Annotated in this window: 52 protein-coding genes, 2 tRNA genes and 1 pseudogene (1 of these 55 only partly in view); 30 read left to right on the plus strand and 25 right to left on the minus strand. The window is 74.1% G+C overall.

All coding sequences use genetic code 11. The annotated features are described in order from the left end of the window. Positions 1-418: 418 nt before the first annotated feature. Genes AC07A6_RS25950 through AC07A6_RS25980 form a run of 7 tightly spaced genes read right to left on the minus strand, consistent with a single transcriptional unit; the run spans position 419 to position 8,829 of the window. A complete protein-coding gene (locus AC07A6_RS25950) occupies positions 419-1,237 on the minus strand; it encodes an HpcH/HpaI aldolase/citrate lyase family protein (protein WP_362474370.1) in 819 nt (272 codons plus the stop codon). Then, complete coding sequence (locus tag AC07A6_RS25955) at positions 1,234-2,454, minus strand: CaiB/BaiF CoA transferase family protein (protein WP_478778741.1); 1,221 nt, start codon at positions 2,452-2,454, stop codon at positions 1,234-1,236. The genes AC07A6_RS25950 and AC07A6_RS25955 overlap by 4 nt, the downstream gene beginning before the upstream one ends. Then, positions 2,451-3,356: a ribokinase gene (gene rbsK / locus AC07A6_RS25960; protein ID WP_362474376.1), complete on the minus strand. Its 906-nt coding sequence runs from the start codon at positions 3,354-3,356 to the stop codon at positions 2,451-2,453. Before rbsK ends, AC07A6_RS25955 begins: the two co-directional genes overlap by 4 nt. Further along, entirely contained in the window at positions 3,353-4,741 is a 1,389-nt protein-coding gene (locus tag AC07A6_RS25965) for an ADP-ribosylglycohydrolase family protein (protein ID WP_478778742.1), read from the minus strand. The genes rbsK and AC07A6_RS25965 overlap by 4 nt, the downstream gene beginning before the upstream one ends. A gap of 32 nt (positions 4,742-4,773) precedes the next feature. Continuing rightward, positions 4,774-5,919, minus strand: a complete 1,146-nt coding sequence (locus AC07A6_RS25970) for an ADP-ribosylglycohydrolase family protein (protein ID WP_478778743.1) — start codon at positions 5,917-5,919, stop codon at positions 4,774-4,776. A gap of 7 nt (positions 5,920-5,926) precedes the next feature. Further along, on the minus strand, positions 5,927-7,846 hold the full coding sequence (locus AC07A6_RS25975) for an ADP-ribosylglycohydrolase family protein (protein WP_478778744.1): 1,920 nt from the start codon (positions 7,844-7,846) through the stop codon (positions 5,927-5,929). Then, complete coding sequence (locus tag AC07A6_RS25980; protein ID WP_362469217.1) at positions 7,843-8,829, minus strand: ADP-ribosylglycohydrolase family protein; 987 nt, start codon at positions 8,827-8,829, stop codon at positions 7,843-7,845. Before AC07A6_RS25980 ends, AC07A6_RS25975 begins: the two co-directional genes overlap by 4 nt. A gap of 280 nt (positions 8,830-9,109) precedes the next feature. On the opposite strand from AC07A6_RS25980, the gene AC07A6_RS25985 reads away from it, so the two are divergent. The 3 genes from AC07A6_RS25985 to AC07A6_RS25995 all read left to right on the plus strand — a co-directional run bounded on the left by AC07A6_RS25985 (position 9,110) and on the right by AC07A6_RS25995 (position 16,234). Continuing rightward, a complete protein-coding gene (locus tag AC07A6_RS25985; protein ID WP_007263553.1) occupies positions 9,110-9,841 on the plus strand; it encodes a VIT1/CCC1 transporter family protein in 732 nt (243 codons plus the stop codon). Positions 9,842-10,242: 401 nt separating this feature from the next. Next, positions 10,243-14,781, plus strand: coding sequence for a glutamate synthase large subunit (gltB, locus tag AC07A6_RS25990; protein WP_478778790.1), 4,539 nt, complete (start codon positions 10,243-10,245; stop codon positions 14,779-14,781). Further along, positions 14,774-16,234 carry a glutamate synthase subunit beta gene (locus AC07A6_RS25995; RefSeq protein WP_362469208.1) on the plus strand — a complete coding sequence of 487 codons (1,461 nt, stop codon included), beginning with the start codon at positions 14,774-14,776 and terminating at the stop codon, positions 16,232-16,234. Before gltB ends, AC07A6_RS25995 begins: the two co-directional genes overlap by 8 nt. A 429-nt stretch (positions 16,235-16,663) precedes the next feature. Here the strand turns inward: AC07A6_RS25995 and AC07A6_RS26000 are convergent, their stop codons facing one another. From AC07A6_RS26000 to AC07A6_RS26025, 6 genes are all read right to left on the minus strand, one after another. Next, entirely contained in the window at positions 16,664-17,221 is a 558-nt protein-coding gene (locus AC07A6_RS26000; RefSeq protein ID WP_478778745.1) for a GntR family transcriptional regulator, read from the minus strand. 66 nt (positions 17,222-17,287) lie between these two features. Further along, positions 17,288-17,698 (minus strand): hypothetical protein, encoded by a 411-nt coding sequence (locus AC07A6_RS26005; protein WP_478778746.1) that lies wholly within the window; start codon positions 17,696-17,698, stop codon positions 17,288-17,290. 62 nt (positions 17,699-17,760) lie between these two features. Beyond that, positions 17,761-18,261 carry a pyridoxamine 5'-phosphate oxidase family protein gene (locus AC07A6_RS26010; RefSeq protein ID WP_478778747.1) on the minus strand — a complete coding sequence of 167 codons (501 nt, stop codon included), beginning with the start codon at positions 18,259-18,261 and terminating at the stop codon, positions 17,761-17,763. A gap of 29 nt (positions 18,262-18,290) precedes the next feature. Beyond that, a complete protein-coding gene (locus AC07A6_RS26015; protein ID WP_362469188.1) occupies positions 18,291-19,019 on the minus strand; it encodes a VWA domain-containing protein in 729 nt (242 codons plus the stop codon). A 15-nt stretch (positions 19,020-19,034) separates the two neighbouring features. Then, positions 19,035-20,150, minus strand: a complete 1,116-nt coding sequence (locus AC07A6_RS26020) for an acyl-CoA dehydrogenase family protein (RefSeq protein ID WP_478778748.1) — start codon at positions 20,148-20,150, stop codon at positions 19,035-19,037. Then, positions 20,147-21,721, minus strand: coding sequence for a FadD3 family acyl-CoA ligase (locus AC07A6_RS26025; RefSeq protein ID WP_478778749.1), 1,575 nt, complete (start codon positions 21,719-21,721; stop codon positions 20,147-20,149). The genes AC07A6_RS26020 and AC07A6_RS26025 overlap by 4 nt, the downstream gene beginning before the upstream one ends. Before the next feature lie 302 nt (positions 21,722-22,023). Here AC07A6_RS26025 and AC07A6_RS26030 point away from each other — a divergent pair. Continuing rightward, a pseudogene (locus tag AC07A6_RS26030) lies at positions 22,024-22,335 on the plus strand (flavin reductase family protein); the annotation flags it as partial. Positions 22,336-22,382: 47 nt separating this feature from the next. Here AC07A6_RS26030 and AC07A6_RS26035 read toward each other — a convergent pair. Continuing rightward, positions 22,383-23,075 carry a PadR family transcriptional regulator gene (locus AC07A6_RS26035; RefSeq protein WP_478778750.1) on the minus strand — a complete coding sequence of 231 codons (693 nt, stop codon included), beginning with the start codon at positions 23,073-23,075 and terminating at the stop codon, positions 22,383-22,385. Positions 23,076-23,176: 101 nt separating this feature from the next. Here AC07A6_RS26035 and AC07A6_RS26040 point away from each other — a divergent pair, with 101 nt between their 5' ends. The 3 genes from AC07A6_RS26040 to AC07A6_RS26050 are packed head-to-tail and all read left to right on the plus strand — an operon-like array spanning position 23,177 to position 25,915. Then, entirely contained in the window at positions 23,177-24,298 is a 1,122-nt protein-coding gene (locus AC07A6_RS26040; RefSeq protein ID WP_478778751.1) for an LLM class flavin-dependent oxidoreductase, read from the plus strand. 1 nt (position 24,299) lies between these two features. After that, positions 24,300-25,028: an SDR family NAD(P)-dependent oxidoreductase gene (locus AC07A6_RS26045; RefSeq protein ID WP_478778752.1), complete on the plus strand. Its 729-nt coding sequence runs from the start codon at positions 24,300-24,302 to the stop codon at positions 25,026-25,028. Next, positions 25,025-25,915: an alpha/beta hydrolase gene (locus tag AC07A6_RS26050; protein ID WP_478778753.1), complete on the plus strand. Its 891-nt coding sequence runs from the start codon at positions 25,025-25,027 to the stop codon at positions 25,913-25,915. Before AC07A6_RS26045 ends, AC07A6_RS26050 begins: the two co-directional genes overlap by 4 nt. Positions 25,916-25,925: 10 nt before the next feature. Here AC07A6_RS26050 and AC07A6_RS26055 read toward each other — a convergent pair. Then, positions 25,926-26,000 (minus strand) — tRNA-Arg (locus AC07A6_RS26055). A gap of 65 nt (positions 26,001-26,065) precedes the next feature. Here AC07A6_RS26055 and AC07A6_RS26060 point away from each other — a divergent pair. The 3 genes from AC07A6_RS26060 to AC07A6_RS26070 all read left to right on the plus strand — a co-directional run bounded on the left by AC07A6_RS26060 (position 26,066) and on the right by AC07A6_RS26070 (position 26,956). Continuing rightward, positions 26,066-26,395, plus strand: coding sequence for a hypothetical protein (locus tag AC07A6_RS26060; protein ID WP_478778754.1), 330 nt, complete (start codon positions 26,066-26,068; stop codon positions 26,393-26,395). Positions 26,396-26,454: 59 nt separating this feature from the next. Continuing rightward, positions 26,455-26,528 (plus strand) — tRNA-Lys (locus tag AC07A6_RS26065). Positions 26,529-26,614: 86 nt separating this feature from the next. After that, positions 26,615-26,956 carry a hypothetical protein gene (locus AC07A6_RS26070; protein WP_362469167.1) on the plus strand — a complete coding sequence of 114 codons (342 nt, stop codon included), beginning with the start codon at positions 26,615-26,617 and terminating at the stop codon, positions 26,954-26,956. A 177-nt stretch (positions 26,957-27,133) separates the two neighbouring features. Here AC07A6_RS26070 and AC07A6_RS26075 read toward each other — a convergent pair whose 3' ends face one another. Genes AC07A6_RS26075 through AC07A6_RS26085 form a run of 3 tightly spaced genes read right to left on the minus strand, consistent with a single transcriptional unit; the run spans position 27,134 to position 30,140 of the window. After that, positions 27,134-28,114, minus strand: coding sequence for an acyl-CoA dehydrogenase family protein (locus AC07A6_RS26075; protein WP_478778755.1), 981 nt, complete (start codon positions 28,112-28,114; stop codon positions 27,134-27,136). Further along, positions 28,114-29,259 (minus strand): acyl-CoA dehydrogenase family protein, encoded by a 1,146-nt coding sequence (locus AC07A6_RS26080; RefSeq protein ID WP_362469161.1) that lies wholly within the window; start codon positions 29,257-29,259, stop codon positions 28,114-28,116. Before AC07A6_RS26080 ends, AC07A6_RS26075 begins: the two co-directional genes overlap by 1 nt. After that, entirely contained in the window at positions 29,256-30,140 is an 885-nt protein-coding gene (locus AC07A6_RS26085; protein ID WP_478778756.1) for an enoyl-CoA hydratase, read from the minus strand. The genes AC07A6_RS26080 and AC07A6_RS26085 overlap by 4 nt, the downstream gene beginning before the upstream one ends. Before the next feature lie 46 nt (positions 30,141-30,186). On the opposite strand from AC07A6_RS26085, the gene AC07A6_RS26090 reads away from it, so the two are divergent. From AC07A6_RS26090 to AC07A6_RS26115, 6 genes are all read left to right on the plus strand, one after another. Continuing rightward, the gene (locus tag AC07A6_RS26090) at positions 30,187-31,344 is read left to right on the plus strand and encodes an acyl-CoA dehydrogenase family protein (protein ID WP_478778757.1); all 1,158 of its coding nucleotides are present in this window, start codon (positions 30,187-30,189) and stop codon (positions 31,342-31,344) included. Beyond that, positions 31,341-32,123 (plus strand): SDR family oxidoreductase, encoded by a 783-nt coding sequence (locus AC07A6_RS26095; protein WP_386271327.1) that lies wholly within the window; start codon positions 31,341-31,343, stop codon positions 32,121-32,123. The genes AC07A6_RS26090 and AC07A6_RS26095 overlap by 4 nt, the downstream gene beginning before the upstream one ends. A 15-nt stretch (positions 32,124-32,138) precedes the next feature. Next, positions 32,139-32,756, plus strand: coding sequence for a TetR/AcrR family transcriptional regulator (locus AC07A6_RS26100; RefSeq protein WP_362469149.1), 618 nt, complete (start codon positions 32,139-32,141; stop codon positions 32,754-32,756). 19 nt (positions 32,757-32,775) lie between these two features. Continuing rightward, positions 32,776-33,933 carry an acetyl-CoA C-acetyltransferase gene (locus AC07A6_RS26105; protein WP_478778758.1) on the plus strand — a complete coding sequence of 386 codons (1,158 nt, stop codon included), beginning with the start codon at positions 32,776-32,778 and terminating at the stop codon, positions 33,931-33,933. Between the two features lie 282 nt (positions 33,934-34,215). Next, positions 34,216-34,419 (plus strand): cold-shock protein, encoded by a 204-nt coding sequence (locus AC07A6_RS26110; protein WP_478778759.1) that lies wholly within the window; start codon positions 34,216-34,218, stop codon positions 34,417-34,419. A 101-nt stretch (positions 34,420-34,520) separates the two neighbouring features. After that, positions 34,521-36,206, plus strand: a complete 1,686-nt coding sequence (locus tag AC07A6_RS26115) for a DEAD/DEAH box helicase (protein WP_478778760.1) — start codon at positions 34,521-34,523, stop codon at positions 36,204-36,206. 86 nt (positions 36,207-36,292) lie between these two features. On the opposite strand, the gene AC07A6_RS26120 is transcribed toward AC07A6_RS26115, so the two are convergent. From AC07A6_RS26120 to AC07A6_RS26140, 5 genes are read right to left on the minus strand one after another with little or no spacing between them, the layout of a single operon-like run. Then, positions 36,293-37,231 (minus strand): tyrosine-protein phosphatase, encoded by a 939-nt coding sequence (locus AC07A6_RS26120; protein ID WP_478778761.1) that lies wholly within the window; start codon positions 37,229-37,231, stop codon positions 36,293-36,295. 30 nt (positions 37,232-37,261) lie between these two features. Continuing rightward, entirely contained in the window at positions 37,262-38,329 is a 1,068-nt protein-coding gene (locus tag AC07A6_RS26125) for an NAD(P)H-dependent flavin oxidoreductase (protein ID WP_478778762.1), read from the minus strand. A gap of 31 nt (positions 38,330-38,360) precedes the next feature. Then, complete coding sequence (locus AC07A6_RS26130; RefSeq protein ID WP_478778763.1) at positions 38,361-39,098, minus strand: CoA-transferase subunit beta; 738 nt, start codon at positions 39,096-39,098, stop codon at positions 38,361-38,363. Further along, positions 39,095-39,946 (minus strand): CoA transferase subunit A, encoded by an 852-nt coding sequence (locus tag AC07A6_RS26135; RefSeq protein ID WP_478778764.1) that lies wholly within the window; start codon positions 39,944-39,946, stop codon positions 39,095-39,097. Before AC07A6_RS26135 ends, AC07A6_RS26130 begins: the two co-directional genes overlap by 4 nt. Further along, positions 39,943-40,692 carry an enoyl-CoA hydratase family protein gene (locus tag AC07A6_RS26140; protein WP_478778765.1) on the minus strand — a complete coding sequence of 250 codons (750 nt, stop codon included), beginning with the start codon at positions 40,690-40,692 and terminating at the stop codon, positions 39,943-39,945. The genes AC07A6_RS26135 and AC07A6_RS26140 overlap by 4 nt, the downstream gene beginning before the upstream one ends. A gap of 67 nt (positions 40,693-40,759) precedes the next feature. Here AC07A6_RS26140 and AC07A6_RS26145 point away from each other — a divergent pair, with 67 nt between their 5' ends. Both AC07A6_RS26145 and AC07A6_RS26150 read left to right on the plus strand, forming a co-directional pair. Further along, positions 40,760-41,524, plus strand: a complete 765-nt coding sequence (locus tag AC07A6_RS26145) for an SDR family oxidoreductase (protein WP_362469123.1) — start codon at positions 40,760-40,762, stop codon at positions 41,522-41,524. Between the two features lie 7 nt (positions 41,525-41,531). Beyond that, on the plus strand, positions 41,532-42,440 hold the full coding sequence (locus AC07A6_RS26150) for an SDR family oxidoreductase (protein ID WP_478778766.1): 909 nt from the start codon (positions 41,532-41,534) through the stop codon (positions 42,438-42,440). A 214-nt stretch (positions 42,441-42,654) separates the two neighbouring features. Here AC07A6_RS26150 and AC07A6_RS26155 read toward each other — a convergent pair whose 3' ends face one another. Continuing rightward, positions 42,655-43,908 (minus strand): hypothetical protein, encoded by a 1,254-nt coding sequence (locus AC07A6_RS26155; protein ID WP_478778767.1) that lies wholly within the window; start codon positions 43,906-43,908, stop codon positions 42,655-42,657. 140 nt (positions 43,909-44,048) lie between these two features. Between AC07A6_RS26155 and AC07A6_RS26160 the strand changes: the two genes are divergently transcribed. From AC07A6_RS26160 to AC07A6_RS26200, 9 genes are all read left to right on the plus strand, one after another. Further along, positions 44,049-44,210 carry a hypothetical protein gene (locus AC07A6_RS26160; protein WP_362463112.1) on the plus strand — a complete coding sequence of 54 codons (162 nt, stop codon included), beginning with the start codon at positions 44,049-44,051 and terminating at the stop codon, positions 44,208-44,210. A gap of 411 nt (positions 44,211-44,621) precedes the next feature. After that, positions 44,622-45,281, plus strand: a complete 660-nt coding sequence (locus AC07A6_RS26165) for a DUF4360 domain-containing protein (protein ID WP_478778768.1) — start codon at positions 44,622-44,624, stop codon at positions 45,279-45,281. Positions 45,282-45,332: 51 nt separating this feature from the next. Further along, positions 45,333-46,007 carry a DUF4360 domain-containing protein gene (locus AC07A6_RS26170; RefSeq protein WP_362463118.1) on the plus strand — a complete coding sequence of 225 codons (675 nt, stop codon included), beginning with the start codon at positions 45,333-45,335 and terminating at the stop codon, positions 46,005-46,007. Between the two features lie 124 nt (positions 46,008-46,131). Beyond that, positions 46,132-46,914 carry a 2-keto-4-pentenoate hydratase gene (locus AC07A6_RS26175; RefSeq protein WP_478778769.1) on the plus strand — a complete coding sequence of 261 codons (783 nt, stop codon included), beginning with the start codon at positions 46,132-46,134 and terminating at the stop codon, positions 46,912-46,914. Positions 46,915-46,943: 29 nt separating this feature from the next. Continuing rightward, entirely contained in the window at positions 46,944-47,861 is a 918-nt protein-coding gene (locus AC07A6_RS26180) for an acetaldehyde dehydrogenase (acetylating) (RefSeq protein ID WP_478778770.1), read from the plus strand. Beyond that, a complete protein-coding gene (dmpG, locus tag AC07A6_RS26185) occupies positions 47,858-48,883 on the plus strand; it encodes a 4-hydroxy-2-oxovalerate aldolase (protein ID WP_478778771.1) in 1,026 nt (341 codons plus the stop codon). The genes AC07A6_RS26180 and dmpG overlap by 4 nt, the downstream gene beginning before the upstream one ends. 88 nt (positions 48,884-48,971) lie before the next feature. Beyond that, positions 48,972-50,138: a 3-ketosteroid-9-alpha-monooxygenase, oxygenase component gene (locus AC07A6_RS26190; protein WP_478778772.1), complete on the plus strand. Its 1,167-nt coding sequence runs from the start codon at positions 48,972-48,974 to the stop codon at positions 50,136-50,138. Continuing rightward, a complete protein-coding gene (locus tag AC07A6_RS26195) occupies positions 50,138-50,368 on the plus strand; it encodes a hypothetical protein (RefSeq protein WP_478778773.1) in 231 nt (76 codons plus the stop codon). The genes AC07A6_RS26190 and AC07A6_RS26195 overlap by 1 nt, the downstream gene beginning before the upstream one ends. Continuing rightward, complete coding sequence (locus AC07A6_RS26200) at positions 50,361-51,449, plus strand: 2Fe-2S iron-sulfur cluster-binding protein (RefSeq protein WP_478778774.1); 1,089 nt, start codon at positions 50,361-50,363, stop codon at positions 51,447-51,449. Before AC07A6_RS26195 ends, AC07A6_RS26200 begins: the two co-directional genes overlap by 8 nt. Before the next feature lie 87 nt (positions 51,450-51,536). Here the strand turns inward: AC07A6_RS26200 and AC07A6_RS26205 are convergent, their stop codons facing one another. Continuing rightward, the gene (locus AC07A6_RS26205) at positions 51,537-52,424 is read right to left on the minus strand and encodes an IclR family transcriptional regulator (protein WP_478778775.1); all 888 of its coding nucleotides are present in this window, start codon (positions 52,422-52,424) and stop codon (positions 51,537-51,539) included. 250 nt (positions 52,425-52,674) lie between these two features. On the opposite strand from AC07A6_RS26205, the gene hsaA reads away from it, so the two are divergent. The 3 genes in view from hsaA to AC07A6_RS26220 are tightly spaced (at most 18 nt apart) and all read left to right on the plus strand, a layout consistent with a single transcriptional unit that may run on beyond the window. Further along, on the plus strand, positions 52,675-53,844 hold the full coding sequence (gene hsaA / locus AC07A6_RS26210) for a 3-hydroxy-9,10-secoandrosta-1,3,5(10)-triene-9,17-dione monooxygenase oxygenase subunit (protein WP_478778776.1): 1,170 nt from the start codon (positions 52,675-52,677) through the stop codon (positions 53,842-53,844). Further along, complete coding sequence (gene hsaD, locus AC07A6_RS26215; protein WP_478778777.1) at positions 53,841-54,722, plus strand: 4,5:9,10-diseco-3-hydroxy-5,9,17-trioxoandrosta-1(10),2-diene-4-oate hydrolase; 882 nt, start codon at positions 53,841-53,843, stop codon at positions 54,720-54,722. Before hsaA ends, hsaD begins: the two co-directional genes overlap by 4 nt. Before the next feature lie 18 nt (positions 54,723-54,740). Then, a protein-coding gene (locus tag AC07A6_RS26220) for a VOC family protein (protein ID WP_478778778.1) crosses the window boundary here: on the plus strand, positions 54,741-55,101 show its 5' end (the start). Its footprint extends 545 nt past the window's final position; 361 of the gene's 906 nt are visible here — the first part of the coding sequence; it begins with the start codon at positions 54,741-54,743; its stop codon lies off the right edge, out of view.

Consider the following 55,101-nt stretch of genomic DNA (forward strand, 5'->3'; position numbering starts at 1 on the left):
CTCCGCCCCCAGACCCCCTCGCCTCAAACGCCGGCGGGGCTGGAGAGTGCCGGCGGGGCTGGATTTCGCGCAGCGAAATTCCAGCCCGCGCGGCGTTTGAGCGCACCGGGCGCGGAGCGCCCGGCTCTTTCAGCCTCGCCGGCGTTTGAGGCGCGGGGTCAGGGGCGGAGCCCCTGGGAACGGTGGAAGGGCGGGTAGGGGACCCCGCACCGCGCAGCGGCCCACCCGCCCGCACCCGACCCACCGGCCCCCACAACGCAAAACCGGCCCCGCCCCGCGGGCCGACGGACGGAGTCCGGCGCAGCGGTGCGAAGCCGGTAAGGCGCCCAGGCGCCGCACCGCGCGAGCGGCGCGTTCAGAAGGCGTGGCCGCCCGCGGCCGAGCCGCGCGAGCGGCGCGTTCAAAGGGGCGCGGCGCATTAAGAAGGGGCGGGGCGGCGGTGGGACAAGGACAGGGTGCGGTGGGCGGCGGCCACCACGGCCGGGTCCACGAAGCGGCCGTCCGGGAGGGCGAGCGCCCCCGGGGTGGCGCGGGCGGCCGTGACGATCTCCTCGGCGGCGGTGACCTCCTCCGGCGCCGGGAGGAAGGCCCGCTCGATCACCGGGAGCTGCCGCGGGTGGATCGCCGCACGGCCGAGGAAGCCCAGGGCCCGGCCCCGCGCGCAGGAGGCGGCCAGGGCCTCCAGGTCCCGGATGTCCGGGAAGACCGACTGGGCCGGCGGCGCCAGCCCGGCGGCCCGGGCGGCCACGACGACCCTGGAACGCGGCCAGTCCAGCCCGCTCTCCGCGCAGACGCCGAGGTCCGCGCACAGATCCGCCTCGCCCAGCGTCAGCCCCTGCAGGGAAGGGTGGGCGCGGGCGATCTCGTACGCCCTCTCCACCCCCAGCGCGGACTCCAGCAGCGCGTACAGCGCCACCCCTCCGGTGCGGTCCGCGACCCGGGTGATCTGTTCCGGCGCGTCGACCTTGGGCAGCCGCAGACCCGCGAGGCCGTGCAGCTTCGCCAGCGCGGCGAGGTCGGGGCCCGACCAGGGGGAGCCGAGGGCGTTGACGCGGACGTGGACGGGGATCGGCGGGCGCTCGGTCAGCAGCTCGGCGGTGGCCGCGCGGGCGTACTCCTTGCGCGAGGCCGACACCGAGTCCTCCAGGTCGACGATGACGGCGTCGGCCCCGCTGCGCAGGGCCTTCGCCACCACCTCCGGGCGGTCCCCGGGCGCGTAGAGCCAGGTCAGGATCAAAGGGCACCTTCGGTACGGAGAGCGGAGATCTCGGGCCCGGTGAGGCCGAGCTCGGTCAGGACGGATTCGGTGTCCGCGCCGTGCGGGCGGCCGGCCCAGCGGATCCCGCCGGGGGTCCCGGACAGCCGGAAGAGGACGTTCTGCATGCGGAGCGGGCCGAGTTCGGGGTCCTCGACCTCGGTGACCGTGTCGAGCGCGGCGAACTGCGGATCGGCCATCACGTCCCGGACGTCGTAGACCAGGGCGACGGCGGCCTCGGCCTCCTCGAAGGCCGCGACCACCTCGTCGGCCTTGTGCCGGGCGATCCAGCCGCCGACCGCCTCGTCGAGGACGTCCGCGTGTGCGGCCCGCCCCGAACCGGTCGCGAACCAGGGCTCGGCGGTCAGCTCGGCCCGGCCGACGAGCCGCAGCACGCGCTCCGCGATCGACTGGGCCGAGGCGGACACCGCCAGCCAGCGGCCGTCCGCGCTGCGGTAGGTGTTGCGGGGGGCGTTGTTGGCGGAGCGGTTGCCGGTGCGGGGCTGGACGTAGCCGAGCTGGTCGTACCAGAGCGGGTGCGGGCCCAGCACGGTCAGGATCGGCTCGATGATCGCCAGGTCGACGACCTGGCCCCGACCGGTCCGGTCCCGCCCGGCGAGTGCGGTCATCACCGCGTACGCGCAGGTCAGTGCGGCGATGGAGTCCGCGAGGCCGAACGGCGGGAGGGTCGGGGGGCCGTCCGGCTCCCCGGTGATCGCGGCGAAGCCGCTCATCGCCTCGGCGAGGGTGCCGAAGCCGGGCCGGTGGGCGTACGGGCCCTGCTGGCCGAAGGCCGTGACGCGGGCCAGGACGAGCCGCGGGTTGGCGGCCGACAGCTCCGGCCAGCCCAGCCCCCACTTCTCCAGGGTGCCGGGGCGGAAGTTCTCGACGACCACGTCGGCGGTGGCGGCCAGCCGCAGCAGGGTGTCCCGGCCGCCCGGCGTCGACAGGTCGAGGGTCATCGTCCGCTTGTTCCGCCCGAGCAGCTTCCACCACAGCCCGACCCCGTCCTTGGCGGGCCCGTGCCCCCGGGAGGGGTCGGGCCGGTGCGGGTGCTCGACCTTGACCACCTCGGCGCCGAAGTCCCCGAGCAGGGTGGCGGCCAGCGGCCCGGCGAACAGCGTGGCCAGGTCGAGCACCCGCAGCCCGGCCAGCGGGCCGGTGGCGTCGGCGGCGGCGTCAGCGGCGGCGGCCGTCATGACGCCGCCCCTCCGGCCGCCGCCCGGTCCGCCTCGGCGCGGGTCGGCATCGAGTCCTGCGCGCCCGGCCGCTGGACGGACAGCGCCGCCGCCACCGAGGCCCAGGCCAGTGCCCCGGGCATGGGGCGCCCCTCCCCGAGCGCCACCGCGAGCGCCCCGACGAAGGTGTCCCCGGCGGCGGTGGTGTCCACCGCCCGTACCCGGGGGGCCGCCACCGTGAGCGGCTCGCGCCCCCGGGCCGCGTACAGGCAGCCGGCCGCGCCCAGGGTGACCACCACCTCCGGCACCTCCCGCAGCAGCGCCTCCGCGGCCCGGTGCGGGTCGGTGAGCCCGGTGAGGGCGGCGGCCTCGTGCTCGTTCGGGACCAGCAGGTCGGTGGCGGCGAGCAGCCCGGCCGGCAGGGGCTGCGCCGGGGCCGGGGTGAGGACCGTGCGGACGCCGTGCGCACGGGCCGCCTCCGCCCCGGCGAGGACGGCCTCCAGGGGGAGTTCCAGCTGGAGCAGCAGGCAGTCGGCGGCGCCGATCCGCGTCGCGTCGCCCGCCTCCAGGCCGGTGACGCGGGCGTTGGCGCCGGGGATGACGATGATGCTGTTGGCACCCTCGTCGTCGACGGTGATGTGCGCGGTGCCGCTCGCGCCCTCGACGGTGCGCAGCGCGGCGGTCTCCACCCCGGCCGAGGCCAGCCCGGCCCGCAGCCGGACGCCGAACTCGTCCGCCCCGACGGCGCCGATCATCACCACCTCCCCGCCGAGGCGGGCGGCGGCCACCGCCTGGTTGGCGCCCTTGCCGCCGGGGGCCGTGCGGAACTCCCGGCCGGTGACGGTCTCCCCGAGGCGGGGGGCCTTTGGCACGTAGGCGACGAGGTCCATGTTGGTACTGCCGAGCACGGCGATGGCCGTCATGAGCGGGTTGCCTCCTGGGTGGCGAGCCGGGCGGTGAGCTGGGCGAGGGTGTCGAAGCCGGTGCCGTCGAAGCCGGCGACGGTGGTGGCGAGGCGGTTCTTCAGCGGTGCGGTCCAGCGCTCCGGGATCCGGTCGGGGGACCCGGCCAGGAGTCCGGCGACCGAGCCGGCGGTGGCGCCGTTGGAGTCGGTGTCCCAGCCGCCGGACACCGCGAGGCAGACGGAGCGGGTGAAGTCCCCGTCGGCGTGGGTGAGGGCGGCCGCGAGGAGTGCGGTGTTGGGTACGGCGTGCACCCAGTGGTAGTGGCCGTAGCGGGCGTGCAGCCGGTCCACGGCCCGGTCGAAGCAGGCCTCCTCGCGGGCGGCGGCGATCCCGTGGCGGACGGCCTCGGCGAGGCGCGAGCCGGGCGGTACGACGGCCAGCCCGGCCCGCAGCGCGCCGTGCACGTCGGCCCGGCCGCCGGCGGCCTCGGCGATGGCGGCGGCGGCGAACAGGGCCGCGTACACCCCGTTGGCGGTGTGCGTGAGGGTGGCGTCCCGCCAGGCCTGCTCGGCGGCGGCGGCCGGGTCGCCGGGGTTGGTCCAGCCGTGGACGTCGGCGCGGATGAGGGCGCCGATCCACTCGCGGAAGGGGTTGTGGCGGGTGGCGGTGTGCGGGGGCTCCAGGCCCTGGAGGAGGTTGCGGTAGGCGATGCGTTCGGCGGTGAAGGTGCGGCCGGCGGGGAGCTCGTCGAGCCAGAGCCGGGCCAGGTCGGCGGTGGTGAAGCCCTTGCCGTGCCGCTGGAGCAGCAGCAGGCCGAGGAGGGGGTGGTTGAGGTCGTCGTCCTCGGGCGCGCCGTCGATGTTCTCGGCGAGGGAGGTGGGCGCGGAGCGGCGGTTCCACGGGTACGCGGCCAGCAGCCCGGCGGGGACGCCGCGTGCGGTGAACCAGTCGTCCAGCGGCCAGTTCCCGGCGGCGCGGGCGAGGGCGCGGATGCCGTCCAGGGGGAGCTTCTCGACGGGCTTGCCGAGTACGCAGCCGACGGCCCGGCCGACCCAGGCGGCCTCCAGCCTGCGGCGCAGCGCGGGATCCACCGGGGCGGGGGGCGGTTGCGGGCCCCCGGGCGGGAGGGGTGCGGGCCAGGCGGCCCGGATGGCCGGCCAGTCGGTGGGCTCCGCGGCGGCCGTGGGGACGGGGAGCTCCGCGAGGCCGTCCAGCAGGCGGGCGGCGAGCGCGCGCAGGTCCGGCGCGGCGGGGGAGGGGGAGGCCCCGGCCCGGGCGGGGGCGGGGCGGCCGCCCGCCGCGAGCCAGGCGGCGCGGACCGGCCCGGGGTCGCGGCCGTCCTCCGCGGCCTGGCGCAGCTCGTGGCCGAGCAGGTCCTCGGGCTGGACCCAGGTCAGGCGCACGGGGGCCGGGGCGGGCCCGGCGCAGGAGCCCGTCACCGCGGTGCGGCGATGGCGTCGAAGGCGGCCTCGTGGGCGCGCCGGCGGGACCGGTCCCGGTCGAAGACCTCCCGGGCCACGGCGGCCAGTTCGGCGGCCGGGGCGTGCAGGTCGAGCCGGCTGGCCTCGGCGACCTGCTTGGCCCAGGCGGCGGGCACGGCGGCCTCCCCGCCGAGGGCGCCGGCGACGGCCCCGGCCATGGTGGCGATGGAGTCGCAGTCGCGGCCGTAGTTGACGGCTCCGAGCACCGCGGCCTCGTACCGGCCGTCCGCGACCAGCAGCATGCCGAGGGCGATCGGCAGCTCCTCGATGGAGTGCAGCCGCGAGGGACGGCGGGCGCCGAGGGAGGGCGCCCGGTAGTCCGGCCCGACCGAGTCGTACGGGGCCACGGCCGCCCGCAGCGGTGCGAGCGCTGACTCGAAGTCCCGGTGCCGCAGCGCGACTTCGCGTACGGCGGTGATGGCGTCGCGGGTGCCGTCCTTGGCGAGGGCGAGCGCGGTGTCCACCACCGTGGCGGCCGTCGCGCCCGGGACGCAGGCCGCCGCGACCGCCGCGGCGAACACGCCCGCCGCCTCCCGCCCGTACGAGGACTGGTGCGCGCCCGCGACGTCGAGCGCCTCGGCGTAGGCGGCGGCCGGGTTGCCCGCGTTGACCAGGCCGACCGGCGCCATGTACATCGCCGCACCGCAGTTGACGATGTTGCCGGTGCCGGCCTCGCGGGGGTCCGCGTGCGCGTAGTGCAGCCGGGTCACGATCCACTTCTCGGCGAGGAAGACCCGCTGGAGGGGCAGGGCCTCGGCCTCCAGCTCGGGGATCCAGCGGGGGGTGCCCATCAGGTCCGGCACGAGGTGCTCGGCGACGGCGTAGGCGTCCAGGTGGTCGCGCACGGCCGTGTAGACCCGTACCAGGGCGTGCGTCATGAGGGTGTCGTCGGTGACGTGCCCGTCGCCCTTGTGGTACGGCGCGATGGGCCGGGCGGTGCGCCAGTCCTCGTACCAGGGGCCGACGATGCCGTGCACGCGGCCGCCGTGCCGTTCGGCGATCTGCTCCGGGGACCAGCCCTCCACCGGCCCGCCTAGGGCGTCGCCGACGGCGGCGCCGACGAGGGCGCCCGAGAACCGGTCCTCCAGTGTGAGGGTCATGCCCGAATCATCCCTTCATGGTGGTGAGTTCCGTACGCGAGAGCAGCGCGGCGAGTTCGACGAGGTCGGTTCCGGCCAGCCGGGGGAGGGCGCAGCCGGAGAGGGTGCGGCAGGCCTCGCGCCAGGCGGCGGGGAGGGAGTCGCCGCCGCCGAGGGCGCCGGTGAGGGCGCCCGCGAGGGCGGGGGCGGAGTCGGCGACGCGGGAGAGGCAGGCGGCGGCCGGGACGGCCCCGCAGGCCTTGCCGCGGGCGGCGGTGGCGAGGGCGAGGGCGACGGGGACGGTCTCAGCGGCGGCGATGCCGTAGCTGTAGACGTGGTCGACGATCTGGTGTTCCAGGAGGGGGACGAGCGCGAAGGCGCCGCCGGTCTCCGCGCGGGCGAGTTTGACGGCGTGCCGGGCGTTGCGGCCGATCTCGGTGGGGGCGGGCAGCTGCGCGAGCGCGGCGTCGACGGCGGTGTCGGTGTCCGCGCCGGCGAGGGCGGCGGCGACGGCTGCGGCCATGGCGCGGGCGCCGTGGACGCCGTCGCCGTCCTGGGTGTAGCGGGCGTCGAACTCGGCGAGGTCCGCGGCCGCTTCCGGGTCGCCGGGGTGCACGACGGCGAGTACGCAGGCGCGGACGCAGGCGGCGTCGTCGAAGTAGTGCGGGTTGTCGTGGCCGGTGGCGGGCGGGCGCAGGCCGGCGGCGAGGTTGCCGAGGCCGGCGCGTACGGAGATCCGGGCGCGCATCGGGAGGACGGCGGACTCGACCTCGGGGGCCCGTTCCGCGGCGGCGGCGACCTCGCTGGCGAGGGCGTTCCAGGCGAGGTCGATGGCGGCGCGCATGCGGCGGGACCGGGAGAGGTCGCTGAGCAGCACTCCGGCGGCGGTGAGTACGGATTCGGCGGCGAAGGCGGCCCATTCGGCGTCGTCGGAGGGGCCGAGGCGCAGCGGTTCGGGGGGCTGGTTGAGGGCGATGGGGACGGGGAGGGTGGTGGTGGCGTTCTGCTCGGCGAAGGTGTCGAGCTCGCGGGTCAGGCGTCGGGTCCACTCGGGCATCCGGCTGGCCCGGTGCCGGGCGGCGGGCCACCCGGCGGCGTCGCCCGCGGCGAGCCCGAGGAGCAGCCCCTCGATCCGCCGGCCCGCCTCTGCCTCCGGCGGTGGGGCGGGGGTACGCGGTTCCGTGCCGGCGGCGTCCGGCGGTGGGGCGGGGGTACGCGGTTCCGTGCGCGGGGTCCGGCCGGGGGCGGTGGTTCCCGCCACCCCGCCCCGTTCCGCGCCGGCCGGTGCGGCCCCGCCCCCTGCGGGGACGGCCGGCGCGGTGGAGGTGATGGTGCCCCCCGCCGGCCCGGTGGGCGGGAGCGGCACCGCCCCCCGCTCGGGCCCGGGGGAGGGGCCCAGGAACCCGGCTCCCGGGGCGGGGGTGACGGTGCCGGCGGGTGCCGTCGGCCCGGCCCCGGCGGCCCGGGCGACAGCCACCCGTGGCGGGTGCTCCGTGGCGGGAGCGGTGGCGGCGGTCGACGCGTCCGGAGCCCCGGCCGCCTGGGCGGCGGGTGGGACCACGGCCGTGGCCGCGCCGGTTCCGTCGACCGGCGCCGGGCCCCCGGCCCCCGGGGGCCCGCCCGCCGTTCCCCGGGCGGGGGTACCGGTGGTCGAGCCCTGGTCCGCCGGGGCGGGGGGCGTGACCAGGGCCGTGGCGGCTCCGCCGGTCCGCGTTGGCGCGTCGGCCCCCGGGGGCTCGTCCGCCGTTCCCCGGGCGGGGGTGCCGGTGGTCGAGCCCTGGTCCGCCGGGGTGGGGGGCGTGACCAGGGCCGTGGCGGCTCCGGCTCCGCCGGCCGGCGTCGGCCCGCCCGCCGGGGTGGCCGGGACGGGCCGGTCCGCGGGGTCCGGCAGGGCGGAGTCGTGGTCGGCCGGGGCGGGGGAGTCGGTGAGGGTGGTGTGGTGGGTCATCGGGCGGGCTCGGTTTCCGGGGTGAGGAGGTCCGCGATGTCCAGGACGTGGTAGCCGCGCATCGAGGGGAGGCAGCTGCCCCGGACCGGGCCGATGGCCGAGGCCCATGCGGCGGGGACGGCGGCGGCGCCGGACAGGGCGCCTGCCAGGGCGCCCGCCACCGCCGCGGTGGTGTCGGCGTCCCGGCCCATGTTCACCGCGGTGAGGACCGAGGCCGGGAAGTCGCCCGCGCAGGCGGCGAAGGCGCCGAAGGCCAGGCCCACCGCCTCCGGGGCCAGGTCCGTCCACGGGTAGCCGCCGATGACCACCGCCGAGCGCACCGCCCGCTCCCCGCGCGGGGCCGCGGTCACGGCGCGGCGCAGCGAGCGGGCCGTCCAGGAGTCGGAGGGGATGACGGACAGGGCCGCCGAGACCACCGAGGCGGGGGAGCCGCCCGCCATCGCGGCCGCGACGCCGGCGGCGACGGCCTGGCCGCCGTAGATGCCCTCGCCGTCGTGGCTGACGGTGCCGTCGATGGCGACGAGGCGGGCCGCCTCCGCCGGGCGGCCCGCCGCGAACACCCCGAAGGGGGCCGCCCGCATGGCCAGGCCGTCCGACCAGGCGTGCCGGTGCTGGGCCGAGATCGGCGCCGCCAGGCCCCGGCGGAGGTTCTCCAGCGTGCCGCGCTCCGAGAAGCCCGCGCCGCGGAAGGGGCCCTCGTCCAGGTCCGCGATCCAGTGGTGCCAGGCCCGTTCGACGTGCGCGACGGTCAGGGCGGAGCCGTGCCGGGCCAGCAGCAGGCCCGAGAAGATCGCGTACTCCGTGTCGTCCGTGCCCGCCGGGTCGTCCGAGACGAAGCCCTCGATCCGGCCCCACTTCGCCCGGATCTCCGACGGCTTCATGTTCTCCGCGGGGGCGCCCAGCGCGTCGCCCACCGCGAGGCCGAGAAGCGCTCCCCTGGCCCGTTCCAGGAGGACCTGCGGATTGCATGCAATCAGCTCCATGGCGCGCCTCTCCACTTGGTGGGGGACTCATCATGAGCCCTTGGGGGATTTGTGCCACGGCATGAGGTTTGTCGGTCGCCGCGAAACGCCCCCCGCCCGCCCCCGTCACCCGGTCGCCGACCCGCGAAACCCCAGGTAAGTACGGCCTTCCTTGCTGGCGGGGGCCGGAAATCGTGCGTACTTTCGAGGTGTTCAGGGGGAGTGCCCGACGCCGGGGCACAGCTGCGCGTTGCTTTCGCGTACCCGCTCGTACCCACTCGTACAAAAGGGGAGATACGCCGTGTCCATCATCGACATCGAAGCGCCGCTGCACACCGCCCACCGCGACAACCACACCCACCGCGACGTCAACGGCGGATGGCTGCGTCCGGCGGTCTTCGGCGCGATGGACGGCCTCGTCTCCAACCTCGCCCTGATGACCGGTGTGGCCGGCGGTGCGGTGGCCCCCGCGACGATCGTCATCACCGGCCTCGCCGGTCTCGCCGCCGGCGCCTTCTCCATGGCGGCCGGCGAGTACACCTCGGTCGCCTCGCAGCGCGAGCTGGTCCTCGCCGAGCTGGACGTGGAGCGCCAGCAGCTGCGCAAGCACCCGGTCGACGAGATGGAGGAGCTGGCCGAGCTCTACGTCTCGCGCGGCGTCGAGCCCGCCCTCGCCCGCGAGGTCGCGATGCAGCTCTCCCGCGACCCGGACCAGGCGCTGGAGATCCACGCCCGCGAGGAGCTCGGGATCGACCCCGACGACCTGCCCTCGCCGCTGGTCGCCGCCGTGTCGTCCTTCGGCTCCTTCGCGCTGGGCGCGCTGCTCCCCGTGCTGCCCTACCTGCTCGGGGCGACCGCCCTGTGGCCGGCCGTGCTGCTGGCGCTCGTCGGGCTCTTCGCCTGCGGCGCGGTGGTCTCGCGGGTCACGGCCCGGTCGTGGTGGTACAGCGGCATGCGCCAGCTCGTCCTGGGTGGCGCCGCCGCGGGTGTGACGTACATCCTGGGAACCTGGATCGGCGGCGCCATAGGCTAACGGCCGCGGGAGTGAGACACTATGCAGCACGCAACATAAGTAGTCCGTTACCCGGTGGTTTCGGTTCCGTGACCGCTGGGCATCAGACCAGGGCGCCGGGCAACGATGCCCGTCTCGCGCCGGGACCTTCACCCCGTGTTGTGCCCAGCAGGCCTCGTCAGAGGCGTCTGCGACCCCGAGAATCCCTTGAAGGTCCCTTCTTTCTGCCTCGCGCAGTGTCCGCATGCTGGAATGTGATATCCGGTTCTCGGAATTACCGTCATCATGTAACCTGCACGAAATTTCGCAGAGGGCCAACGTCGTCCCTCGGCTAGCACATTGCCACGACGACGACGGGAGAGCCGATGCGTTCCGCATCCACGCACTCCGCGACCGGCCTCAGCAACACCGCCTGGTCGCCCATGGACGGTCGCCCCGCCCAGCAGGGCATGTACGACCCGCGCAACGAGAAGGACGCCTGCGGCGTCGGATTCGTGGCGAACCTCACCGGCGAGGCCACCCACACCCTCGTTGAGCAGGCCCTGACCGTCCTGCGGAACCTCGAGCACCGCGGCGCCACCGGCTCCGAGCCGGACTCCGGCGACGGCGCGGGCATCCTGTCCCAGGTGCCGGACGCCTTCCTGCGCGAGGTCGCGGGCTTCGAGCTCCCCGAGGCCGGCGCGTACGCCGTCGGCATCGCCTTCCTCCCCGCCGACGGCACCGCACAGGCCGTCGCCGTGGAGCAGATCGAGGCCATCGCGGCCGAGGAGAACCTCACGGTCCTCGGCTGGCGCGAGGTCCCGGTCACCCCCGACCTGCTCGGCAACGGCGCGCGCACCACGATGCCCGCCTTCTCGCAGCTCTTCGTCAGCAACGGCAGCACCGGCATCGAGCTGGACCGCAAGGCCTTCGTGCTGCGCAAGCGCGCCGAGCGCGAGGCCGGCGTGTACTTCCCGTCGCTCTCCGCCCGCACCATCGTCTACAAGGGCATGCTGACCACCGGCCAGCTGGAGCCCTTCTTCCCGGACCTCTCCGACCGCCGCTTCGCCTCGGCGCTCGCCCTGGTCCACTCCCGGTTCTCGACGAACACCTTCCCGTCCTGGCCGCTCGCCCACCCGTACCGCTTCGTCGCGCACAACGGCGAGATCAACACGGTCAAGGGCAACCGGAACTGGATGAAGGCCCGCGAGTCCCAGCTGGCGACCGCCGCGTTCGGCGAGGGCGCCCTGGACCGCATCTTCCCGATCTGCACCCCGGACGCCTCCGACTCGGCCTCCTTCGACGAGGTCCTGGAGCTGCTCCACCTCGGCGGCCGCTCCCTGCCGCACAGCGTGCTGATGATGATCCCGGAGGCGTGGGAGAACCACACCTCCATGGACCCGGCCCGCCGCGCGTTCTACCAGTACCACTCCACGATGATGGAGCCCTGGGACGGCCCGGCCTGCGTCACCTTCACCGACGGCACCCAGGTCGGCGCGGTCCTCGACCGCAACGGCCTGCGCCCCGGCCGCTACTGGGTCACCGACGACGGCCTCGTCGTCCTCGGCTCCGAGGTCGGCGTCCTCGACATTGACCCGTCCAAGGTCGTCCGCAAGGGCCGCCTCCAGCCCGGCAAGATGTTCCTCGTCGACACCGCGCAGAAGCGCATCGTCGAGGACGACGAGATCAAGGACGAGCTGGCCGCCGCCGCCCCCTACGCGGAGTGGCTGGAGACCGGCGAGATCGAGCTGACGGACCTGCCCGAGCGCGAGCACATCGTGCACACCCACGCCTCGGTCACCCGCCGCCAGCAGACCTTCGGCTACACCGAGGAAGAGCTGCGCGTCATCATCGCGCCCATGGCCCGCACGGGCGGCGAAGCCCTCGGCTCCATGGGCACGGACTCGCCCATCGCGGCCCTGTCCGAGCGCCCCCGGCTGCTCTTCGACTACTTCACGCAGCTCTTCGCGCAGGTCACCAACCCGCCGCTGGACGCCATCCGCGAGGAGCTCGTCACCTCGCTGCTGTCCTCGATCGGCCCCCAGTCCAACCTGCTGGAGCCGACCGCCGCGTCCTGTCGCAGCGTCACCCTGCCCTTCCCGGTGATCGACAACGACGAGCTCGCCAAGCTCATCCACATCAACGCCGACGGCGACATGGCGGGCATGAAGGCCGCCACCCTGTCGGGCCTCTACCGGGTCTCCGGCGGCGGCGAGGCCCTCGCCGCCCGGATCGAGGAGATCCGCGCCGAGGCCGACGCCGCCATCGCGGCCGGCGCCCGCCTGATCGTCCTGTCGGACCGCCACTCGGACGCCGAGCACGCGCCGATCCCGTCGCTGCTGCTCACCGCCGCCGTGCACCACCACCTCATCGCCACCAAGCAGCGCACCCAGGTGGGCCTGCTGGTCGAGGCCGGCGACGTCCGCGAGGTCCACCACGTCGCCCTGCTCATCGGCTACGGCGCCGCGGCCGTCAACCCGTACCTGGCCATGGAGTCCGTCGAGGACCTGCTGCGCGCCGGCACCTTCCTCTCCGGCCTGGAGCCGGAGCAGGCCATCAAGAACCTGATCTACGCCCTCGGCAAGGGCGTCCTCAAGGTCATGTCGAAGATGGGCATCTCCACCGTCGCCTCCTACCGCGGCGCCCAGGTCTTCGAGGCCGTCGGCCTGAACGAGGAGTTCGTCGGCACGTACTTCTCGGGCACCGCCACCAAGATCGGCGGCGCCGGCCTGGACGTCATCGCCAAGGAGGTGGCCGCCCGCCACGCCAAGGCGTACCCGGCCAGCGGCATCCCGGCGTCGCACCGCGCGCTGGAGATCGGCGGCGAGTACCAGTGGCGCCGCGAGGGCGAGCCGCACCTGTTCGACCCGGAGACGGTCTTCCGCCTCCAGCACGCGACCCGCAACCGCCGGTACGACATCTTCCGCAAGTACACGGACCGCGTGAACGAGCAGTCCGAGCGCCTGATGACGCTCCGCGGCCTGTTCGGCTTCAAGTCCGACCGCCCGTCGATCTCCATCGACGAGGTCGAGCCGGTCTCCGAGATCGTCAAGCGCTTCTCCACCGGCGCCATGTCGTACGGCTCCATCTCCAAGGAGGCGCACGAGACCCTCGCCATCGCCATGAACCAGCTGGGCGCCAAGTCCAACACCGGTGAGGGCGGCGAGGACCCGGAGCGCCTGTACGACCCGGCGCGCCGCTCCTCCATCAAGCAGGTCGCCTCCGGCCGCTTCGGTGTCACGAGCGAGTACCTGGTCAACGCGGACGACATCCAGATCAAGATGGCGCAGGGCGCCAAGCCCGGCGAGGGCGGCCAGCTGCCCGGCCACAAGGTCTACCCGTGGGTCGCCAAGACGCGTCACTCGACCCCCGGCGTCGGCCTGATCTCCCCGCCGCCGCACCACGACATCTACTCCATCGAGGACCTGGCCCAGCTGATCCACGACCTCAAGAACGCCAACCCGGTCGCGCGCATCCACGTGAAGCTCGTGTCCGAGGTCGGCGTCGGTACGGTCGCGGCCGGTGTCTCCAAGGCTCACGCGGACGTCGTCCTGATCTCCGGCCACGACGGCGGAACGGGCGCCTCCCCGCTCACCTCGCTCAAGCACGCGGGCGGCCCCTGGGAGCTCGGCCTCGCCGAGACCCAGCAGACCCTGCTGCTCAACGGGCTGCGCGACCGCATCGTGGTCCAGACGGACGGCCAGCTCAAGACCGGCCGCGACGTGGTCATCGCCGCGCTGCTCGGCGCCGAGGAGTTCGGTTTCGCGACCGCGCCGCTCGTCGTCTCCGGCTGCGTCATGATGCGCGTCTGCCACCTGGACACCTGCCCCGTCGGCATCGCCACGCAGAACCCGGTCCTGCGCGACCGCTTCTCCGGCAAGCCCGAGTTCGTCGTCAACTTCTTCGAGTTCATCGCGGAGGAGGTGCGCGAGCTCCTCGCCGAGCTGGGCTTCCGCACGATCGAGGAGGCCGTCGGCCACGCCGAGCTCCTCGACACCAGCAAGGCCGTCACGCACTGGAAGGCCCAGGGCCTCGACCTGGAGCCCCTCTTCTACGTGCCCGAGCTGCCCGAGGGCGCGGTCCGCCACGCCCTGATCGAGCAGGACCACGGTCTGGAGAAGGCCCTCGACAACGAGCTCATCGAGCTCGCCGCCGACGCGCTGAACGCCGAGACCGCCGAGACGGCCCAGCCGGTCCGCGCCCAGGTCGCGATCCGCAACATCAACCGGACCGTCGGCACCATGCTCGGCCACCACGTCACCAAGAAGTTCGGCGGCGCGGGCCTGCCCGACAACACGATCGACCTGACCTTCACCGGTTCGGCCGGCCAGTCCTTCGGCGCCTTCCTGCCGAGCGGCGTCACCCTGCGCCTGGAGGGCGACGCCAACGACTACGTCGGCAAGGGCCTCTCCGGCGGCCGCGTCGTGGTCCGCCCGGACCGCGCGGCCGACCACCTGGCCGAGTACTCCACCATCGCCGGCAACACCATCGGCTACGGAGCCACCGGCGGCGAGATGTTCCTGCGCGGCCGCACCGGCGAGCGCTTCTGCGTCCGCAACTCCGGCGCCCTGGTCGTCTCGGAGGGCGTGGGCGACCACGGCTGCGAGTACATGACCGGCGGTACGGCGGTCGTCCTCGGCGAGACGGGCCGCAACTTCGCGGCCGGCATGTCGGGCGGCGTCGCGTACGTCATCGACCTCGACCCCCGCCAGGTCAACGTCGGCAACGCGGAGGCCGTGGAGGCCCCCTCCGACGCCGACAAGCAGTGGCTGCACGATGTGGTGCGCCGCCACGAGGAGGAGACCGGCTCGACCGTGGCCGCGAAGCTCCTGGCTGACTGGGACGCCGCCGCGGCCCGCTTCAGCAAGATCATCCCGACCACGTACAAGGCAGTGCTCGCCGCCAAGGACGCCGCTGAGCTGGCCGGACTCTCCGAGTCCGAGACCACCGAGAAGATGATGGAGGCGGCGACCAATGGCTGACCCGAAGGGCTTCCTCACCACCCCGCGCGAGACCGCCTGCACCCGTCCCGTCGCCGAGCGCGTCAAGGACTGGAACGAGGTCTACGTCCCGGGCTCGCTGCTCCCGATCATCAGCAAGCAGGCCGGCCGCTGCATGGACTGCGGCATCCCGTTCTGCCACAACGGCTGCCCGCTCGGGAACCTGATCCCCGAGTGGAACGACTTCGCGTACCGCGAGGACTGGTCGGCGGCCGCGGAGCGCCTGCACGCCACGAACAACTTCCCGGAGTTCACGGGCCGCCTGTGCCCCGCTCCCTGTGAGTCGGCGTGCGTGCTCGGCATCAACCAGCCGGCCGTCACGATCAAGAACGTCGAAGTCTCGATCATCGACCAGGCCTGGGACAACGGCGACGTCACCCCGCAGGCGCCCGAGCGCCTGTCCGGCAAGACCGTGGCCGTCATCGGCTCCGGCCCGGCCGGCCTGGCCGCCGCCCAGCAGCTGACTCGGGCCGGCCACACCGTGGTCGTGTACGAGCGCGCCGACCGCATCGGCGGCCTGCTGCGCTACGGCATCCCCGAGTTCAAGATGGAGAAGGTGCACATCAACCGCCGCATCGAGCAGATGCGCGCGGAAGGCACCAAGTTCCGCACGGGCATCGAGGTCGGCCGCGACATCACCGCCACGGACCTGCGCAAGCGCTTCGACGCGGTCGTCGTCGCCGCCGGCGCCACGGTCTCCCGCGACCTCCCGGTCCCGGGCCGCGACCTCAAGGGCATCCACTTCGCGATGGAGTACCTCCCGCTCGCGAACAAGGTCCAGGAGGGCGACTTCCTGGCCCCGCCGATCACCGCCGAGGGCAAGCACGTCGTCGTCATCGGCGGCGGCGACACCGGCGCGGACTGCGTGGGCACCGCCCACCGCCAGGGCGCCCTCTCGGTCACCCAGCTGGAGATCATGCCGCGTCCGTCGGAGGACCGCCCGGAGTCCATGCCGTGGCCGACCTTCCCGATGCTGTACAAGGTCACCTCGGCCCACGAGGAGGGCGGCGAGCGGATCTACTCCGTCTCCACCACCCACTTCGAGGGCGACGAGGACGGCAACGTCCAGTCCCTGCACCTGACCGAGGTCGAGTTCATCGACGGCAAGCTGGTCCAGAAGCCCGGCACCGAGCGGGTCCTCCCGGCCCAGCTGGTCACCCTGGCGATGGGCTTCACCGGCACCGACCAGGCCAACGGTCTGGTCGAGCAGTTCGGCGTGAACCTGGACGAGCGGGGCAACATCGCCCGCGACGCCTCCTACGCCACCAACGCCGACGGCGTCTTCGTCGCAGGCGACGCCGGCCGCGGCCAGTCGCTGATCGTGTGGGCCATCGCGGAAGGCCGCTCGGCCGCCCGCGGCGTGGACCGCTACCTGACCGGCACCAGCACCCTCCCGTACCCGGTCAAGCCGACGGACCGCTCCCTGATGGTCTGAACCTCCTGACGCCGGGCTCGCACCGCTCGGCCGCAGGCGGCCTCCCGGGCTTCGCCCGGCTGCGCCGGCCTCCGGCCGTCGGTGCGCGGCCCGCGTACTGGCAGCGCCCCGCCCTAACGGGGACTGTCGGCCAGCGCCCCCGCCGCGCGAACGACCCGCGCCCGCCATGGCTCCTTCTGGATGCCGTGCTCGCACCGCTCGGCCGCAGGCGGCCTCCCGGGCTTCGCCCGGCTGCGCCGGCCTCCGGCCGTCGGTGCGCGGCCCGCGTACCGGCAGCGCCCCGCCCTAACGGGGACTGTCGGCCAGCGCCCCCGCCGCGCGAACGGCGGGACCCCTCATGCGGTCCGTACAACGGCGTACGGAACTCCGACCCGCGCCCGCCATGTCCCCGACCAGGGATGGCGGGCGCGGTGGCGTTCGGGGCCCCGTTCAGGAGGGCTGCCGGCCTTCGAGGCCGATCTCGTACCGCAGCTGCTGGCGGGCGGCGGGCATGGCCATCACGTCCGCCTGGATCGGGCGGCCCGCCGAGTCGTAGGTGGTGCGGGCCAGTTGGAGCACCGGCTCGTCCCGCCCGAGGCGCAACTGCCGGCGCTCCTCGGGGCTCGGCATACGGGCCGTCACGTCCTCGACGACCCGGACGCCGACGTGCCCCAGGGAGGCCAGCAGCGTCACGGCACCGCCGCGGATCTTCGCAGTGCCGGCCAGAGCGGTGCCCGCGGCGATGTCCGCCGGGTAGTAGGTGTCCGTCAGTTCGACCGGATCGCCGTCGAGCTCGATGACCCGGCGCCGCACGACGGCGGTGCTCCCCTCGGCCAGGCCGAGCATGCGGGCGACCTCGGGCGGCACTGCGGCCTGTCCGGCGTGGACGATGCGCTGGCCGCCGTGCCGGCCGGCCAGTCGGGCCTGTTCGGTCCACGCGTCGGAGGTACCCGTGTCGCGCGGGGTCAGGTACGGCAACGACGCGCTGGTCCACCGCTCACCGGTCACGCCGCCTCCATCCGTCCGCCCATCTCGCCCGCCCGCCGGCGCCACGGTACCCGCGCGGCGGCCCGGCTACTCCGGCTGGACCACCGTCGCGCCCCAGCGTATCGACGGGGACGAGGCCGTCACCGTGGCGCCGAAGCCGCCGTGCAGGCCCGGGCCCAGGGGGACGGTGGTGCGGGTCGGGGAGTCCGGGGCGCAGGTCAGGGTGAAGGGGGCCGGGTTGCGGTCCGGGTGTTCGTCGAGGACGAAGGTCACCTCGATGCTGCCGTCGCCCTCGCAGGCGAAGGTGGTGTACGTGTCCAGGTGGGCGTTGAGGCCGCCCGAGACGAAGCCGCTGGAGCCGGTGATCTCCGGGACCCAGATCACGCCGTCCGGGCCCGGGTAGCCGATCAGTTCGTCCGATGCGGCGGCCTGGGCCGTTCCGGTGAACAGGGTCAGTGCCGCGGTGAGTGCCGCGAGTGCGAGTGCCTTGCGTGCCATGTCTTCCCCCTCGGGTACCGGGTGTCGGTTTTTCCACCGTAGGGGGCGCCACTGACAACGCTTCAGCCCTCGCGCGGGGGTTCGTCGTCGTTGCCGCGGCGGAGGGTGTGGAGGCCTCGGGGCGGGGTCCAGGTGCGGATGACCAGTTCGTCGCCGTCCACTGTGGTCTGGACGACCTCGGTCAGGTCGGCGTGGAAGAGGTGGAAGGGGTGCGGGGTGTCGGTCTCCTCCGCGTACCGGTGCAGTTCGGGCGGGTCCACCATCTCCAGCGCGCGCCCGGAGATCCGTACGTCCCCGTCGGGCATCGCCATGCCCTCGCCCGGGTTGGTGTGCAGGGCGAAGCGGGGGTCGCGCTGGAGGTCGCGGGCCTTCATCGAGCCCGCCATCATGCCGAGCCACAGTTCCCCGCCGCGGAAGTCGACGTTGAGTCCGGCGACCCGGGGCGAGCCGTCCTTGCGCAGGGTGGCGAGGACGTGGTGCGGGTACCGCGCGAAGCGGGCCCGTACGGCCGCCGCGAACTCCGGTTCCGCCTTCTCGAACGCTGCCCAGTTGTTCGTCGTCATGGCGTTATGAAAGCACCGACGGCGGGCCGTCAGGCGCGCACTACGCCCGCCGCGCGTGCCGCCGTCAGCCAGGCGGGGAACTCCGCGACGAGCCGGTCGTACAGCTCGGAGTCCGGGACCGCGCGCGGTTCGGCGCCGGCGTGGAAGTAGCCCGCGTTGTCCACGACCCGCTTGCCGGGCACGGGCAGTTCGTCGAGGCGGCGCAGGAAGTCGAACTGGCTGCTGCGGGTGTTGCCGAAGCCGACGAACTGCCAGAAGAGGGGGAGGCGGGCCGCCTTGCAGAGGTAGCGCTCGGCGGCGAGCTTGTTGACCGGGCCGCCGTCCGTCTGGAAGACGACCAGGGCCGGATCGGCGGAGCCCGAGTCGAGGTAGTGGTCGATGACCGCGTCCATCGCCAGGTGGTAGGAGGTCTTGCCCATGTGGCCGAGACGGGCCGCTATCGCCGTCACCTGGCCCTCGTGGTTCGCCAGGGTCACCTCCTCGACCGCGTCGACGTCCGTGGAGAAGAACACCACCGGGATCCGGCCGTCGGTGTCGAGGTGCGCCGAGAGGCCGAGGATGCGGTCGGCGAAGGCCTGCACGCTGCCGTCGTCGTAGTACGGCCGCATGGACCCGGAGTAGTCCAGGACCAGGTAGACGCAGGCGCGGCCGCCCTCCAGGCCGTGCTTGCGGAGGGAGACCCCGGCGCTCTTGTAGAGGTTCACGAGCGCCGGGGCCGTCTCTTCGACCTTGCGGAGGTTGATCGCGCTGCCCGTCATGCAGCCGAGGGTATGTCAGGACGAGGGTGCCCAGCCCAGGTGCGCGGACAGGCGGCGGCGGTGGGCGGTGGGGCCGCCGAGGAGCTGTGCCGAGCCGTGGGCCCGTTTGAAGAAGGTGTGCGCCTCGTGCTCCCAGGTGACGCCGATGCCGCCGTGGAGCTGGATCATCTCGCCCGCGACGTACGCGTACGCCTCCGAGCAGGCGGCCGCGGCGGCCGCCGCCAGGTCCGGCGGGGCGTCGGCCGCGGCCGCCGCGAGGGCGAGGCCCCGGGCGGCCTCGACGGCGGTGTACAGGTCGGCGAGCCGGTGTTTGACGGCCTGGAAGGAGCCGATGGGCCGCCCGAACTGGGTGCGTTCCTTCGCGTACCGGACCGTCGCCTCCAGGGCGCGCCCCGCCGCGCCCGCCTGTTCGGCGGCCAGGGCGGTGCAGGCCAGGTCCTGGACCCGGGCGAGGACCCCGGCCCCGTCGGCGGACAGCAGCCGGGCCGGGGTGCGGTCCAGGGTCAGCTCCGCGAGGGGGCGGGAGGGGTCCATGGTGGCCCGTACGGTGAAGGCCGCGGGCGGGGCGGTGAGTTCGTAGAGGCCGAGGCCGCCGTCCCCGGTCCGGGCGAAGGCCAGCAGCAGGGCGGGTTCCGCCGGGCCGGCCAGGACGTACCGCTTGGCGCCCGTGAGCAGCCGGCCGGTGCCGGTGCCGGTGTCCGTGGCGGCCTCGGCCCGGGTCTCCAGGTCGCCCGGCTCCCAGCTGCCGCGCCCGCCCGGCCCGGCTTCCGCCCAGGCCAGCGCGCCGACCACGCTCCCGTCGGCCAGCCCCGGCAGGTGCTCCGCGCAGGCCTCCCGGTGCCCCGACGCGAGCAGGGCGTGCACGGTCAGCACCGCCGACCCCAGGTACGGTACGGGGCTCAGCGCGCGGCCCAGCTCCGCCATGACCACCCCGGTCTCGGCGGGCCCGCAGCCCAGCCCGCCGTACTCCTCGGGCACCGCCAGCGCGGCCGCGCCGACCTGCGCCGTCAGCGGGGCCCAGGCCTCGTGCCCGGGGTGCCGGGCGAGGACCGCCCGTACGGCGTCGCGGAGTTCCTCCTGCTCGGGGGTGGGGGCCAGGGCGGCCGGCGGGGCGGTTTCCGGGACGGTCATGCCGGCTCCCCTCGGGCCGCGCGGCGCAGCTCGGTCTTCAGGAGCTTGCCGCCCGCGTTGCGCGGGAGCTCGTCCAGCACCGTGAACCGCCGGGGCACCTTGAAGTTGGCCAGCCGCTCCCGGGCCCAGGCGGTGAGTTCCTCCGTGGTGACGGGGGCGGTGGTGACGAGGTAGGCGGCGCCGACCTCGCCGAGCCGTTCGTCGGGGACGCCGACCACGGCCGCGTCGACGACGGCGGGGTGGGTGAGCAGGACGTTCTCCACTTCGGCCGGGTAGGCGTTGAAGCCGCCGACCACGTACATGTCCTTCAGCCGGTCGGTGACGCGGAGGTAGCCCCGCTCGTCCAGCACCCCGATGTCGCCGGTGCGCAGCCAGCCGCCGGGCAGGACGGCCTCGGCGGTGGCCGCCGGGTCGTCCAGGTAGCCGGGGGTGACGTGGTAGCCGCGGACCTGGATCTCGCCGGGCTCCCCGGCGGGCAGGACCTGCCCGAGCGGGCCGGTGACGCGGACCTCGGTGCCGGGGAGGGGCGGGCCGACGGTGCGGGCGACGGTGTCGGCGTCGGCGTCGGTGGGGCAGACGGAGACGACCCCGCCGGACTCGGTCAGTCCGTACGCGGTGAACACGTCGGGGGCGCCCAGTGCTGTGCGGATCTCCTCGACGAGGGAGGCGGGGACGCGGGCCGCGCCGGTGCCGGCCAGCCGCAGCGCGCAGAGGTCGTGGGCGGCGCGTCGGGGGTGGTGGATCAGGCCGTGGAAGACGGTCGGCGGGCCCATCAGGCAGGTGACGCGTTCGGCGGCCATGCGGGCGAGGATGCGGTCGGTGTCGTAGCGGGCCTCGGGGAGCATGGTGACCCCGCGCAGCAGGCAGGCGAGTACCCCGGCCTTGTAGCCGAAGGTGTGGAAGAAGGGGTTGACCAGCAGGTACCGGTCGCCGGGGCGCAGGGTGACGAGTTCCGACCAGGAGGTGTAGAGCCGCAGGGTCTGCCCGTGGGTGGCGGTGACGCCCTTGGAGCGGCCGGTGGTGCCGGAGGTGTAGAGGACGTCGCAGACGTCCTCGGGGCGCACCCGGGCGGCGCGGGCGGCCCGTTCGGTCTCGGGGACGGCACGGCCGGCGGCGAGGTACGCCTCCCAGGTCTCGGGGCCGTGGCCGCCGCGCAGGACGACGGTGGAGGCGAGGGCCCCGAGGTCCTCGCCGGAGGCGTGCAGGTCGCGGGCGTAGTCGGTGCCGAGGAAGCCGCGTTCGGTGAACAGGACGCGGGCGCCGCTGCGGCGGATGACGTCGGCGGCCTCGGCGGGCTTGTAGCGGGTGTTGACCGGGACGAGGACGGCGCCGACGCCGACCGCGCCGAGGGCGGCGGCGATCCACCGGCGGCTGTTGGGGGCCCAGACGGCGATCCGGTCGCCGGGGCGGATGCCGTGGGCGATGGCGGCGCGTCCGGCGGCGGCGATCTCCTCGGCGAGCCGGGCGAAGGTCCAGCGGACCTCACCGTCGGCGAGGGCCTCCAGGTCCCCGTACGCGGCGGCCGCGTACCCGGGGAGCCGGGCGAGGGTGGTGGGCGGTGGTGGTGGCAACGGACCCTCCCTGCTTGTCGTGACGTGAGTACTTGACGAGCGAGCGTGGGCGGTATCCAATCACAGCTGTTTCGGTTAGGCATATACCTAGTAGGAATAACCCGATCAACCCGATCAACTCGATCAACTCGTTCAGCGGGAACGACTCCGCATCGAATCGGCAGGAGCGCAGTCCTGCCCGGGAGGTCACCGTGTCGACCCTCATCACCCCCACCCCCGCCGACATGAAGGCGGTCCTGGCCGGCTTCTGCACCGGCGTCGCCGTCGTCACGGCGTGCGGCGGCGACGGCCGTCCCGCCGGAATGGCCGTGCAGTCCTTCTCGTCCGTCTCCCTCGACCCGCCGCTGGTCTGCTTCTGCCCGGCCCGCACCTCGGCGACCTGGTCGCGGATCCGGGCCGCCGGGGCCTTCGCCGTCAACGTCCTGGCGGTGGACCAGGAGGAGCTGTGCCGCCGCTTCGCCGTCACCGGCGGGGACAAGTTCGCCGGGGTGGCCTGGCGCCCGGGCGCGGGCGGCGCGCCCCTGCTCGACGGGGCGCTCGCCACCGTGGAGTGCGTACTGGAGGACGTGCTGGACGGCGGTGACCACGCCATCGCCCTCGGCCGCGTCACCGCCCTCGCGGCGCACCGGGAGGGGGCGCCGCTGCTCTACTTCCGCCGCTCCTACGGGCGGTTGGCGGACCCCTCCGGGGACCCCTCGGCGGACCTCTCGGACTCCTCGGCGGACTTCTCCGGGGACGCCTGGGCGGCGCGGGCCGCCTCCAGGGCGTCGATGTCCTCCAGCATCGCGGCCGCCAGGTCGCGCTCGGAGGCGTAGTACCGCTCGGCCCACTTGAGGGTCAGGGTGGGGTACGCCCAGGCCGCCTCGTCCTTGGCGCCCTCGACGTCGGCCTCGGCGCGGCGGCGCATGTTCTCCGCGAACTCCTGGTGCCCGTTCAGGACTTCGCGCATCTGCTCCGGCTCCAGCAGGTGGCCCAGCCACAGCCGCAGCATCGGCCCGTGCTTGAGCACCGGCGGGTCGACCGGCGCCTCGCGCGCCCAGGTCCGTACGGCGGCCATGCCCGCGCCGGTGATCCGGTACACGCGCTTGTCGCGGGTGCCGGTGTCCTGGGCGACCATCCGCGAGGAGGCGTAGCCGGCCTTCTCCAGCCGCTTGAGCTCGCTGTAGATCTGGCTGAAGGACGGGCTCCAGTAGAAGAAGCGCAGCGACCAGTCCGACCACTTCTTCAGGTCGTAGCCGGAGAGTTCCTCGCCGAAGGAGAGCAGCCCGAGGACAGCCCAGCTGGTCGCGGGGAGGGTGCGCGGGTTCGTCCCCGCCGACGTCTCGTCTGCCGTCTCGGCCGTCTCGTCTGCCACGCAGCGCAGTCTACGACCGGTCCCGCGGCACCCTTCCCCCTGTGGGGTATGCCTGCTAGAAGTATTCCTATTAGAAATAACTCCGGCTGGAGGGACCCCACGTGAAGTTCTCGATGATCTTCGAGGCCCAGCTCGTCGACCCCACCCCCGAACGCGAACGCCAGGTCATCCACGACTGCGTCGAACAGGCCGTCCTCGCCGAGGAGATGGGCTTCGACCGGATCTGGGCCGTGGAACACCACTCCCTGACCCAGTACGCGCACATGAGCGCCTCCGAGATCTTCCTGACCTGGGTCGCCGCCCGCACCAGCACCATCCGCATCGGCCACGGCGTGGTCACCATGCCCTTCGGCTACCAGCACCCCGTCCGCGTCGCCGAGCGCGCCGCCATGCTCGACGTGCTCAGCGGCGGCCGCGTCGACATCGGCGCCGGACGCGGCGCCACCCGCCAGGAGATGTCCATGTACGGGGTGCGCCCCGAGGACACCTACCCGCAGATGGAGGAGGCGCTGCGGATCTTCGCCTCCGCCTGGAAGGAGCCCGTCTTCGAATGGCACGGCTCCATCGACATCGGCCCCGGAGCGGTCCTGCCGCGCCCCGTGCAGGACCCGCACCCGCCGCTGTTCATGGCCTGCTCCAAGCACGACACCCTCAAGCTCGCCGCCGAACTCGGCATCGGAGCCCTCGTGATGGGCTTCGCCGGCGCCGACGACGTCCGCGCCATGCGCAAGGTCTACGACGAGGCCATCGCCACCCGCAGCGGCGAACGCCTCGTCTCCGCCACCGTCAACGACCACCTCTCCGCCCTCTGCCCCACCATCGTCCTCGACGACGCCGAACGGGCCCTGCGGCTCGGCACCCGGGGCCAGCGCTTCTTCGCCGAGTCCATCGCCCACTGGTACGGCAACGGGCCCGCGCCGACCGCCCACGCCGAGGACGAGGACCACACCGCCGCCCTCGCGCGCGGCCGCGCCGACCTCGTCGCCAAACTGCACGAGGCGCACATCCCCGCCCGCCCCGTCGACACCGGCACCTACAACGCGGAGCACGCGTACGGCAGCGCCGAGACGGCCATCGCCTACGTGGAGCAGCTCCGCGAGATCGGCGTCGACGAGGTGATGTGCCTGATCCAGATGGGCACCGTCCCCCAGGAGGCCTGCCTGGAGACCATCCGGCAGTGGGGCGAGAAGGTCATCCCGCACTTCCGCGCCCTGGAGGCCTGAGATGGTGTCGCTGGAGGGCAAGGTCGTCGTCATCACCGGCGCCGCACGCGGCCAGGGCGCCGCCGAGGCCCGGCTGTGCGCCGAGGCCGGCGCGCGGGTCGTCGTCACCGACCTCCGCGAGGAGGAGGGCCGGGCGGTCGCCGACGCACTGGGCGGCCAGGGCCTGTACGTACGCCACGACGTGGCCGACGCCGACAGCTGGGCCGGGGTCGTGCGCGAGGCGGTGGCCGCCTTCGGGACGGTCTCCGCGCTGGTCAACAACGCCGCCCTGTGGCGCACCGCGCACGTCGAGGAGCAGAGCCCCGAGGGCTTCGAGGAACTGCTGCGGGTCAACCTGCTCGGCCCCTTCCTCGGGATCCGGGCACTGGCCCCGGTGCTGCGCGCCGGCGGGGGCGGCTCCGTCGTCAACGTCTCCTCCACCGCCGGGCTGGTCGGCATCCCCGGCCACGCGGCCTACGGGTCCGCCAAGTCCGGGCTGCGCGGGCTGACCCGGTCGGCGGCACTGGACCTGGCCCCGGACGGGATCCGGGTCAACTCGGTGCACCCGGGGGCCATAGACACCCCGATGGTGGCCGCTGCCGTCGCCGGCCGGGACTGGTCGCACCTGCCGCTGGGGCGGATGGGCCGGCCCGAGGAGGTCGGGGAACTGGTGCTCTTCCTCTGCTCGGACGCGTCCTCGTACATCACCGGCGCCGAGTTCGCGGTCGACGGTGGGATGACGGCGCGATGAGCCGGGACGAGCTGTCGCCGGCCGCGCGGCGGCTGTGCGACGCGATGGCCGCCGGCTTCCCGGGCCCCGGGGACGTGACCGCCCTGCGGGCCGCGGTGGCCGCCGGTGCCCCGGCCCGCCCGGCGGGGCCGGAGGTTGCCTCGGTGTACGACACCACCGCGGGCGGGGTGCCGGTGCGGGTCTACGACCCCGCGCCCGGGGCGGCGGGCCGGCCGCTGGCGGTGTACCTCCACGGCGGCGGGTGGGTGATGTGCGGCCCGGACACCCACGACGCCCTGTGCCGCACCCTGGCCTCGGCCTCCGGGGCGGTGGTCGTCTCCGCCGGCTACCGGCTCGCCCCGGAACACCCCTGGCCGGCGGCGGCCGACGACGCCCTGGCCGTACTGCTGTGGGCGCGGGCCGAGGCGCAGCGGCTGGGCTGCGACCCGGGCCGGGTGGTGGTGGCGGGGGACTCCAGCGGGGGCAACCTGGCGGCCGTCACCGCGCTGCGGGCCCCCGGCCTGGTCGCCGGGCAACTGCTGGCCTACCCGCCGCTGGACGCCTCGATGGGCTCCGAGTCGGTGGCGGCGTACGGGCGGGGCTACTTCCACACCGCCGCGCACATGGCCTGGTACTGGGACCAGTACGGCGGCGACCCCGCCCACCCGCACGTCTCCCCGCTGCGGGCCCCCGACCTGGCCGGCCTGCCGCGCACTCTGGTCCTCCTCGCGGACTGTGACCTGCTGCGGGACGAGGGGCTCGCGTACGCGCGCCGCCTGGTGGCGGCGGGGGTGGACTGCGAGGTGAGGCTCTACCCGGGGGTCTTCCACGGCTTCCTGGGACTGCCCCTGCCGGCCGCGCGGGCGGCGGTGGCGGGAGCGGCGGCCTGGCTGGCGGCGACGCCGTGAGGGGGTGAGGGGCGGGGCGGCCGGATTCGAACCGGCGTCCTCCCCTTCGCAAGGGGGTGCAACGACCTCTGTACCACGACCCCGCTTGGGATGGATCTTAGGTGACGCCCGGCGGGGTCCGCGCCGGGATATCCCCGGCATGATGTGTTCATGCCCGCCTTCCTGCTGCGCGTCCTGCTGCTCCTGGCCGTGGAAGCCGGAGCCGCCGCGCTGCTGCGCGACCCCGGGACGCCCTGGATCCCCGTGCTGCTGGCGGTGTTCGTGGCCGGCTCGGCCGTACCGCACGGGACCGAGGCGGAGCTCGGGGGCCGCCTCCTGGTTGCCCTGACCGCGGTCGGGGCCGCCCGGCTGGGGGCCGTGGCCTGGGAGGGGCGCGGCCTGCCGGCCGCGGTGGGGCTCGGGGCGCTGCTGCTGTTCCAGACGGCGGTGCTGATGCGGCTGTCCCTGCGGGGGCGGCGGCGCCGGCGGGGGCGGCGGTAGGGGCGGCGGCCGGGGGCGATTTGGAAGAGCCCGCCGGACCGGGTATTTTTCCTGTCGAGGCGCCGCTAGCTCAGTTGGTTAGAGCAGCTGACTCTTAATCAGCGGGTCCGGGGTTCGAGTCCCTGGCGGCGCACCTCTCCTTCGGGCGGTTTCCGGTTCACACCGGGAGCCGCCCGAAGTCGTTTCCGCCCGGGCGGCCGCTCGTCTAGGGTCGCGGACATGTCCACCACCACCCTCTGGCGTCCCACCGGCCCCGTCGAGCTCGAACTGGTGCGCGCCCTCGACTGGCGTGCCTGGCCGCCGCGGCTGCCGGAGCAGCCGATCTTCTATCCGGTGCTCAACGAGGACTACGCGGTCCGGATCGCCCGCGACTGGAACGTCAAGCACGACGGTGCCGGCTTCGTGACCCGCTTCGAGGTCGACTCGGCGTTCCTGGAGCGGTACCCCGTCCAGCGGGCGGGCGGCGAGACGATCCTGGAGCTGTGGGTGCCGGCCGAGGAACTCCCCGAGTTCAACGCGCACATCGTGGGGCGCATCGAGGTGGTCCGGGAGTTCCGCTGAGCCCTCCGGGGGTGGGGGTGGTTCCGGTGTCGGGTGCGGGTGCGGGTGCGGGTGCGGGTGCTGGGGTGCCGCTGCGCGGAGCGGTCCCCTACCCGCCCTTCCACCGTTCCCCGGGCTGCGCCCCGGACCCCCTGGGGGCTCCGCCCCCAGACCCCCGCGCCTCAAACGCCGGCGGGGCTATACGCAACCCGCCACCACCTCCGCCCGGCACTGTGACGGCCCGCCCCACGCGTCGCGCAGCGGGCGGGCCTTGCGCAGCCACAGGGAGAGGTCCAGTTCCTCCGTGTAGCCGACCGCGCCGTGCAGCTGGAGGGCGGTGAGCGCGGCCGCGTACGCCGCCTCGCCCGCGGTCAGCTTCGCCGCCGCCACGTCCCGGCGGGACAGGGACAGCGCCGATGCCCACAGCAGCGGCCGGGCGAACTCCAGGGCCAGCAGGGTGTCCGCCAGCCGGTGCTTGACCGCCTGGAAGCCGCCGATCGGGGTCCCGAACTGGGTGCGCTGCTTCGCGTACTCCACCGTCCGTGCCAGCAGGGCCTCGCCCACGCCCAGGCACTGCGCCGCCGTCAGCAGCCGCGCCCAGCGCAGGGCCGTCCCCGCCGCCGCGGTCACCGCCGGGCCCGCCGCCAGCAGTTCCCCGCCCGCGGGAGGCCGGTACAGGCGCCTCGCCGGGTCCGTCGAGGACAGCGGTTCCCCGGGGCCGGTGGTCAGCCGCAGCTCGCCGGGCTCCGTCACCGTGAAGCGGTGCGTCACCGCGTCCGCGTCCAGGGCGTACGGGGAGCCGCCCGGCAGGGTCAGGGTCGCCGAGGTCCCGCCCGAGGCGAGGCCCGGCAGGAAGCGCTTCGACAGGGCCTCGTCGCCCAGCTCGGCGAGGAGCACCGCGGCCGCCGCGGTCTCCACCGCCGGGCCCGGCACCCCCGCCCGCCCCAGCTCGACGAAGCCGAGCGCCAGCTCCACCGGCAGCGGGCCCACCCCGTCGTACGCCTCCGGCACGGCCAGCGCGAACAGGCCCGTCCCGGCGAGCGAGGACCACAGTGCCCGCCCGGGCCCGTGCTCCCCGGCCGCCCAGGCCCGTACGGCCGCCGGGACCGCGGCCGCGCCCAGCAGGGAGCGCAGAGTACGGGCGTAGTCGGACTGTTCCTCGGTCGGCAGGAAGCGCATCAGCGGCGGCCCTTCGGGAGGCCGAGCAGCCGCTCGGCGATGATGTCGCGCTGGATCTCGTTGGTGCCCGCGTAGATCGGCCCGGCGAGGGAGAAGAGCCACGGCTCCGCCCAGGCACCGGACGCCAGTTCCGCGTCCGCGCCGAGCAGGTCCAGGGCCGTCTCGTGCAGGGCGATGTCGTACTGGGACCAGAACACCTTGTTCAGGCTGGACTCGGCGCCGATCCGCTCCCCCTCCGCGAAGCGGGAGGCGCCCGTCCAGGTGAACAGTTCGTAGGCGCGGGCGCCGACCACGGCGTCCGCGACCCGGTCGCGCAGCGCGGTGTCGGCGGGGTCGCCCTGCGCGTGCCACAGCCGGGTCAGCCGGTCGGCGGCGGCCAGGAACCGGCCGGGGGAGCGCAGGGTCAGGCCCCGCTCGTTGCCGGTGGTCGACATCGCGATCCGCCAGCCCTGTCCCGGCTCGCCGATCACGTCCTCGTCGGGGACGAACACCCCGTCCAGGAAGAGCTCGGCGAAGGCGGGCTTGCCGTCGAGGCGGCCGATGGGCCGAACGGTCACTCCGGGGGCCCGCAGGTCGAACATCAGGTAGGTCAGCCCCTGGTGCGGCTTCGGGGCTCCGGGGTCGGTGCGGAAGATGCCGAAGGCCCGGTCGGCGAAGGCGGCCCGGGAGGACCAGGTCTTCTGCCCGTGCAGCAGCCAGCCGCCGTCCGTGCGCACCGCCCGCGAGGCGAGCGAGGCCAGGTCGGAGCCGGATTCCGGTTCCGACCAGGCCTGCGCCCAGATCACCTCGCCGCTCGCCATGGGCGGCAGGACGCGCGCCCGCTGCTCGGGGGTGGCGTGGTCGAAGAGGGTGGGGGCGAGGAGGCTGATGCCGTTCTGGGAGACGCGGCCGGGGGCGCCCGCCGCCCAGTACTCCTCCTCGAAGACCAGCCAGCGCTCGATGTCGGCGCCCCGGCCCCCGTACTCCTCGGGCCAGGACACCGCCGACCAGCGGTCCGCGTGCAGCAGCGCCTCCCACGCGCGGTGCGCGGCGAAGCCCTCCGCGGTCTCCAGGGAGGGCAGGGGGCGGGCCGGGACGTGGGAGCGGAGCCAGTCGCGGGCCTCGGCCCGGAAGGCCTCCACCTCGGGGGAGTGGTCGAGGTTCAAGGGGTGCTCGCCTCCTTCATGGCGGCCACGTCCATGCCGCCGAGGGAATCCGCCGCCGTCTCGGCGTTGTGGGCGTGTGCCAGGTGGTGCAGGCCGAAGACCGAGTCCATGCCGGTGTGCAGGCCCTGGAGGTCCTCGGCCTGGTTGAGGGCCCGTTTGGTCAGGGCCAGGCCGAATCCGGGCATCTCGGCGATCCGCAGCGCCAGCCGGTCGGTCTCCCGCGCGAGGTCCGCCCGCGGTACGACCCGGTTGACCATGCCCACCTCGTACGCCCGGCGGGCCGGCATCCGGTCGCCGGTGTAGAGGAACTCGCGGGCGATGCGCGGGGGCATGGCCCACGGGTGCGCGAAGTACTCGACGCCGGGGATGCCCATCCGCACCACCGGGTCCGCGAAGAAGGCGTCCTCGCCCGCCACGATCAGGTCGCACACCCAGGCCAGCATCAGCCCGCCCGCGACGCAGGCCCCCTGCACGGATGCGATCACCGGCTTGGGCAGCTCCCGCCAGCGCCGGCACATGCCCAGGTACACCTCCGACTCCCGGGCGAAGCGGGACTCGGCGCCGGGGCGTCCGGTGTGGTCCCACCACAGTCCGGCGCGCCGCTCGAAGGGCAGGTGGGCGTCGCGTCCGGGGGTGCCGATGTCGTGGCCGGCGGAGAAGTGCCCGCCGGCCCCGGCCAGGACGACCACCTTCACGGCGGGGTCGCCGGCGGCCCGGTAGAAGGCGTCGTCCAGGGCGTAGGTCATCGCGCTGTTCTGGGCGTTGCGGTAGCGGGGGCGGTTCATGGTCACGTACGCGACGGGGCCGCGCACCTCGTAGAGGACGGGGGAGTCTGCGGGGGAGTCTTCGGCATCTTCGGCAGAGGCGTCGGCGGCGGGCATCGGCACATCCTTCCCTAACAAGTGTTTGGTAGGTTAACGTACGGCCATGAGCAGCGTCGAGAGCGTCGAGGAGTTCCGGGCCGACTTCCGCGGCTGGCTCCGCGCCCACCTCACCGGACGGTTCGCGGACCTCAGGGGACGCGGCGGACCGGGCCGGGAACACGAGGCCTTCGCCGGCCGCCTCGCCTGGGAACGCCACATGGCGGAACACGGCTGGACCTGCGTCGGCTGGCCCGTCGAGTACGGCGGCCGCGGCGCGAGCACCGCCCAGCAGATCGCCTTCCACGAGGAGTACGCCCTCGCCGACGCCCCCGCCCGCGTCAACCACATCGGCGAGCAGCTCCTCGGCCCGACCCTCATCGCCCACGGCACCGACGAGCAGAGACGCCGCTTCCTGCCGCCCGTCCGGGCCGTGGAGGAGCTGTGGTGCCAGGGCTACAGCGAGCCCGACGCCGGCTCCGACCTCGCCGGCGTCCGCACCCGCGCCGCCCTCCGCGACGGGCAGTGGACGGTCGACGGCCAGAAGACCTGGACCTCCCTCGCCCACGAGGCCCAGTGGTGCTTCGTCCTCGCCCGCACCACCCCCGGCTCCCGCCGCCACGCGGGCCTGTCCTACCTCCTCGTCCCCATGGAGCAGCCCGGCGTCCAGGTCCGGCCCATCACCCAGCTCACCGGCACCTCCGAGTTCAACGAGGTCTTCTTCGACGGCGCCCGCACCGACGCCGCCCACGTCGTCGGAGCCCCCGGCGACGGCTGGGCCGTCGCCATGGCCACCCTCGGCTACGAACGCGGCGTCTCCACCCTCGGCCAGCAGGTCGGCTTCCGCCGCGAACTCGAAGCCCTCGCCGCCCTCGCCCGCGCCAACGGCGCCCTCGCCGACCCGCTGATCGCCGACCGTCTCGCCCGCGCCTGGACCGGCCTCCAGGCCATGCGCGCCACCGCCCTGCGACCCGGCACCGCACCCTCCACGGCCAAGCTGTACTGGGCCCGCTGGCACCGCGACCTCGGCGAACTCGCCATGGACGTGTGCGGCGCCGCCTCCCTCACCGCGGCCGGCGCGCACGGGGACCCGTACGAACTCGACGACTGGCAGCGGCTCTTCCTCTTCTCCCGCGCGGACACCCTCTACGCGGGCTCCGACGAGATCCAGCGCAACATCGTCGCCGAGCGGATCCTCGGCCTTCCGAAAGAGGTACGGGCATGACCGCCCCCGCGTACGTCCCGGCCCACGGGCTCCTCGAAGGCCGCACCGCCGTCATCACCGCCGCCGCCGGAGCCGGCATCGGCGGCGCCACCGCCCGCCGCTTCCTGGAGGAGGGCGCCACCGTCCTGATCAGCGACGCCCACGCCCGGCGCCTGAAGGAGACCGAGGACGCCCTCGCCGCCGAGTTCGGGCCCGGCCGCATCGCCTCCCTGCCCTGCGACGTCACCGCCGGGGACCAGGTGGAGGCCCTCTTCGCGCACGCCGCCGGACTCCACGGCGGCCTCGACGTCGTCGTCAACAACGCCGGCCTCGGCGGCACCGCGAACCTCGTCGACATGACCGACGAACAGTGGGGCCGCGTCCTCGACGTCACCCTGAACGGCACCTTCCGCTGCACCCGGGCCGCACTCCGCTCCCTGAAGGCCTCCGGACGCGGAGGGGTCCTCGTCAACAACGCCTCCGTCATCGGCTGGCGCGCCCAGACCGGCCAGGCCCACTACGCCGCCGCCAAGGCCGGGGTGATGGCCCTGACCCGCTGCGCGGCCCTGGAGGCCGCGGAGTTCGGCGTACGCGTCAACGCGGTCGCCCCCAGCCTGGCCATGCACCCGCACCTGGTGAAGGTCACCAGCGCGGAGCTGCTGGACGAACTGACGGCCCGCGAGGCCTTCGGCCGGTACGCCGAACCCTGGGAGATCGCCAACGTCATCGTCTTCCTGGCCAGCGGCTACTCGTCGTACATGACGGGCGAGACGGTGTCGGTCAGCAGCCAGCACGCGTAGGCCGAGAATGGGCCCGTGCCAACGAACAAGCCGAAGAAGACACAGGTGACCGCCTCGCCGGAGCGCCGCCGGGAACTCCTCGACACCGCCGCCGAGGTCTTCGCCGCCCAGGGCTACAACGCCACCACCGTCCGCAAGATCGCCGACGCCGCCGGGATGCTCGCCGGCAGCCTCTACTACCACTTCGATTCCAAGGAATCGATGCTCGACGAGATCCTCTCGGCCTTCCTGAACGAGCTGTGGGCGGGGTACGACACCGTCCTCGCCTCCGGCCTCGGCCCCAGGGAGACCATCGAGGCCCTCGTCACCGAGTCCTTCCGGGAGATCGACCGGCACCGAGCGGCCGTCGCCATCTACCAGAAGGAGGCCCGCACCCTCTCCGCGCAGCCCCGCTTCCACTACCTCTCCGACTCGCAGGTCAAGTTCGAGAAGGCGTGGCTGGGGACGCTGGAGCGGGGCGTCGCCGCCCAGGTCTTCCGCGCCGACCTCGACATCCGCCTCACCTACCGCTTCGTCCGCGACACGGTGTGGGTCGCGGCGTCCTGGTACCGGCCGGGCGGCCAGCACAGCCCCGAGGAGATCGCCCGCCAGTACCTGTCGATGGTGCTGGACGGGATCGCCGTACGCCCCTGACCCCGTTGAGGAGCCCGCCATGCCCGAGGCCTACATAGTCGACGCCGTACGCACCCCCGTGGGGCGGCGCGGCGGCGGCCTGTCCGCCGTGCACCCCGCCGACCTGGGCGCGCACGTCCTGAAGGCACTGGTCGAGCGGTCCGGGGTGGACCCGGCCGCGGTGGAGGACGTCGTGTTCGGCTGCCTGGACACCGTCGGGCCGCAGGCGGGCGACATCGCCCGGACGGCGTGGCTGGCCGCCGGCCTGCCCGAGGAGGTCCCCGGCGTCACCGTCGACCGGCAGTGCGGGTCCTCGCAGCAGGCCGTGCACTTCGCGGCGCAGGGCGTCCTGTCCGGGACCCAGGACCTGGTGGTCGCCGGCGGCACCCAGAACATGTCGATGATCCCCATCGCCTTCGCCTCCCGGCAGGCCGCCGAGCCGCTGGGCTTCACCGAGGGCCCCTACGCGGGATCGAGCGGCTGGCGGGCCCGGTACGGGGACGCCCCCGTCAACCAGTTCCACGGCGCGCAGCTCATCGCCGAGAAGTGGGGGATCTCGCGGCGGGACATGGAGGAGTTCGCCCTGCGCTCCCACCAGCGGGCGGTCCACGCCATCGACGAGGGCCGCTTCGCGCGGGAGACCGTCGCCTACGGGGACGTGACCGTGGACGAGGGCCCCCGCCGGGACACCACCCTGGAGAAGATGGCCGGCCTCAAGCCGGTCGTCGAGGGCGGCACCATCACGGCGGCCGTCTCCTCCCAGGTCTCCGACGGCGCGGCGGCCATGCTCATCGCCTCCGAGCGGGCGGTCGCCGAGCACGGCCTGACCCCCCGGGCCCGCATCCACCACCTGTCGGTCCGCGGCGAGGACCCCATCCGCATGCTGTCGGCCCCGATCCCGGCGACCGCGCACGCCCTGAAGAAGACCGGGCTGACCCTGGACGAGATCGACCTGGTCGAGATCAACGAGGCCTTCGCGCCGGTGGTGCTGGCCTGGCTGAAGGAGACGGGCGCCGACCCGGACCGGGTCAACGTCAACGGAGGCGCCATCGCCCTGGGCCACCCCCTGGGCGCGACGGGCGTGAAGCTGATGACCACCCTGCTGCACGAGCTGGAACGCACCGGCGGCCGCTACGGCCTGCAGACCATGTGCGAGGGCGGCGGACAGGCCAACGTGACGATCATCGAGCGGCTGTAACCGCGGCTGTAACCGCGGCGGGAACCGGGGCCTCGCCGGCCGGAGGCCGGCCCAGGCCGCCGAAGCCCGTGAGGCCCCCCGGGGCCGAGCGGCGCGAGGGGGCCGTGAAGGAGGTGACCTGGGCCGCAGCGCAGCCCCGCCGGGGTGTGCTAGCCTCGGGGCGTTGCAGTTGTGGTACCCATGAACATTATGTGCGCCTGACGGGATTGCTCCGCAGGCGCTTTTATTGTTTTTCCCGGAATCTCCCGGATGGGGCCCTTGCCGCCTATTCAGGAGATTCAAATGGCACTTGGCACCGTGAAGTGGTTCAACTCGGAAAAGGGCTTCGGCTTCATCGAGCAGGACGGCGGCGGCCCGGACGTCTTCGCCCACTACTCGAACATCGCCATGAACGGCTTCCGTGAGCTCACCGAGGGCCAGCGCGTGTCCTTCGACGTGACGCAGGGCCAGAAGGGCCCCCAGGCGGAGAACATCGTCCCCGCCTAATTTCTTCAGCATGCCGGGGTCCGCACCGCGAGGTGCGGGCCCCGGCTTGTCTGCTGTCTCGACCTTTGTTCTACCTGCCGGTTTCAGGAGGGCTTTTCCGCATGACCAGCTCCAGCTCCGCACGCCCCAGCCGCCGCCCCACCCGGGGTCGAGGTGCGGCCCAGGGACGTCCGAAGGCTGGCGCGGGACGGCAGAAGTCCGCCCCCGCCCCCCGGCCCCAGGAATTCACCATGCCCGAACCGCAGGTCCCGGCCCTCCCGCCGGTCGACGCGTTCGAGGACATGGACATGCCCGAGGCGCTGCTGAAGACCCTCGCCGCCCAGGGCGTCACCGAGCCGTTCCCCATCCAGGCCGCCACCCTGCCGAACTCGCTCGCCGGCCGCGACCTGCTCGGCCGCGGCCGCACCGGCTCCGGCAAGACCCTCGCCTTCGGCCTGGCCCTGCTCTCCCGCACCGCCGGCCGCCGCGCCCAGCCCAAGGCGCCGCTCGCCATGGTCCTCGTACCGACCCGCGAGCTGGCCCAGCAGGTCACCGACTCCCTGGCCCCGTACGCCACGGCCGTCAACCTGCGCATCGCGACCGTCGTCGGCGGCATGTCGATCAACCGGCAGGCCGGTGCGCTGCGCCGCGGCGCCGAGGTGCTCGTCGCCACCCCCGGCCGCCTCAAGGACCTCATCGACCGCGGCGACGCCGACCTCTCGCAGGTCTCGATCACCGTCCTCGACGAGGCCGACCAGATGACCGACATGGGCTTCATGCCGCAGGTCACCGCCCTGCTCAACCAGGTCGAGCCCGGCGGCCAGACCATGCTGTTCTCGGCGACCCTCGACAAGAACATCGACAAGCTCGTCAAGATGTTCCTGGACGACCCGGTCGCCTTCTCGGTCGATCCGTCCGCCGGCGCGGTCAGCACCATGGAGCACCACGTCCTGTACGTCATGGACGAGACCGACAAGAAGGCCGTGGCGACCCGCATAGCCGCCCGCGACGGCCGGGTCATCATGTTCGTGGACACCAAGCGCGGCGTCGACCGCATGGTCAAGCGGCTGCTCGCCGACGGCGTCCGCGCCTCCGGCCTGCACGGCGGCCGCTCCCAGCCGCAGCGCAACCGCACCCTCGACTGGTTCAAGACCGGCGAGGTCACCGCGCTGATCGCCACCAACGTCGCCGCGCGCGGCATCCACATCGACGACCTCGACCTCGTCGTCAACGTGGACCCGCCGACCGACCACAAGGACTACCTGCACCGCGGCGGCCGCACCGCCCGCGCCGGCGAGTCCGGCAGCGTCGTCACCCTGGTCCTGCCCGACCAGAAGCGCGACATGTCCCGCCTGATGTCGGACGCCGGGATCACCCCGCGCACCGCGCAGGTCAAGTCCTCCGACGAGGAGCTGTCCCGGCTCACCGGCGCCCGCGAGCCCTCCGGCGTCCCCGTCGTGCTGGAGGTCCCCCAGCCCCCGCAGCCCAAGCCGCGCACCGGCTCGGGCTCCGGCTCCGGCTCCGGGTCCTCGCGCCGCCGCTCCGGCGGCCCCCGCGGCGGCTCCGCGACCGGCTCCGCCCCCGCGGGCGGCGGTCGCGGCCGGCGCTCCGGCGGCTCCGCCTCCGGGCAGGCCCCCGCCGCCGGCTCGGGCCAGGCCCGCCGCGGCCAGGGCGGCGGCCAGGGCACCGGCGGTGCCCCCGCCCAGGGCCGGCGCTCCGGCGGCTCGGCCTCCGGCGGCGGCGCCGCCGCGGCCTCCGCGCGCAGCCGCGTCGGCACGGCCGGCCAGGGCCGCCGCCGGGCGGTCTGACCCCGCGGCACGAACGAGAGGACGCCGGGCCGCACGCAGTACGCGCGCGGCCCGGCGTCCGGCGTTCCCGGCCGTGACCGGCCCGGCTAGCGGACCAGCTTGTTCTGCAGCTTCACCAGCGTCCGCAGGTCCAGGCCCAGGCCGTCCGTGAGGTAGCCGTAGAAGCCGCCGTAGTCGGCCTCCAGCTGCGCCGTCGCCGCGTCCAGGTAGTCCTGGCGGACCTCCTGGAGCGGGATCAGCAGGTCCGGGTCCTGCATCCGCCCCGACTGCTTCAGACCCGCCCGCACCTGGGCGTCGTACGCCGCCCGGAACGTGTTCGAGGCCAGGTAGTCCCGCTCCGCCGTCTCCTGCGGCACCGCCAGCGACCGCAGCAGGACGTAGCTCAGCCAGCCCGTACGGTCCTTGCCGGACGTGCAGTGGTACAGCAGCGGACCCTGCTTGCCGTCCGCGATCTCCCGCAGCGTCGTCGCCAGCTGCGCCCGGTTCCCGGCGCTGGTCACGAAGTTGCGGTAGACGTCCCGCATGTACGCCTCGGCCCGCCCGCCGCCGAGCACCTGCTCCTGCTTCACGGGGTCGCCGGTGGCTATCGCGCCGACCAGGAAGCCGTACAGGCCGAGGTCGTCGATCGAGCGGGAGGTGGCCGAGAGCCCGGCCGGCAGCCGGTCGGCGCCGTCGTACTGGAGCTCCATCGGGATGCGGAAGTCCACGACCTTCGTGAGGCCCAGACCCGAGACGGTGGTGATGTCCGCCGGGGTCAGCTTGCTCAGTGCGTCGGAGCGGTACACCAGCCCCTGGCGGACCTGACCGCCGGTGTAGGTGCGGTAGCCGCCGATGTCCCGGACGTTGACCGCGCCCTGGAGGGGGATCTGCCGGATCGTCTCCGGCGCGTACGGCCGGTGGTACGGGTGCCTGGCGGAGGCGGCGGCGTCCGCCGGTGCCGCGTACGCGGAGGCGGCGGGCAGGGTCCCGACGGCGAGGGCGGCGGCGGCCGCCGCGGTCGCCAGGCGGATTCGGGCACGGCTCATCTTTGCGACTCCTGTAACGGAGAAGGGGGATCACCCTGGTGGTGGCAGGGTGTGGAGCGAGTGCAGTGCTTCCATTGCCTGTCGTGCTTCGGCCATGACCCGGGAGACGAGCTCCGCACAGGACGGCAGATCCTCGATCACCCCCGCGACCTGGCCCGATGCCATGACGCCGAGGTCCGTACGGCCCTCGACCATGGACGCCTTCAGGAGCATCGGGGTGTTCGCCGCCAGCAGGACCTGGCTCCAGGACAGGTCCTTGCCGTGCTTCATCGCCAGACCGTCGCGCACCATCTGCGCCCAGGACAGGCCCGACAGCTTCCGGAAGCCGGCCGCGTGCCGGACCGCCCGCGCCAGTGCCCCGGCGCGGCCCGACCGCTCCAGGGCCGTGACCAGCTCGGTGCGCAGCATCCGGTGCGGCAGCCCGTCGACGGCCGTGGTGACGGTGACGTCCTTGACCGTGGCCTTCAGGTACTCGGCCTTCACCGCGTCCGGGACGGTGGAATCGGAGGTCAGCAGGAAGCGGGTGCCCATCGCGATGCCCGCCGCCCCGTACGCCAGGGCCGCGACCAGGCCGCGTCCGTCGCTGAAGCCGCCCGCCGCGATCACCGGGATGTCCACCGCGTCGACCACCTGCGGCAGCAGCACCGTCGTGGCCACGTCACCGGTGTGCCCGCCGCCCTCGCCGCCCTGCACGACCACCGCGTCCGCGCCCCAGGCCGCGACCTTCTCGGCGTGCCGGCGCGCCCCGATCGAGGGGATCACCACCACCCCGGCGTCCTTGAGCCGGGCGATCAGCTCCCGGGAGGGGGCGAGCGCGAACGAGGCCACCCGCACGCCCTCGTCGATGATCAGCCGTACCCGCTCGGACGCGTCCCCGGCGTCCGCGCGCAGGTTCACCCCGAACGGCGCGTCCGTACGGGACCTGACCTCCTGGACCGCCGCCCGCAGCTGGTCCACGGTCATCGTCGCCGAGGCCAGGACGCCCAGTGCCCCCGCGTTCGCCGCCGCCGAGACCAGGCGCGGCCCGGCCACCCAGCCCATGCCCGTCTGCACGATCGGGTGGCGGACCCCGACCAGCTTGGTGAATGCCGTCTCCATCGCCGACTCCTCGCTCCCCGGCCGCCGCGCCTCAGACCCGGACTTCCCGGTCGCGCAGGCCCCGGGGGTCGATCACCTCGCGGATCAGCCGCAGCTCCTCGGCGCTCGGCGCGCGCGTGTACGGGACGTCGTCCGCGACCGCCAGCTCGAACCCGGTCGCCGCGCGGACCTGCTCGACCGTGACGCCCGGGTGCAGGGAGGCCAGGCGCATCGAGTGGTCCGGGCCGGTGAAGTCGAAGACCCCGAGGTCGCTGACCACCCGCGGCAGCCGGTGGAAGCGGGTCACCCCGGCCGCCTCCGCGCGGTCGTAGCCCACCCCGCTGACCATGTCGACGCGCTCGACGAACACCCGGGGGGAGTGCCTGGGCACCCAGTAGCTCACCGGGTTGTTCAGGGTGTTGACGGGCGCTCCGCGCACCCCGAGGAGCTGGCGGGAGGGCCGCTCCCAGTCGCCGATGCAGGAGATGTTCTGGTTGCCGTACCGGTCGATCTGGCTGGCGCCCATCATCACGTGCCGCCGCCCGCCGGTGACCATCGTCAGGTGGCGGCGGTACGGCAGCCAGCCCTCGGGCGTGCCGTCGAGGCCGACGAGCAGGGCCTCGCCGTCGGTGAGCAGCAGGTCGGGGGCGAAGGTGCGCTTGGCGAGCCGGGCCCCGAAGGAGGGGATCAGCCCCATCGGGCTGGCGAGGACCTCGCCGTTGTCGCGCCAGGCCTCGGCGCAGGCGATCACGCAGTATTCCGGTCGGGTGGCGGCGGTCGCGGCGGTCACTTCTGCTCCTCGTGCCAGGTCCGGACGGCGGTCTGGTAGTCGTGCTCGCTGCCGCCGGCCAGGAAGCGGTCGGCGAACTCGGCCCAGGGGGTGGACGCGTACAGCTTCTGGAAGGCCTCGTCGCGGCCGTAGTCGGGGGCGCAGGAGGTGAAGTGCGCGCCGTTCGGGGTCTCCACGACACCGGTGACGGAGTGCCGGCTGACCAGGAGGGACTGCGGGGGACCGGACTTGGCCAGCTCGGCGGTCTCCACGAGCTGTTCGCAGGAGACGTAGGCGGCGTCGGCGGCCTCGCAGAAGAGGTCGTCGAAGTAGGGGTCCGGGCCCAGGTACTGGGCGTTGCCGAGCCGGTCGGCGCGGTTGAGATGGATCAGGGCCGCGTCCAGGCGCAGGGCGGGGACGGCGACGAACTCCTCGCCGTCGGCGTACGGGGAGGTGACGGTGCGCAGTTCCGGGTTGACCCGCATCACGTCGGAGCCGAGGCCGGCCCGGACGGGCATGAAGGGGAGCCGGTTCGCGGCGGCGTGCAGCCCCCACATGAACATGGCCTCGTCGTACTCGGTGAGGGCGATGGCCCCGCTCTCGCGGGCGGCCCGGAAGTTCGGCTCCAGGGCGATGGAGTCGAGGGTGGCGAAGGGGGCGACGAGTCTGCGGATCCGTCCGGCGGCGGCCAGCAGGCCGACGTCGGGGCCGCCGTACGAGACCACGGTGAGATCGGTGATCGCGGAGCGGAGCAGTGCCCGCACCAGGGCCATCGGCTTGCGCCGGGAGCCCCAGCCGCCGATGCCGAGGGTCATTCCGCTGCTCAGCTGCCCGACCACCTCTTCGGGGGTCATGGTCTTGTCCGTCATGCGGTCCGTCCTTTGCCGAAGGTGTCGCGGACGCGGTCGGCGACCCCGCTGAGGTTGGCCTCGAAGGTGAATCCCTGTTCGAAGCGGTAGCTGCGGCGCACGTCGACGGGGTCGATGCCGTTGATGGCGGCCTTGGCCAGGCGGATCAGGTAGCCGTCCTTCTTGGCGATCTCGGCCGCCAGCTCCAGGGCGGTGTCCCGCAGCCGTTCGGGCGGGACCACCTTCCAGACGGAGCCGTGCGCGTGGAGTTCGGCGGCGGTGGCGGTGCGCGAGGTGTAGTACAGGGCCCGCATCAGGTGCTGCGGGACGAGCCGGGCCAGGTGGGTGGCGGCCCCGAGGGCGCCCCGGTCGAGTTCCGGGAGCCCGAAGACGGCGTCCTCGCTCGCCACGATCGCGTCGGCGTTGCCGACCAGGCCGATGCCGCCGCCCAGGCAGAAGCCGTTCACGGCGGCGACCACCGGCACCTCGCACTCGTAGACGGCGGCGAAGGCCTCGTAGCAGCCGCGGTTGGCGCCGATGAGGGCGCCGTGCCCGGTGTCGCGCTGCATCTCCTTGATGTCGACCCCGGCGTTGAAGCCCCGGCCCTCGGAGGCCAGGACCACGCAGCGGACCTCGGGGTCCCGGCCGGCGGCGCGCAGGGCGTCGGCCAGGTCGTACCAGCCCTGGACGGGGAGTGCGTTGACGGGCGGGAAGTCGGCTGTGACGAGTGCGATGCCCTTGGCCGGGCCGGAGGTGGAGACACCCATGAGCGGATCAGCTACCTTTCCACCAAACATTTGTTAGGTGCTTGCCAGGTGAGGAAGGTAGCAGCCGATGGAGCTCAATGGGAGGGTTGTCGTCGTCACCGGCGGAACCCGGGGGGTGGGCGCCGGGATCGCGCGCTCGTTCCTCACGGCCGGGGCGGAGGTAGTGGTCTGCGCCCGGCGGCCGCCGGAGGAGCCGGTGGCGGCGGACGGGCGGCGGGCCGCCTTCACCGCCGTGGACCTGCGCGACCCGGCCGCCGTACGGGGGTTCCTCGACTCCGTCGGCGAGCGCCACGGGCGGCTCGACTGCCTGGTGAACAACGCCGGCGGGACCCCGTACCGGCTGCTGGGGGAGGGCGGCGCCGAGCGGCACGCCCGGGTCCTCGAACTCAACCTGGTGGCCCCGATGACGGCCTCGCTCGCCGCCTACCCGTGGCTGCGCGAGAGCCGCGGCTCGGTCGTCATGGTCGGCAGCGTCAGCGGCACCCGCCCCTCGCCCGGGACGGCCGCCTACGGCGCGGCCAAGGCGGGCCTGGAGAACCTGGCCCGCTCGATGGCCGTGGAATGGGCGCCCGAAGTACGCGTCAACTCGCTCGTCCTGGGCATGGTGCGGACCGAGCTGGCGCACCTGCACTACGGGGACGAGGCGGGCGTCGCGGCGGTCGGCGCCACCGTGCCGCTGGGACGGCTGGCCGAACCCTCGGACGTGGGGGAGGCGGCGGTGTTCCTGGCCTCCGGCCGGGCGGCCTACGTGAGCGGCGCGAGCCTGCTGGTGCACGGCGGCGGGGAACGGCCCGCGTTCCTGGACGCGGCAACGGTCAACAAGGAGAGCTGAGGCGGACATGGGCATTGCGGACGGACGCGTGGTGATCGTGACGGGCGCGGGACGGGGACTGGGCCGGGCCCACGCCCTGGCCTTCGCGGCGGAGGGCGCGCGGGTGGTCGTCAACGACCTCGGAGTGGGCCTGGACGGCCGTCCGGGGCCCGACAGCCCGGCGTCGCTGGTCGTCGAGGAGATCCGGGCACGGGGCGGCGAGGCGGTGGCGCACGGCGGGGACATAGCCTCGGAGCAGGGCGCGGCCTCGCTGGTGGACTGCGCGGTCTCCGCCTTCGGCGGCCTGGACACCCTGGTCAACAACGCCGGTTTCCTGCGGGACCGGATGCTGGTCAACCTCGGGGAGGCCGACTGGGACGCGGTGATGCGGGTGCACCTCAAGGGGCACTTCCTGCCGCTGCGGGCGGCGGCCGCGTGGTGGCGGGCCGAGGCGAAGGCCGGGCGGCCGCGGGCCGCCCGGGTGGTCAACACCTCCTCGGGGGCCGGGCTGCTGGGCTCCGTCGGACAGGGCAACTACAGCGCGGCCAAGGCGGGGATCCTCGGCCTGACGCTGGTGGCGGCGGCCGAGATGGACCGGTACGGGGTCCAGGTCAACGCGATCGCCCCGGCGGCGCGGACCCGGATGACGGAGCAGACCTTCGCCGACTCGATGGCCGCGCCGGCGGGCGGGGACTTCGACGCGATGGCCCCGGAGAACGTGTCCCCGCTGGTGGTGTGGCTGGGGTCCGGGGACTCGGCCGGGGTCACGGGGCGGGTGTTCGAGGTGGAGGGCGGCCGGATCACGGTGATGGAGGGCTGGCGGCCGGGCCCCACGGCGGACCGGGGTGCGCGGTGGACTCCGTCCGGGGCGGGCGCGGCGGTCACGAAACTCCTCGCGGACGCGGAGCCGCCCCAGCCGGTGTACGGGGCCCGGTAGCCGCCGGGTGCCGGGTGCCGGGTGCCGGGTGCGGGTGCGGCGGGTGGCCGCTGCGCGGGGCCGGGTCCCCTACCCGCCCTTCGCCCGTTCCCCGGGCTGCGCCCGGACCCCTCCTGGGGGCTCCGCCCCCAGACCCCCGCGCCTCAAACTCCCCCAGCTACCGCTGGGAGGTGCCCCCAGGCGGGGCTATAAATAGCCCCGACGGCGACGAGGGTCAGGGGCGGAACCAGCGGCGCCCGGGTGGTTCCGCCCCGGAGTCGCGGGCCGTGGCCGCGGTCCGGGCCCGGGGCACCTGGCTGCGGCGGAACACGCCCGAGGCGGCGATCTCGGCCAGGCCCTCGGTGCGGTGCCTCAGTCCCAGGATCAGGTGGCTCCTGTGGTCGGAGCGGTCGTTCTCGTCGAGGAGCCTGGCCAGCAGGAGGAGCTCCCGGTGCGGGGCCCGGGCGCCGGCCTCGGCGAGCACCTCGCACGCCCACGGGGTGAGCGGCATGAAGGTGTCGTTGCCGTTCCCCCGATAGAACTTGATCTGGGGCGCGGTGAGTTCGATGATGTCCTTCGCCCTGCACAGCGCGCCGATGCTGCGGCTCAGCCGTGCGAGTTCGAGCGGACGGCGGGTATCCCTGAACACGGCGTACAGCTCGGCGAGCGCCGCGGCCGGCAGTTCCCCCGCCGCGAGGGCGAGCAGCCGGTCGGCCCGCTCGTCCGCCCCTTCGTCGCGGAACGCGGCGACGGCGTCGGCGATCGCCGACGGGTCGCCCGCCAGGGGGGCCGGCACGCCCCCGCGCCACAGGTCGATCTCGGAGGCGGTCTCCTCCCGGGCCCGCCGGGCCCGGTCGGCGTCGGCCCGCAGCAGCCGGACCGCCGCCTCGTGCTGGCGCACGAGGTCTTCGAGCTCCTCGATCCGGCGGGTGACGCGGCCGAGCTCGCCCTCCAGGTCCGCCACCTGCTCGTGGGTCCCGTCGGCCCGGTCGAAGAGGTCGCCGAGGCCCTTCTCGATCCGCTCGCGGTGGAGCCGTTCCCGGTCGGCCTCCTCGCGCAGCACGGCCAGTTCGTGCGCGGTCCGGACGCGGTCCTCCTCCACCGCGATCCACGAAGCCTCGTCCTTGTACGCGCGTGCGACCAGCGGCCCCTTGGTCCGGGCGGCCGCGTACAGGAGCCGCCAGCCCTCCGCGATCCGCTCGGGATCCACGGCCCGACTGCTCGCCAGGAGCCGGTACAGGGCGGGGAGCAGGGCCGGCGGCGGCAGGTCCGAGCCGCTCAGGAAACGGGAGAGCCGGCTCGCGTCCACCGAGGCCCCGGGCTCGTTCTCTTCGAGCCACTTCGCGATGCCCGAGGAGGGCATCCCCAGGTCCTCGCGCACATCGCGCAAGTGCTGCGCGAACGCGGCCTGCTCCGGGGTGAGCCCCTCCAAGGGGCGCAGCCGCTGCGGCGGCTGGGGCCCGCGCGGCCTCAAGGACTGCTCCGACATGCGCTTTTCCCCTCTTGCGGGGCGCGCAAGTTGCGGGCCTCCGCGCAATACGGGCTTGCGGCGTCGCCAACGTGACGCCCGGGCGGTCTCCTTGCTCCGACGGCCCGCCACCGGGCCCCGGAAGAAGGAGAAACCACGTCATGTCGCGCACCCTACGCAAGGCGGACCACGAGACACGCCCGTTCCTGGAGATCCGGGTCCGGGGACTGCACCTGACCGTGGAGCGGCTCCCGCACCGCCTGCTCACGGCGATCGGCACGCTCGGCGGAGCGGTCGCGGGGGCGTTCCTGTACGCGCGCTAGGCCGTCTCTTTCGGATCTTGCCGGTTAAGCCCGCGTCGTCCGGTGCCGTGCATCGGCGTGTTGGCGGGGCGCCCTTGTACTGGACGTACTCGGGTGCTCCGCCAACGCGGCGAGGTGCGGTGCCGGGCGGCGCGGGTCAGGCAAGATCCGGAAGAGACGGCCTAGCTCCCGTCGAGGGGTTCTGGACATCTCCGCCCCGGCCCGCTCGGCCGGGGCGGGGTGACGGGGCTGATGGGCCGCGGTCGCCGGGGGGCGCGGACTCGTGGGTTCCGGCCAGGGGCAGGGGGGTGGCAGGGGGGGTCGGGGGGCTTGTCCGGTACGCGTCCCCACCCGCCCGCTGCGGCTGTGATGGCATGTCCACGCCGAAATCCGGCACCTGCCGTGCCCGTCCGCACGAATGGAGATCCGAACATGCCGATCCGCAGAATGGCCGTCGGCGCCGCCGTCGCGGTGTTGTCGGCGGTCGCCGTGCCCGCCCAGGCGCACACCCCGGCCGACCCCCCTTACATCCCGCCGCCCGGCCGCATCACCGTCGACGTCGTCGGCGTCAACGGCTCCGGCTGCCCCCAGGGCACCGCCACCGTCGCCACCGCCTCCGACAACACCGCCTTCACCGTCACCTACAGCAACTACCTCGCCCAGACCGGCGCCGGCTCCGGCGGCACCGACTTCCGCAAGAACTGCCAGCTGGCCCTGCGGATCCACGTCCCCCAGGGGTTCACGTACGCCATCGCCCGCGCCGACTACCGCGGCTTCGCCCACCTCCAGCGCGGGGCCTACGGCCAGGAGCGCGCGAACTACTACTTCCAGGGCAACGCCCAGACGGCCCGCACCACCCACCAGTTCAACGGCCCCTTCAGCGACAACTGGCAGGCCAGCGACCAGACCGAGTACGCCGACCTCGTCTGGGCCCCCTGCGGCGAGGAGCGCAACCTCAACGTCAACACCGAACTGCGGGTCTACGGCGGCACCTCCAGCCCGCAGGCACTGAGCTTCATGAGCATGGACTCCACCGACGGCAGCGTCAGCACCGTCTACCACTTCGAGTGGAAGGAATGTCCCGTCGGCTGACGTCGGCCGACGTCAGCGCCTGAAGCCACCCGAAGGTCAGGAGTGACAACGATGTCTCGTCCCAGGACCCGCACCCGCCCCCTGCTCATCGGCGCCGCGGCCGCCGCGCTGGTCACCGCCTCCACCCCCGCCGTCGCCGGCGGCCCGATCACCGTCCCGCCCGACAAGATCGTGATCGAACTCGCCACCGTCAACGGCTCCGGCTGCCGCGAAGGCACCGCCCAGGTCGCCGTCGCCCCCGACAACACCGCCTTCACCGTCACCTACAGCGACTACATGGCCCAGGTCGGGCCCGGCGCCCCGCCGACCGCCTTCCGCAAGAACTGCCAGCTCAACCTCCGCGTCCACGTGCCCTCCGGATTCACCTACGCCATCGTGCAGGCCGACTACCGCGGATTCGCGTTCCTCCAGCCCGGCGCCTCCGGCCAGGAGAGGGCGAACTACTACTTCCAGGGAATGCCGCAGACGTCCCAGCGGACCCACCAGTTCACCGGCCCCCTCAACGACAACTGGCAGACGAGCGACAAGACGGAGTACGCCGACCTCGTCTGGGCCCCGTGCGGCGAGAAGCGCAACTTCAACATCAACACCGAACTGCGCGTGAACGCCGGCACCTCCAGCCCCCAGAGCACGAGCTTCATGGCCATGGACTCCACCGACGCCAGCGTCAGCACCCTCTACCACCTCGCCTGGCAGGTCTGCCCGGGCGGCCCGAAGAAGGGCTAGCCCACACCGGCGGCCGCGCCACCGGGCCGGTGTTCCCGCTCAGCGGGAACACCGGCTCCCGCACGCCACCGCCCCGCGCCTACCGTCTGCGGCACCACACACCACCGCAGCCGGGAGGACCCCCATGCCGGACGAACGCCTCAGGCACGAGGCCGCCGAGCTGCTGCGCGCGGCGGAGCTGGCACGGACGCCGGTACGGCCGCTGGCCGAGCTGTTCGAGGGGATCGGCACGCAGGACGCGTACGAGATCCAGCTCCTCAACGTCCGCCGCCGCTGCGCCGACGGCGCCACCGTGACCGGCCACAAGGTCGGCCTCTCGTCGCCCGTCATGCAGGCCATGATGGGCGTCGCCGAACCCGACTACGGCCACCTCCTCGACACCATGGAGCTGCACCCCGGCACCCCCGTCCGGGCCGCCGCGTACTGCGCGCCCCGGATCGAGGTCGAGGTCGGCTTCGTCCTCGGCGCCGACCTGCCGGGGGAGGACTGCACCGAGGCCGACGTCCTGGCCGCCACCGAACGCGTCGTGCCCGCCCTGGAACTCATCGACAGCCGCATCGCGGACTGGAACATCACGATCGCCGACACCATCGCCGACAACGCCTCCTCCGCCGGCTACACCATCGGCGAGGGCCGCGACCCGCGCGAGCTGGACCTGAAGGCCATCGGGGCCCGCCTCGACGCCGACGGCGAAACCCTCGCCACCGGCCGCTCCGACGCCGTGCTCGGCGACCCCGCCACCGCCGTGGCCTGGCTCGCCCGCACCGTCGCCCGCTTCGGCGTCCGCCTCCGCGCAGGGCACCTGATCCTCCCCGGATCCTGCACCCGCGCCGTCGACGTCCACGCCGGACGGACCTACACCGCCACCTTCACCGGGCTCGGCCCGGTCTCCCTCTCCTTCCGCTGACCTCCCTTCCGCTGAACGCTGAGGTGCGCATGAAGAAAGCGACCGCCGCCATCGTCGGCTCCGGCAACATCGGCACCGACCTCCTCCACAAACTGCTCCGCTCCCCGTACGTCGAACCCCGCTGGATGATCGGCGTCGACCCCGGCAGTGAGGGCCTCGCCCGCGCCCGCCGGGCCGGGATCGAGGCCTCCCACGAAGGCGTCGACCGGCTCCTCGCCCAGCGGGAGCTGCCCGACCTGGTCTTCGAGGCCACCTCCGCGTACGTGCACCGGGCCAACGCCCCCCGCTACGCCGAACTCGGCATCAAAGCCGTCGACCTGACCCCCGCCGCCGTCGGTCCCGCGGTCGTCCCGGCCGCCAACCTCACCGCCCACCTCGACGCCGCCAACGTCAACATGATCACCTGCGGCGGCCAGGCCACCATCCCCATCGTGTACGCCGTCTCGCGCGTGGTGCCCGTCGCCTACGCCGAGATCGTCGCCTCGGTCGCCTCCGTCTCGGCCGGCCCCGGCACCCGCGCCAACATCGACGAGTTCACCCGCACCACCGCCCGCGGCATCGAGCAGATCGGCGGCGCCGCCCGCGGCAAGGCGATCATCATCCTCAACCCCGCCACGGAGACATCAGCGGCTGGCGTCGCGGGCCCCGTCGTCATGCGCGACACCGTCTTCTGCGCCATCCCCGCCGACGCCGACCGCGAGGCGATCACCGCCTCCGTCAAGGCGGTGGCCGAGGACGTCGCCTCGTACGTGCCCGGCTACCGGCTGCGCGCCGAGCCGCAGTTCGACGACCCCTCCCCGGAGAACGGGGGCAACGCCCGGGTCGCGGTCTTCCTGGAGGTGGAGGGCGCCGGCGACTACCTGCCGCCCTACGCCGGGAACCTCGACATCATGACCGCCGCCGCCACGAGGGTCGGCGAGGAGTTCGCGAAGGGCCTCCACCTGTGAAGACGTACTCCGCCGCGCTCGACGTCCGCGTCACCGACTCCTCCCTGCGCGACGGCTCCCACGCCAAGCGCCACCGGTTCACCGCCCGGGACGTACGGGCGGTCGTCGCCGCCCTCGACGACGCCGGCGTGCCCGTCATCGAGGTCGCGCACGGCGACGGACTCGGCGGCTCCTCCTTCACCTACGGCTTCTCGAAGACCCCCGAGCAGGAACTGATCAAGGCGGCGGCCGAGACCGCCCGCCACGCGAAGATCGCCTTCCTGATGCTCCCCGGACTCGGCGTCAAGGACGACATCCGCGCCGCCCACGCGGGCGGCGGGCGGATCTGCCGGATCGCCACCCACTGCACCGAGGCCGACATCTCCGTCCAGCACTTCGGCCTCGCCCGCGAGATGGGCCTGGAGACCGTCGGCTTCCTGATGATGGCCCACTCCACCACCCCCGAGGCCCTCGCCCGCCAGGCCCGGATCATGGCCGACGCCGGCTGCCAGTGCGTGTACGTCGTCGACTCCGCCGGAGCGCTCGTCATGGACGAGGTCACCGACCGCGTCGCCGCCCTCGTCGCCGAACTCGGCGACGACGCCCAGGTCGGCTTCCACGGCCACGAGAACCTCGGCCTCGGCGTCGGCAACTCCGTCGCCGCCGTCCGCGCCGGCGCCCTCCAGATCGACGGCTCCACCCGCCGCCTCGGCGCGGGCGCCGGCAACACGCCCGTCGAGGCCTTCGCCGCCGTCTGCCACAAGATGGGCATCCGCACCGGCATCGACGTCCTGAAGATCATCGACGCGGCCGAGGACGTGGTCCGCCCCGTCATGGACGAGGAATGCCGCCTCGACCGGATGTCCCTGCTCATGGGCCACGCCGGCGTCTACTCCAGCTTCCTCAAGCACGCCTGGCGGCAGGCCGCGCGCTACGGGGTCTCCGGCGCCGAGATCCTGCTGCGCGCCGGCGAACGCCGGCTCGTCGGCGGCCAGGAGGACCAGCTGATCGACATCGCGATCGAACTCGCCGCCGAGCGCTGAGCGCTGCGTGCTGCGTGCTGCGCGTCGAGCGCCGAGCCGTGCCCCCGTCCCAGACCGCTCACCCCGAAGAAGTGGAGGGCGCCAGCCCATGACATCGACCATCCCCACCCCCACGGCCGGCGAGGACGACGGCCCCCGCGTCATCCGGGCCGCCGCCGTCCCCACCCGCTTCGCCCGCGGCTGGCACTGCCTCGGCCTCGCCGACGCCTTCCGCGACGGCACCCCGCACGAGGTGCGGGCCTTCGGCACCCGGCTGGTCGTCTTCCAGGGCGCGGACGACGGCGCCCTGCACGTCCTGAACGCCTACTGCCCCCACATGGGCGGCAATCTCGCCCACGGCACCGTCAAGGGCGACACCGTCGCCTGCCCCTTCCACGACTGGCGCTGGTCCGGCGACGGCCGCTGCGCCGCCGTCCCCTACGCCCGCCGCGTCCCGCCCCGCGCCCGCACCCGCGCCTGGACCACCCTGGAACGCAACGGCCAGCTCTACGTCTGGCACGACCCCGAGGGCAACCCGCCCCCCGCGCACGTCACCATCCCCGCCATCGAGGGCTACGGCGGCGACGAGTGGAGCGACTGGAGCTGGAACTCCCTGCTCGTCGAGAACGCCAACTGCCGCGAGATCGTCGACAACGTCGTGGACATGGCGCACTTCTACTACGTGCACTACGCCTTCCCGCACTACTTCAAGAACGTCTTCGACGGCCACGTCGCCACCCAGTACATGGAGTCCACCCCGCGCGGCGACGTCGACCTCGGCACCCTCTCCACCGGCGGGGGCCTGCGCTCCGACGCCTCCTACCACGGCCCCTCCTACATGATCGACCGGCTGTGGAGCGATGTCGGCGGCGGCCAGGAGATGGAATCCGTCCTCATCAACTGCCACTACCCGGTCGACGAGAACAGCTTCGTCCTCATGTACGGGGCGATCGTGAAGCGGCTCCCCGGCATGAGCGGCGAACAGGCCGCCGAGGCCGCCCGCCTCACCGCCGGGGGACTCGCCGTCGGCTTCGAACAGGACGTGGAGATCTGGCGGAACAAGACCCGCATCGACAACCCCCTCCTCACCGAGGAGGACGGCCCCGTCTACCAGCTCCGCCGCTGGTACGAGCAGTTCTACGTGGACGCCGCCGACGTCGGGGAGGAGATGGTCCGCCGCTTCGAGTTCGAGATCGACACCACCCGCGCCACCGCCGCCTGGAAGGCCGAGGTCGACGCCAACCTCGCCGCCCGCCGCCGCGCCGAGGCCGGCTGATGCGCCCCGTCGTCTGCGCGGAGTGCGGCAACGAGGTGCTGTGCGAGAAGTTCAGCCCCGCCCACACCCAGGTCCAGTGGACCGCCGAAGCCGCCGCCGTCTGCCCGCGCATCGCCGCGGAGGCCGCCCACGGCCTGCCCAGCGCCCGCGTCCGCTCCTGCCCGGCGCTGGGCGCGAGCATCGAGGCCGCCGTCCGCGAGGGCCGGCTGGAGGTGCCCGCCGGTGCCTGACCGCCCCGACATCCTTACGCGGACCCGCGCGCCCGGACCCGGGGACCCGGCGGCGGCTGCGCCCCGGGGCGGAGCCCCCGGCAGGCTGCCGGTCCGCGTCACAGCCCGCGTCCAGGAGACCCCGGACGCCGTCTCCCTCGTCCTGGACGCGGAACTGCCCTACCGCCCCGGCCAGTTCCTCACCGTCCGGATACCCGGCGGAGCGGCCCGCTGCTACTCACTGGCCAGCTCCCCGCACACCGGCGAGCCGATGCGCATCACCGTCAAGCGGGTCCCCGGCGGCCCCGGCTCCACCTGGCTGTGCGAGCGCGTCGGCCCGGGCGACGAACTGGAGGTGCTGCCGCCCGCCGGAACCTTCACCCCCGGCCCCGGCGGCCTGGACGCCGACCTGCTGCTCGTGGCCGGCGGGAGCGGGATCACCCCGGTGTTCTCCCTGGCCAAGTCGGCCCTGGCGGCCGGCGGGGGACGGGTGGCCCTGGTGTACGCCAACCGCGACCCCGGGTCGGTGATCTTCCGGGACGAGCTGCGGGAACTGGCCGGGGCGCACCCCGGGCGGCTCACCGTCGTGCACTGGCTGGAGGAGCTCCAGGGGCTGCCGTCCGCGGACCGGCTCGGGGGGCTGCTGGCCCCGTACGCCGGGCGCGAGGCGTGGCTGTGCGGGCCGGGCCCGCTGATGGACGCCGCCGAAGCCGCCCTGCGCGCGGCGGGGGCACCCGGGAGCCGGATCCGCCGCGAGCGCTACTTCTCGCTGGGCACCGACGTGTTCGCCGAGCCGGCCCCCGGGCCCGCTCCCGCCGGGGGAGGGGCCGCCGTCGCAGAGGTGGGGCTCGACGGGCGGACCCGGACCGTCGCCTGGGACCGCGGGACGGTGCTGCTCGACGCGCTGCTCGCCGCCGGGCTCGAAGCCCCGTACTCCTGCCGGGAGGGAGCCTGCGCGGCCTGCTGCTGCCGGGTGGTGGAGGGCGAGGTGCGGATGGCCCGCAACGAGGTCCTGGACGGCGAGGACCTGGCCGAGGGGTACGTCCTGGCCTGCCAGGCGCTCCCGCTGACCGACCGGGTCCGGATCACCTACGACCCGTAGCGCGGACGGCGGAAGGGCCCCGGGCCCGGCCCCCTGGCGAGGGGTCGGGGCCGGAGCCCTTCTGGTGCGCTGCCATATGACTACCCGCTACATCCACTCGCTGAACCGCAGCCAGCCCATCATGTTGTCCATCGCCCGCGCCGACACCGCCGGCTCCAGGTCAGGGGGCGGCGCGGACACAGGACGGCCCGCGCGGCCGGGCCCGTACAACTCCCGCCACACCGCCCGCGCGCAGGCCTGCACGGCCGGCGCGAGCCGGGCCAGTTCGCGCTCGCCCCGGCAGGAGGAGACCGAGACGGCGGCGATGGCCCGCCCGGAGCCCCGCAGCGGCGCGGCCACGCAGGAGACCCCCCGGAAGCTCTCCTCCCGGTCGTAGGCGATCCCCCGCTCCCGGGTCGCCGCCAGCTCGGCGCGCAGCGCGAGCGGCCGGACCAGGGTGCGGGCCGTGCGCGGGCGCAGCCCCTGGGCGAGGACGTGCTCGACGGTGCCCGGATCGCTGAACGCGAGCACCGCCTTCCCGGCCGCCGTCGCGTGGGCGGGCATCCGGCCGCCGACCCTGGAGGGCACGGCGGTGGCGTCCGAGCCGCCGATCCGCTCCAGGAAGACCACCTCGGCCCCGTCCAGCACCGAGAGGTGCACCAGCTGCCCGGTCCGCTCGTGCAGTGCGTGCAGCAGCGGCAGGGCCGCCCGGCGCAGCCGGTTGTGGTGGGAGGCGAGGGCGCCCAGCTCCAGCATCCGCATGCCCATCCGGTAGTCCCGGCCGTCGCGGTCCAGCCAGCGCAGCCGCACCAGCTGGTCCAGGATCCGGTGGGCGGAGGAGCGCGGGATCCCGGAGCGGCGCACCACCTCGGTGAGCGAGAGCCGCGGCTGCGCGCCCTCGAAGGCGCCCAGCACCTTCGCGGCCTTCTCCAGCAGTGACAGCGGCGACAGCGGCGGCAGCGGCGCCGGCCCGGAGTCCATGACCTGGTCGAGCACGAGGAAACCCCCTGCGTGAGGCGTTGGGGCGACCCTGCCACGGGCCCCGGGGTGCAGGGAAGCACCGGGAGCCATGTATTTCATTCAGTAATACTCCTGATAGTCCTGTGAGGGACTCCGACGGGCTCCGAGTGACTCCGAGGGCTTCCCGCTCAGCGGGAACAGCGCGTTCCACGCCCCGCGGCCGCGGACGTACCTTCACCGCACCCCGAAGCCGTCGGCCCGTCCGACGACCCAGAGAAGGGACACCATGAGCGACGAAGACGTCCTCGACGCAGTCCGCGCCCTCGCCCCGGCCCTGCGCGAACGCGCCGCCGAGGCGGAGGCCCAGCGCAAGGTCCCCGACGCGAGCATCAAGGAGCTGACGGACACCGGCTTCTTCCGGCTCCTCCAGCCCCGCGCCCACGGCGGTCGCGCCGCCCGCCCCGGCGTCTTCTACTCCGCCGTCAAGGAAGTGGCCAAGGCCTGCGGCTCCACCGGATGGGTCGCCTCCGTCCTCGGCGTCCACCCCTGGCACGTAGCCCTCTACGACCCCCGCGCCCAGCAGGAGGTCTGGGGCGAGGACCGCGACACCCGGATCTGCTCCTCGTACGCCCCCACCGGCCGGGTCACCCCCGTCACCGGCGGCTTCACCCTCAGCGGCCGCTGGCACTTCTCCTCCGGCTGCGACCACGCCGGCTGGGCCCTGCTCGGCGGCCTCGTCACCGACGACGAAGGCCGCCCCCTCGACATGCGGACCTTCCTCGTCCCCCGCTCCGAGTACCGCGTCGACGACGTCTGGGACACCGTCGGCCTGCGCGGCTCCGGCTCCAACGACATCGTCCTCGACCAGGTCTTCGTCCCCGAACACCGCGCCCTCAGCTTCGGCCCGGTCACCGCCCTCCAGGTCCCCGGCCACGCCGCCAACCCCGAACCCGTCTACCGCCTGCCCTACGCGGCCGTCTTCACCACCACCATCTCCACCCCCGTCGTCGGCATCGCCGAAGGCGCCTACGAGGAGTACGTGGCCGCCACCCGCGAACGGTTCCGCGTCTCCTACGGCCAGCAGGTCGCCGAGGACCCCTTCGCGCAGGTCCGCATCGCCCGCGCCGCCAGCGACATTGACGCCTCCTGGCTCCAGCTGCGGCGCAACATCGACGAGCTGTACGCCCTCGCCGAACGCGGCGAACCCCTGCCCGTACGGCTGCGCACCCGCGCCCGCCGCGACCAGGTCCTCGCCACCGAACGCTGCGTCGCCGCCGTCGACCTGCTCATGGAGAACGCGGGCGGCAGTGCCATGCGCACCGGCCCGAACCCCCTCCAGCGGGCCTGGCGCGACGTCCACACCGGCCGCGGCCACGCCGCCAACGACCCCGAGCGGGCCCTGGTCCTCTTCGGCCAGGGCGCCCTCGGCCTCGACATCCAGGACACGATGCTGTGAGCCCCCGCGAAGACCTCACCTACGCGAACACCTCCCGCCTCGTGAAGGCCGGCGGCCTCACCCTCCACCTCCACGAGGCCGGACCGGTGGACGCCCCCGCCGTGATCATGCTGCACGGCGGCGGCCCCGGAGCCTCCGGATGGTCCAACTTCGGCGCCAACCTGCCCCACTTCGCCGCCCGCTTCCGCACCCTGCTCGTCGACCAGCCCTGCTACGGCCGCTCCGACAAGCCCGAACCCGACCGCCACTACTTCGCCTACAGCGCCCGCGCGGTCGTGGCCCTGATGGACGAACTCGGCATCGGGCGCGCCCACTTCATCGGCAACTCCCTCGGCGGCGGCACCGCCGCCCGCCTCGCCCTCGACCACCCGGACCGGGTCGCGAAGCTGCTGCTCATGGGCCCCGGCGGGATCTCCCTCAACCTCTTCTCCGCCGACCCCACCGAAGGCATCCGCCGCCTCACCGAGTTCGCCGCCGCCCCCGAGCCCACCCGCGCGCAGATGCGTACGTTCCTCACCACCCTCGCCCACGACCCGGCCGTCGTCACCGACGCCCTCGTCGAGGAGCGCTACGCGCAGGCCACCGACCCCGAGGCCCGGCTCGGCAACGCCCGCATGGCCGCCTCGTTCGCCAAGTGGCCCGAGGAGACCATGCTCTGGCGCGACGCCCACCGCATCACCTGCCCCGTCCTGCTGACCTGGGGCCGCGAGGACCGCGTCAACCCCGTCGACGGGGCCCTGCTCGCCCTCAAGGCCATCCCCGACGCCCGCCTGCACGTCTTCCCCCGCTGCGGCCACTGGGCGCAGACCGAGGCCGCCGACGAGTTCAACCGCCTCGCCACCGACTTCTTCTCGGACCAGCACAGCTTTCTCCACTGAACCGGACAGGGACCCCGCATGGACATCCGCGCACTCGGCTACCTCCGCATCGAGACCACCGACCTGCCCGCCTGGCGCACCTACGTCCTCGACGTCCTCGGCATGGCCGAGGCGCAGGGCGGCACGGACGCCCTGCTGAACGTCCGCATCGACGACCGCGCCCACCGCTTCCAGTTCACCGCCGGGGACCACGACCGGCTCCTCGCCGCCGGCTTCGAACTCCCCGGCGCCCGCGCCCTCGCCGAGGCCGCCGCCGAACTGGAAGCCGCCGGCTTCCCCGCCAAGCCCGCCGACGCCGCCACCCTCGCCGACCGCCGCGTCCAGGGCCTGATCCACACCGAGGACCCCAGCGGCAACCCCCTGGAGCTCTACTGGGGCC

The organism is Streptomyces sp. NPDC044002 (assembly GCF_056434525.1).

Excerpts from the sequence above, each read along its gene's own strand:
- AC07A6_RS25955 (WP_478778741.1), bottom strand. The coding sequence starts at position 2,454 with ATGACGGCCGCCGCCGCTGACGCCGCCGCCGACGCCACCGGCCCGCTG.
- rbsK (WP_362474376.1), bottom strand. The coding sequence starts at position 3,356 with ATGACGGCCATCGCCGTGCTCGGCAGTACCAACATGGACCTCGTCGCC.
- AC07A6_RS25970 (WP_478778743.1), bottom strand. The coding sequence starts at position 5,919 with ATGACCCTCACACTGGAGGACCGGTTCTCGGGCGCCCTCGTCGGCGCC.
- AC07A6_RS25975 (WP_478778744.1), bottom strand. The coding sequence starts at position 7,846 with ATGACCCACCACACCACCCTCACCGACTCCCCCGCCCCGGCCGACCAC.
- AC07A6_RS25980 (WP_362469217.1), bottom strand. The coding sequence starts at position 8,829 with ATGGAGCTGATTGCATGCAATCCGCAGGTCCTCCTGGAACGGGCCAGG.
- gltB (WP_478778790.1), top strand. The coding sequence starts at position 10,243 with ATGGACGGTCGCCCCGCCCAGCAGGGCATGTACGACCCGCGCAACGAG.
- AC07A6_RS25995 (WP_362469208.1), top strand. The coding sequence starts at position 14,774 with ATGGCTGACCCGAAGGGCTTCCTCACCACCCCGCGCGAGACCGCCTGC.
- AC07A6_RS26005 (WP_478778746.1), bottom strand. The coding sequence starts at position 17,698 with ATGGCACGCAAGGCACTCGCACTCGCGGCACTCACCGCGGCACTGACC.
- AC07A6_RS26010 (WP_478778747.1), bottom strand. The coding sequence starts at position 18,261 with ATGACGACGAACAACTGGGCAGCGTTCGAGAAGGCGGAACCGGAGTTC.
- AC07A6_RS26015 (WP_362469188.1), bottom strand. The coding sequence starts at position 19,019 with ATGACGGGCAGCGCGATCAACCTCCGCAAGGTCGAAGAGACGGCCCCG.
- AC07A6_RS26020 (WP_478778748.1), bottom strand. The coding sequence starts at position 20,150 with ATGACCGTCCCGGAAACCGCCCCGCCGGCCGCCCTGGCCCCCACCCCC.
- AC07A6_RS26045 (WP_478778752.1), top strand. The coding sequence starts at position 24,300 with ATGGTGTCGCTGGAGGGCAAGGTCGTCGTCATCACCGGCGCCGCACGC.
- AC07A6_RS26050 (WP_478778753.1), top strand. The coding sequence starts at position 25,025 with ATGAGCCGGGACGAGCTGTCGCCGGCCGCGCGGCGGCTGTGCGACGCG.
- AC07A6_RS26060 (WP_478778754.1), top strand. The coding sequence starts at position 26,066 with ATGCCCGCCTTCCTGCTGCGCGTCCTGCTGCTCCTGGCCGTGGAAGCC.
- AC07A6_RS26070 (WP_362469167.1), top strand. The coding sequence starts at position 26,615 with ATGTCCACCACCACCCTCTGGCGTCCCACCGGCCCCGTCGAGCTCGAA.
- AC07A6_RS26075 (WP_478778755.1), bottom strand. The coding sequence starts at position 28,114 with ATGCGCTTCCTGCCGACCGAGGAACAGTCCGACTACGCCCGTACTCTG.
- AC07A6_RS26085 (WP_478778756.1), bottom strand. The coding sequence starts at position 30,140 with ATGCCCGCCGCCGACGCCTCTGCCGAAGATGCCGAAGACTCCCCCGCA.
- AC07A6_RS26090 (WP_478778757.1), top strand. The coding sequence starts at position 30,187 with ATGAGCAGCGTCGAGAGCGTCGAGGAGTTCCGGGCCGACTTCCGCGGC.
- AC07A6_RS26095 (WP_386271327.1), top strand. The coding sequence starts at position 31,341 with ATGACCGCCCCCGCGTACGTCCCGGCCCACGGGCTCCTCGAAGGCCGC.
- AC07A6_RS26105 (WP_478778758.1), top strand. The coding sequence starts at position 32,776 with ATGCCCGAGGCCTACATAGTCGACGCCGTACGCACCCCCGTGGGGCGG.
- AC07A6_RS26110 (WP_478778759.1), top strand. The coding sequence starts at position 34,216 with ATGGCACTTGGCACCGTGAAGTGGTTCAACTCGGAAAAGGGCTTCGGC.
- AC07A6_RS26115 (WP_478778760.1), top strand. The coding sequence starts at position 34,521 with ATGACCAGCTCCAGCTCCGCACGCCCCAGCCGCCGCCCCACCCGGGGT.
- AC07A6_RS26120 (WP_478778761.1), bottom strand. The coding sequence starts at position 37,231 with ATGAGCCGTGCCCGAATCCGCCTGGCGACCGCGGCGGCCGCCGCCGCC.
- AC07A6_RS26125 (WP_478778762.1), bottom strand. The coding sequence starts at position 38,329 with ATGGAGACGGCATTCACCAAGCTGGTCGGGGTCCGCCACCCGATCGTG.
- AC07A6_RS26135 (WP_478778764.1), bottom strand. The coding sequence starts at position 39,946 with ATGACGGACAAGACCATGACCCCCGAAGAGGTGGTCGGGCAGCTGAGC.
- AC07A6_RS26140 (WP_478778765.1), bottom strand. The coding sequence starts at position 40,692 with ATGGGTGTCTCCACCTCCGGCCCGGCCAAGGGCATCGCACTCGTCACA.
- AC07A6_RS26145 (WP_362469123.1), top strand. The coding sequence starts at position 40,760 with ATGGAGCTCAATGGGAGGGTTGTCGTCGTCACCGGCGGAACCCGGGGG.
- AC07A6_RS26150 (WP_478778766.1), top strand. The coding sequence starts at position 41,532 with ATGGGCATTGCGGACGGACGCGTGGTGATCGTGACGGGCGCGGGACGG.
- AC07A6_RS26155 (WP_478778767.1), bottom strand. The coding sequence starts at position 43,908 with ATGTCGGAGCAGTCCTTGAGGCCGCGCGGGCCCCAGCCGCCGCAGCGG.
- AC07A6_RS26160 (WP_362463112.1), top strand. The coding sequence starts at position 44,049 with ATGTCGCGCACCCTACGCAAGGCGGACCACGAGACACGCCCGTTCCTG.
- AC07A6_RS26165 (WP_478778768.1), top strand. The coding sequence starts at position 44,622 with ATGCCGATCCGCAGAATGGCCGTCGGCGCCGCCGTCGCGGTGTTGTCG.
- AC07A6_RS26170 (WP_362463118.1), top strand. The coding sequence starts at position 45,333 with ATGTCTCGTCCCAGGACCCGCACCCGCCCCCTGCTCATCGGCGCCGCG.
- AC07A6_RS26175 (WP_478778769.1), top strand. The coding sequence starts at position 46,132 with ATGCCGGACGAACGCCTCAGGCACGAGGCCGCCGAGCTGCTGCGCGCG.
- AC07A6_RS26180 (WP_478778770.1), top strand. The coding sequence starts at position 46,944 with ATGAAGAAAGCGACCGCCGCCATCGTCGGCTCCGGCAACATCGGCACC.
- AC07A6_RS26190 (WP_478778772.1), top strand. The coding sequence starts at position 48,972 with ATGACATCGACCATCCCCACCCCCACGGCCGGCGAGGACGACGGCCCC.
- AC07A6_RS26195 (WP_478778773.1), top strand. The coding sequence starts at position 50,138 with ATGCGCCCCGTCGTCTGCGCGGAGTGCGGCAACGAGGTGCTGTGCGAG.
- hsaA (WP_478778776.1), top strand. The coding sequence starts at position 52,675 with ATGAGCGACGAAGACGTCCTCGACGCAGTCCGCGCCCTCGCCCCGGCC.